This window comes from Altererythrobacter sp. B11, assembly GCF_003569745.1.
In the GTDB taxonomy this organism is placed as follows: domain Bacteria; phylum Pseudomonadota; class Alphaproteobacteria; order Sphingomonadales; family Sphingomonadaceae; genus Croceibacterium_C.
On sequence record NZ_AP018498.1, the window covers coordinates 3271591 to 3329261 of the forward strand.

Here is a 57671-nt window from a genome sequence, read left to right on the forward strand (position 1 = left end):
CGCCGTTCACCGTAATCCCGGTCACGCCGTAAGTTGTCGCCGAAGCCACTTGGAGGCCGTCCCACTTGATGCGGAAGACATTGAAATTGATGCCCAATGCGCGATCGAACAGCTGCGCACGAATGCCGACCTCGATGTTCTTGGTAGTATCGGGGCCATACTGAATTTCGCTCGGCAGCGCACAGATGACCTGCGGGCCGTCATACTCGTCCGGATTCTCCGGGATAGACGGATCGCATGGCGCCACGCGGTTCGGACCACCGATGCGATAGCCCTTGCTGTAGGTGGCGTAGAGCATGACATCCGGCGTGAATTCATAGGATGAGTTGAACTTCCACACCCAGCCATCCTGGCCAGCATCACCGCCGCTCGCGTCCAGATCATACGGGCTTAACGGATCGCCAAGCAGCGGCAAAGCCGCAGCGCCGGAGATCGTGGAGTCGTATTTGAAATAGCGGGCACCGGCAGTCACCTGAAATTCCGGGGTGATGTGGACGCTGCCTTCGCCGAAGATCGCCTTCTCCGTCACCTTCGAAGTGATGTAGCTGACATACTCGAGAGCTTCGGGATTTGGCGTGGTACCGAATTCCACCCAAGGGTGGTTGGGAACATGCTCGGCATAGTCGCTCTGGTACTTGTTCTCGTTGTAGAAGCCGCCGATCACCCAGTTGAACGGTCCACCGTGGCGCGAGACGAGGCGCACTTCCTGGTTCACCTGCTTGCGGCGAGTCACCGACTCATTCCAGCTCGAGAACGCAGGGAAGAGTTCGTAGCCGTAGTCGAGGTCGAGCAGGAGGTCAGTGTTGTCCCCCTGGCTCTGAGTTCGAACATCGGTATAGGCCGTGGTGGAAACGAGATCGAAGATATCCGCGACGTTCGCGTTGATCTCCATGCTCACCAGATGCGCACGACGATTGACCGGCTCGATATAGCGGGCCGCGTTTTCATACCGGCCCGTGCCCAGCACGCCGGCGCTGTTGGACTGGGCGCCATCGGTCTTGGTGCGCTGGAAGGCATAGGTGAAGAAGACCTTCAGATCTTCACTCGTCTGCAGCAGCAACTGGTTGCGCGTGGTAAAGGTCTTCTCGAAGTTGAGATCGTCCCGCCGCATCAGGTTCTCGCCATAGCCTTCCTGCGAGACGCCGTCCGGGCCATCGGGCTGGGGCAGCGACACGCCCGGCTCCTGCACCAGCAGCGTATAATCGATGAAACCGGGATCGTAATAATAGCCGGTCACAGTGCGGAAGGCGATGTGGTCCGTGACGATCGGCAAGTTGAGCACCATATCGCCCTGATAGCCGAAGGTGTCCGCGTGGCTCTTGGCGAAAGCGCGGGCATGCACTTCCCCTTCGACCTGATCCGCATTGGGCCGGTTGGGGATGTAGCGAATGGCGCCGGCAAGCGTGCCGAGGCCATAGAGCGTACCCTGCGGCCCGAGCAGCGTCTCCACGCGCTCAAGATCGAGCAGCTTGAAATCGTAATAGAGCGGCACTTCGCCCATGTAGACGCCGAGCGCATCGTCATAGTTCAAGCCGGCGCTATCGACATCGGAGGCGCTCAGGCCGCGCAGGACGATCGAACCTGTGGAGCGGGGCCCAGTGTCCGAAATGGTGAGGCCGGGCGTGAAGTCGGCAATGTCGCGAACGTCGTCGATCCGCTGCTGCGCAAGCTCCTCCGCACCGATGGCCGAGATATTGATCGGCGTATCCTGGATCGTCGTGGCGCGGCGGGTGCCGGTGACGATGATCGCATCAGGATAGTCTGCAGCTTCATCGGCGGCGTCCTGCGCCGATGCCGGCACGGCGAAGGCTACGCCCGTGAACATCGTAGCCGAGAGGAGGCCTAAGCGTAATTTCGCGCAATATGTCATGTCTTACCCTTCTTGTTGGGGCTAAAGCATTCCTGCGGCCGGACAGATGCCTGGCCTTCGGGGCTCGATTTCAGGATCTTGCGCTTTGGCCGTTACCGCTTTCGGCTTGATCGGCCCGCTTGCTGCCCAACGTAACGCCAGGCAGCGATCCCCCTGTTTCTCCTACGACCTGCATGCGTTCGCCGGGGCGCCCGCGCGTCTGGCTCCTGCTGCACGGCACACATGCCCGCGGAGCGCCGGCAAGCTGCCAGCTGCCCGGAAGAGCAGAGTGTTGATGCTGCACAGGGAAAGCCGGCGCACCGGCGAAAGGCGAAAGACCAATCCCGCGGCGCGCGCAGCCGGCCGCACAATGACGGCCAGGGATGCAGCGATACCAACCAGGTTGGACTTCATTGAGAATCTCCTGCTCAGGCCGCCAAGTGGCCTGACCTTGCAGATCCTCTCCCCCTCATGACGTCGCTCTTCCAGGCGACATGGACACGCTATAGATATTACCAATTCCGTCAAGTGTATTAATTGACAGGGTGAGCACCTACAGGAGCCTCATCTATCTCACTGATATATAAACACATTCCTAAATCTGCGAGAAAGCCGGCGAACCGGGCCGAGATGCCGGTGCGGCAAGATCTGTAAAACGGCTGCAACAGGCGCGGCGCATCGCTGAGGGCGATTCGAGCGCCGCGCCCCTGCCGCATCTCAGGCGACCTACTCCGCCGCCTTGGGAACGCCGGTCCACCATGAAAGCGTGTGAACATCATGCGCAGTCGTCCACACGCCGGCGGGGGTATAGCGCAAGGCGCCACTCCCTGCTGGCTTGCCGGCGCGTTCCAGGATTTCCAGCGTTCGCGCGTCTATCACCGCGAAGGTCTGGTCTTCGGTCGTGCGCAGCCACACCGCGCCGCCGCCCACATCGATGTCGCCATAGGCCAGCGTATCGCCCACCTTGATGCGGTCCGTCACCTCCAGGGCGACAGGGTCGATGCGGGCCAGCGTTCCGTCACCCTGCTCCTGCACCCACACCGCACCTTCGCCCGCGGCAAGGAAGCCGGGCTGCTTACCCAGCGCGATAGTGGTCGTGACCGCATCCGCCTGCGGATCGATCCGCTGCAAGGTCTGGCCCTTGCCGCTGACAGCCCACAGGGCATCGAAGCCAAAGGCGAGATAAGAGGTACCCGGCGCCACATCGATCGTCGCGACCACCTCGTTCGTTTCCGGATCTATCTTGGCGACCTTGCCCGCGGTTTCGTTCGGGGCCCAGACGTAACCGGCGCCGGCCACGACGTTCAGTTCGCCGCTCGGGCCGAGTCCGACCGGGATCTTCGCCAGCACGCCCGGCTGCCGCGGGTCGATCCGATACACCTCGCCATCCGCGCAATTCGCCACCCACAGCGAGCCGAACGCCATCGACATGGCGCCGCAGGGCCGCGGCACGTCGACCGAGGCGAGCTTGCCCCCGGTAGACCACTGCTCCACCCGGCCCTTGTTGGTCGTCCACACCGTGTCGCCGTCCACGGCGAGGAAGTCCGCGAAGCCGGGAACGCTGATCTCCTGTTCGTGAAGCCCTTCCGCGCGCAGCGGCCCGGAGGCGCAAAGTGCGGCAAGGGCCACGGCCAGACTGGTCGATTTCTTCATGCGCATGCTCCTGTGCTTGGCCCGGAGGCGTTCAGCTGTAGGCGTAGGGGTTGCGGTCGATCGTGGTCGTTCCCCGGGTCTGGTTGCAGAGGAAGACCGTGCCGGTGAAATAGATGCCCGGCTCCTTGATGGTCTTGGCGTAGTCATAAGCCTCGCGGAGTTGCTGCACCGTCATCTGCACCGGGGCCTCGTCCGGTTGCCAGGTGACGCCATAGGCATAATCCTGTCCGGTGTTGCTGATCTCCACATGGCACCCCATCACATGGGTCACCGGATTGTTATCGCAGAAGTCGATCAGCCGGGTCATGCTATCGAACCACGGCTCCCAGAAGCTGATGTAGCAACGGCCGCGATAGAACATGTCCCCTGTGTAGAGGATCTGCGTGTAGGTGTCGTAATAGGCGAATTCCGAAATGACATGGCCGGGCGAGCCCCAGATCCAGATTTCGCGCCCGCCGAGATCGAGCGTGACGCGCTCCTCCGGAAAGTTGGTCATGCCCCAGAAGCCGACCATCTCCTCATGCGTGAGGCCCATGTAGCGGGTGTTCGGCCGGTCCGCGAACTGGTTGACCGCGGCGTAGTGATCGGCATGCAGATGGCTGAACGCGACGAGCAGCTCCAGGCTGGCAGGGTCACGGCCGTTGCGCCCGCACCATTCGGCGATGCACTGATCCACGACGGCGCGCAGATCCCAGTCATTGCGCAGCTGCACGAAGCCTTCGTCCAGCAGCAGCACCCGATCATTGCCGAAATACAGCGGCGCGAAGGGAGCCTCGTAGCTGTAGGCCTTGTTCTGGCGCAGGATCGCCGTGTGCTCGTTATACCAATGGACCTGCACCGGCGGATCGGTGTTGTCCATCAGCGACGGGGAGCCGCAGATCCACTTCTCGGGGAAGGTCCCGGGCGCGGGCAGGTTGCTCTCGAAATCGACCGGTTCGGGCCGGGTGGCTGCAGCAGCGGCTTTGGACAGCGAAGCAGTCGCTAGCGGAGCGGCGGCGAGTGCGTTGTAGGCAAGGAAGGTGCGGCGATCCATGATGGCTCCTCCGGCTCAGAAAGGACGCGGCGCGTCGATATTGGGGACACCGGCGGGCCATTCGCGCGTGCGCGCATCGGGGCTGACGCCGTTGAACAGCACGAAGTCCGGACGGATAAGCATCATCTCCTTGCCCCGCACCGCCTGCGCCGAGCCGAGCGCATCGTCGATCAGCGCCGGCTCCATTTGCAGCAGCCGTTCGTAGGGCTTGTAGGTCATGAAACGGGGATAATACTTCCCCGGCACGAACATCATGTCGATATGGCCGCCGAGCAGCCACTTGACGCTGCGGCTTGCGGCAAAGGCCCGGAGCCGCTCCAGCGAAGCGACGAAATCGCGATCGTTGCTGATGTTGATCCGGCCGGGGAACAGAAGGTCGCCCGTGAACAGGAAATCACAATAAGGGTCGTAGAAGGTCACGCCATCTTTGTGCGTGCCCGGCGTCGGGATCACCTCCACCACCCGGTCACCCAGGTCGATCCGGCCGGTTCCGGACGGCCAGCTGCTCACCAGGCTATAGAAGTCCTTCATTGCCCCCAGCGGCTTCGGCACGATCGTGGTGTCGGGCCGGCCGGCGAACTGCACCAGTCCCTGGTTCTGCGCGACATCCTCGCCCGAAGTCAGCGCGACGGTGAGCGGAACTCTGCTGCGCCCCCGCGCCTGGCCCCACCGGGTGATGATCGCATCTACGGTGGCGCGCAGCGGATAGTACTGCGCATCGGCAGTGGCACCGCTGTCGATCAGCAGCGCCCCCTTGTTGCCGAACAGCAGATAGGTGAACGGCGCCTCCCAATGCACGCAGACATTCTGCCGCAGAACGAAGGTGTCTTCGTTATACTGCACCACCTGCACGCGCGGATCGCGGTTCTTTGCCGCGACGTTGGAGCCATAGATCCAGCGGAAGGCGAGATTGCCGGCTGCAGGGCCTTCGCAGGCATAATCGTGAACCACCGGGCCCTTGCGGTGCAGCGGCACCGCGCTGTCGGTGTTGCGTACGCCGGGCGGGTTGTATCCGAGATCAGGATTGCCATTCGGATAGCTGCGCCCCGTCGCCGATTGAGGATTGCCGGAGAGGGCGGGATTATAGGTAGAGGCTTGGTGCATCGGATCCCTTCGCGAACGGCCGCAGCGCGGCGTTGAACGACAACCTTCGATGCACGCCCTCCCAGACGCTGCGGCTTGTCAGAGGCTAAGACCCCCATCCGCGCGTGCAGCAACATATCGATATTACAATTCGTGGCAATAGTAATAATCTCGATGGACAACCGCCTGCTTTGGCGCAATGCTGCATATGCGAAAGGAGCCGAATCATGCTCGATGGTATCCGCGGCGCGGGAAAAGTTTCACTGATCGCTGGCGCGCTCTTGCTGGCGTCGTGCTCGTCCTCGACGAGCGAGGCGCCAGAGGCTCGCACACAATTCAATATCGGCTGGTCGATTTACGCCGGCTGGATGCCCTGGCCCTATGCCCAGCAGGCGGGCATCGTGAAGAAGTGGGCCGACAAATACGGTGTCGAGATCAACTTCGTTCAGGTGAACGACTACGTCGAGTCTGTGAACCAGTACACCGCCGGCAAGCTTGACGGTGTTACCGTCGCGAACATGGATGCACTGACGATCCCCGCCGCCGGCGGCAAGGACACGAGTGCCATCATCGTGGGCGACTATTCCAACGGCAATGACGGCATCCTGCTGAAGGGGGCGGACAGTCTTTCGGCGATCAAGGGCCGGCAGGTCTATCTGGTTGAGCTGTCGGTCTCGCACTATCTGCTCGCCCGAGGACTGGAATCCATCAAGCTGCCGCTCAGCGCGGTCAGCACGGTGAACACGGCGGATGCGGATATCGTGGGCGCCTTCACCTCACCGCAGGTGACCGCTGCCGTTGCCTGGAACCCGCAGCTCACCACGATGAAGGCAACGCCGGGTGCCAAGGAAGTGTTCAGCTCCGCCGATATTCCCGGTGAGATCCTCGACCTGCTGGTGGTAGACACTGCCACGCTGAAGGCGAACCCCAATCTGGGCAAGGCGTTGGCCGGTATATGGTATGAAACCATGGCGCTGATGCAGCGCCAGGATGCAGAAGGGAAGGCGGCGCGCGCGGCCATGGCGAAGCTGGCGGGCACGACGCCCGACATGTTCGAAAGCCAGCTGGCGACCACCTACCTCTATGCCGAACCGAAGGCCGCCGTCGCCGCGACTGCCTCGCCGGACCTCATCACCACGATGACGCGGGTGCGCGACTTCAGCTTCTCCAAAGGGCTGTTCGGACAAGGGGCCAGTTCGGCCGACGCGGTGGGCATGTCGTTCCCGGGCGGAAAGACGCTGGGCGACAAGCAGAACATCACCCTGCGCTTCGACGACAGCTTCATGCAGATGGCCGCCGATGGCAAGCTGTGATCCGGCACGCACCAGCGGAGAGGCCCTGACATGCGCTGGGTGAACCGCCGGATCGGCCGGGGCAACGGTATTCTGCTGGGGGCGATTCCGATCGCGCTGCTGCTGGTGCTCTATCTGACGATGGCGGCGAACCGGCATGCGGCCAATCCGAACGACAAGATCCTACCCCTGCCCGGCGCCATGGCGCGGGCGATGGGCGGGCTGCTGTTCGAAGCGGATCCGCTATCCGGCAAGCTGCTGTTCTGGGCGGATACGCTCGCCAGTCTCGAGCGGCTCGGCCTCGGCCTTGGCATCTCCACCCTTGCCGCGTTGCTGGTGGGCCTTGTGCTGGGCGCGCTGCCTCCTGTGCGCGCCACCTTCGGCCCGCTGGTAACCGGCATCGCCGTGATCCCCCCGATCGCGCTGCTGCCCATCCTCTTCATCGCCTTCGGGCTGGGAGAGGCCGCCAAGGTGGCCCTGATCGTCATCGGCATCGCGCCCTTCATGATCCGCGACATAGCGGCGCATGTCGCCAGCCTGCCCCGGGAGCAGATGATCAAGGCCCAGACCCTGGGCGCGGGAAGCTGGCAGGTGATGCTGCGCGTGGCGCTGCCGCAGGCCATGCCGCGGCTGATCCAGGCGCTGCGTTTGTCGCTGGGCCCCGCCTGGGTGTTCCTGATCTCGGCCGAGGCGATCGCCTCAGACATCGGCCTCGGCTACCGCATCTTTCTCGTCCGGCGCTATCTCGCGATGGATGTCATCATCCCCTACGTGGCGTGGATCGCGCTGCTGGCAGTGGCGATGGATTTCCTCCTCAGCTGGAGCAGCCGCCGCCTCTACCCCTGGGCCCATGGAGCAGGACATTGAGCGCCCTCTTGAGCCTCCGCGACGTGTGGGTCGAATATGGCGACAAGGTCGTGCTGGAGAACGTCCAGCTCGACATCGCCGAAGGCTCCTTCGTTTCCATCATCGGCCCTTCCGGTGCCGGCAAGAGCAGCCTGCTGCGCGTGATCCTCGGGCAGGAAGTGCCGACGCGCGGGACGATCCTGCTGGGCGGGCAGCCGCTTCCGCCCGAATGCGGGCCCGATCGGGGCGTGGTGTTCCAGAGATACTCGGTGTTTCCGCATCTCTCGGTGCTGCGCAACACGATGTTCGGGCCGGAATGCGCGCAAGCCCCCTTCACTGCGCGACTGTTCGGCGCCCGGCGGAGGGCCGCACGGGCAGCAGCGGAAGAGATGCTGGAAGCGGTCGGCCTCGGCAGCGCGATGAACCTCTATCCGGCGGAGATGTCTGGCGGGATGCAGCAACGCCTGGCCATTGCGCAGGCGCTGATCACCCGCCCCCGCATCCTCCTGCTCGACGAGCCCTTCGGCGCGTTGGATCCGGGCATTCGCGCGGATATGCACCGGCTGATCACACAGCTGTGGAGCGACTATGCGCTCACCGTCATCATGGTGACGCACGACATCAAGGAAGCCTTCACCCTCGGTACGCGCGTGCTCACGCTGGATAAGCGCCGGCACGATCCCCACGCCCCCCACCGCTACGGCGCCACCGCCGTCTACGACCTTCCCCTCACCAAGCCGGCCCGCCAGGCCGAAGGACACGACAATGCTGCTGGTATTACGATTGACAACAAAGGTAATAATTGAGAGGACAGCAGCATGAGCACCGAACCCGCGAGTCTCGCCCGGCTCAGCATGAGCCTCCCCGCAGAATTGTTCCGCCAACTGGACATCATGGTGGAAGAACGTGGTCTCCCTTCCCGTTCCCAGCTGATCGCCGAGTTGATCCGCCACGCGCTGGCGGAGCATGAGGCGCTGACGCGGCCGGAGGACATGCTGGCTGGCACGGTGACGCTGGTCTATTCGGGCAGCGGCCGCTTGCGGCAGCAGCTGGCGGAAACGCAGGCAGCTTATCTCAAGGAAGTTATCTCCTCCCAGCATGTCTTCCTAGAAGACGACCAGTCGCTGGAAGTCCTGCTGGTGCAGGGGCCGGCGGTGCGACTGAAGGAACTGTGCGACGCCCTGCGTGCCATCCGCGGTGTGCGACAGTTGCAGCTCGTCACCACCACTGCGCTGCTCCCACCCCTTCACGAACAGGACGGTCTGGAGGGGCCCACCGCCCCCGCCCGCGGACGTACGAAGGAGAGCGTGGCATGAGCGGGACGCTCGCCGATCCGGTGGCCGCGCGCGACCATGCCCGCGCCATGGCCGGCACGGTGGTCGAAGCCATGCCGCAGCTGCCGCCGGCGGCGACCGACCTGCCGACGGATGTCTCTGCCGACGACTTGCTGTGGGAAGAGACGATCGCGCCGGGCGGCTATTCCAGTCGCCGGCTGGCGCGGGGTTCGCGCCTGCGACTGATCGACCTTCAGGGCGATGCCTGCGCTTCTCTGCTGATCTTCAACGCCGAAATGCCCACCGAGCGGCTCAATGTGGCGGACACGGTGAAGGTGCAGTGGAACGCCTATCTCGGCGCCGGCAAGCTGCTGCTGTCGGACATGGGCCGGGTGCTGATGAGCATGATGGAGGACGAGGCCGGCACGCACGATGCCTTCTGCGGCACCTCCAATGCAGCGGCCAATCAGGCGAAATACGGCGAAGGCCGCAACAGCGGCGCCTTTCCCAACGGGCGCGACCGCCTGCTGCTCGGCGCTGCGAAGCATGGGCTGAAGCGGCGCGATGTCCACCCTTGCGTGAACCTGTTCAAGGGGACGCGGATCGCAAAGGACGGCGGAATAGCGCCGCTGGTTGGGCCGTATGAGCCAGGCCGGAAGGTGGTCTTGCGCGCGGAGATGGACGTGATCGTCGTGATCGCCAACTGCCCGCATGTGCTGGACCCTCGAGAGGAATGGACCGTCACGCCGCTGCGCGCGACGGCGTGGCGCGGCCCGGTGACGCCGGAAAGCGATCCGATCCGCAACGCGACACCGGAAGGGCTGCGCGCCTTCCTGAATGTCGAAGATTATTACCGTCGCTAGGGAAAGCAGGCCGAACAATGACCGCTGATCCGTATATCTCCGGCCTCTCCGGCGCGATCGTGCATGACGAGATTGTGCCGGCGCGCGCACCTTGGCTGCACCATCTCGCAGCCGGACAGACGCTGCGCATCGTCGATCTGGAAGGCAACCAGGCAGTAGATTTCCTGCTCTATTCCGCACAGGACGATGCGGAGCGCTACAGCGCCCAGGATACCGTGGCCGCGCAGGGCAATCTGTTCCTGCGCACGGGCACGGTGCTGCGCTCCAACGAAGGGCGCCCGATGATGACGATCGTGGATAGCGCGGTCGAATATCACGACACTGTCGGTGGGGCATGTTCCTGCGAATCCAATACCTTGCGATACGGTCATCACACCAAGTCGCAACATGCCTGCGTGGACAATTTTCTTGAGGCCAATCTGACCGAAGGGCGCGGCAAGCGCGACGTGGTCTCCAACATCAACTTCTTCATGAACGTGCCGGTGGAGGAGGATGGGACGCTCGGTATCGTGGACGGGATCTCCGCCCCTGGCCTCACCGTCGATCTGCGTGCGGAAATGGATGTGATCGTGGTGGTTTCGAACTGCCCGCAGATCAACAATCCCTGCAACGCCTTCAATCCCACCCCCGTACGGATGATCGTGGCCGCATGAGTTTCGACACAGTCCTGATCGCGAACCGGGGGGCAATCGCCACCCGGATCATCCGCACCGTGCGCCGCATGGGGCTGCGCTCGGTTGCGGTTTATTCCGAAGCTGATGCCGGTTCGCTGCATGTGTCGGAAGCGGATGTGGCGGTTTGCATCGGCCCCGCCCCCGCGGCGGAAAGCTATCTCAACGTTGCCGCGGTGCTGAAGGCGGCGCGGGAAACGGGCGCCGGGGCGATCCATCCCGGCTATGGCTTCCTTTCGGAAAACACCGACTTTGCAGAGATTTGCGCGGCGGAAGGGATCGTGTTCATCGGCCCCACGCCGGAGAATATCCGCACCTTCGGCCTCAAGCACAGTGCCCGCGCGATGGCGGCGGCGAACGGCGTTCCGCTTGCGCCCGGCACCGATCTTCTGACGGACGAGGAGGAGGCGGCGCAGGCTGCGCGGGAGATCGGTTTCCCCGTGATCCTCAAGGCGACGGCCGGCGGCGGCGGCATCGGCATGCGCATTTGCGAAGACGAAAAAGCGGTCCGCCAAGGGTTTGCGGCTGTCGCCCGGCTTGGCGAAGGCAATTTCGGTGACGCAGGCGTGTTCCTCGAACGCTACATCGGCCGTGCAAGGCATGTAGAAGTGCAGATTTATGGCGACGGCCAGGGCCGCGTCATGCCGCTGGGCGAGCGTGACTGTTCGCTGCAGCGGCGCAACCAGAAGGTCGTGGAGGAAGCACCCGCCCCCTGCCTGTCGGAGGCCAAGCGGGCGGAGCTGATCGCAGCCGCCGTGCGGCTGGGCGAGGCGGCGCACTATCGCTCCGCCGGAACGGTGGAGTTCCTCTTCGATGCCGAGCGGGAGGAGTTCTTCTTCCTGGAGGTCAACACCCGGCTGCAGGTGGAGCATGGCGTCACCGAAGAGGTGATGGGCGTCGACTTGGTCGAATGGATGATCCGCGGCGCGGCGGGGGATTACAGCTTCCTCGATCGCGAGCCCCCTGTTCCTCAGGGCCATGCGATGCAGGTGCGGCTCTATGCCGAGGATCCCGCGCTCGATTACCGCCCCACCGTCGGCACGCTGACCGATGTGAGCTTCCCTGAAGGGGTGCGGGCCGAGACATGGTGCATGGCAGGCACCGCCGTCAGCGCGTGGTACGACCCCATGCTGGCCAAGCTCATCGTCCATGCCCCCAGCCGGATCGAGGCGGCGGAAGCGATGCAGGCCGCGCTGGACGAAAGCCGGCTGGACGGGATCGAAACCAATCTTCGCTGGCTGCGCGACGTGGTGCGCGACCCCCGCTTCATAAGCGGCGAGGTCTCCACCCGCCTGTTGGAGAGCGTGGCCTACACCCCCCGCAGCATCCGCGTGATCGCCGGCGGCACCGCCACCACGGTGCAGGACTGGCCGGGGCGGCAGGGCCTGTGGGCCATCGGCGTGCCGCCGTCAGGCCCGATGGACGACCGCTCCTTCCGCTTGGGCAACCGCGTGCTGGGCAATGCCGAGGGCACGGCCGGGCTCGAAATCACCGCCAGCGGCCCCACGCTGCTGTTCAACGCCCCGACGCGCATCTGCCTGACCGGCGCCGACTTCGGCGCCACACTGGATGGCGAGCCGGTGGCGCGCGGCACGGCCGTGGAGGTCGCCGCCGGGCAAACGCTGGCCGTGGGCCGTGCGGCTACCGGTATGCGCGGCTATATCCTCTTCGCCGGCGGGCTGGACATCGCGCCCTATCTCGGCAGCCGCAGCACCTTCGCGCTCGGCCAGTTCGGCGGCCATGCCGCGCGCCGCCTGCTGGCGGGCGACACGCTGCATCTGGCGGAAGACGATGCCGAGGCGAAGAGCCCCGCCCCGCCCGCCCCCCCGGCGGTCGAGATGCCGGAGTTCACCGGCAGCTGGAACCTGCGGGTGCTGTATGGCCCCCATGGCGCGCCCGATTTTTTCACGCAGGATGACATCGGCACCATTCTGGCGGCCGAATGGCAGGTCCATTACAACAGCAACCGCACCGGCGTGCGGCTGGTCGGGCCGAAGCCGGAATGGGCGCGGAAAGACGGCGGGGAGGCAGGCCTGCACCCCTCCAACATCCACGACAATCCCTATGCCATCGGCGCGGTGGATTTCACCGGTGACATGCCCATCATTCTGGGGCCGGACGGGCCGTCGCTGGGCGGCTTCGTCTGCCCCTTCACCGTCATCGCGGCGGATCGCTGGAAACTGGGCCAGCTGGCGCCGGGTGACCGCGTGAGGCTGGTGCCCGTAACTGCCGAAGATGCCGCCGCTGCCGACCGCGCCCCGCTGGAGCGGCTGGAGCGGGACTTCCCGGTGCGCGATCCCGCCACGCTCTCCCCCATCCTGGCCGAAACGCCGGCCCGCGGCGTGCGCCCGCGGACGGTCTATCGCCAGCAGGGGGACCGCAACATCCTGGTGGAATACGGCCCCATCGTGCTCGATATCGAGCTGCGCATCCGCGTGCATGCGCTGATGACGGAGCTGGAGGCGCTGGCCTCCCCCGGCGTGATCGACATCGTGCCCGGCATCCGTTCGCTGCAACTGCATTTCGATGGAGAAGTGCTGGATCAGCAGGGCGCGCTGGCGCTGCTGATGGTGGCGGAAGAAGCGCTGGGGGATCTGGAGGATTTCTCCATCCCTTCACGCATCGTCCACCTGCCGCTCAGCTGGCGCGACCCCGCCACGATCGAGACGATCGAGAAATATATGGGCGCGGTGCGCGACGATGCGCCCTGGTGCCCGGACAATATCGAGTTCATCCGCCGCATCAACGGCTTGCCCGATGCGGACGCGGTGGAGCGGCTGATCTTCGATGCCAGTTATCTGGTCCTGGGGCTGGGCGACGTCTATCTCGGCGCGCCGGTGGCGACCCCGGTCGATCCCCGCCATCGCCTCGTCACTACCAAATACAATCCGGCCCGCACCTGGACCCCGCCCAATGTGGTCGGCATCGGCGGCGCCTATATGTGCATCTACGGCATGGAAGGCCCCGGGGGGTACCAGCTGTTCGGCCGCACCATCCAGGTGTGGAACACCCATCGGCAGACCGATGCCTTCGTGGAAGGCAAGCCCTGGCTGCTGCGCTTCTTCGATCAGATCCGCTTCTTCGAGGTGAGCGCGGACGAGCTGGCTGACTGGCGCCGCGATTTTCCCAACGGCCGCCGGTCGGTGGAGGTGGAGCACACCGAGTTCCGCCTGGCTGACTACCGTGCCTTCCTGGCCGAAAATGCCCGCTCCATCACCGAGTTCGAGCAGCAGCGCCAAGCCGCTTTCGACGAGGAACGCGCTGCCTGGCAGCGGTCCGGCGAATTCGATCGCATCAGCGACCTTGCTGACGAGGAAGCGGGTGCGGGCGAAGTGGCGACGGTGGATGTGCCCGAGGGCGCCGAGCTGGTGGAGGCACCCTTCGGCGGCAGCGTGTGGAAACTGATGGTCGCCCCCGGCGATACGGTGGAAACGGGCGACATCATCGCCGTGATCGAGACCATGAAGATGGAATGCCCGCTGGAAAGCCCCGGCAGCGGCACGGTGGCAGCGCTCTACATGCAGGAACGCCAGTCGCTGCAACCCGGAGCCCCCCTGCTGGCGCTGAGGCCGCACGCATGAGCCCGTCGGGACAAGGCGCAGCGGCGGCCATCGCCGCAGTGGTCAACCGCCGCACGGCCAGCGCCGTGGGCGTGGCGGAGGAGACGCTGGCGCGCCTCACCGCCTATGACGCGGTGCAGCCGCAGATCTGGATCAGCCGCGTCGCGCCCGACGCTCTGCTGGCGAAAGCCCGCGCGGTGGACGAGCGGGTGGCGGCGGGCGAGCAGCTGCCGCTGGCGGGCGTTCCCTTCGCGGTGAAGGACAATATCGATGCCGAAGGCTTCGATACCACCGCGGCCTGCCCGGCCTTCGCCTATCGCCCGGCAGCGTCTGCCAGCGTGGTCGCGCGGCTGGAGGCGGCAGGCGCGCTCTGTGTCGGCAAGACCAATCTCGATCAGTTTGCCACCGGCCTGGTCGGCACGCGCAGCCCCTATGGCATTCCGCGCAATGTCTATAACCGGTCCTATGTCAGCGGCGGCTCCAGCTCCGGCTCCGCCGTCGCAGTGGCTGCGGGCCTCGTGCCCTTCGCGCTGGGCACGGATACCGCCGGATCGGGCCGTGTGCCCGCCGCTTTCAACCATCTGGTGGGCTTCAAGCCAACCAAGGGCCGCTGGAGCACGCAGGGGCTGGTGCCGGCCTGCCGCACGCTGGATTGCATCACCGTGTTCGCCGGCACCGTGGCCGATGCGCGGCTGGTGGACGACATCGTGGCCTGCTTCGATCCGGCCGATCCTTTCTCCCGCCCGCTGGCCAACATCGCCCTGCGGCCGGCGCGCATCGGCGTGCCGCAGCGAAGCCAGCGGCAATGGTTCGGCGATGCCCAGTCCGAATATCTCTATGAGCAGGGGCTGGCGCGGCTGGCAGCTGGCGCGGAGATCGTGGAGATCGACATCGCCCCGCTGCTGGAGGCGGCGCAGCTGCTCTATGGCGGCCCCTGGGTGGCCGAACGCACCGCCGCGTTGGCCGGCCTGCTGGCAAGCGATCCCGATGCAATCGACCCGACCGTGCGGGCGGTGGTGGAGCCGGGCAAGGACATGAGCGCAGTGCAGCTGTGGCAGGGCATCTATCGCCTCGCCGAGCTGAAGCGTCATGCCGATGGCCTGTGGGGGCGCATGGACATGCTGGCCTTCCCGACCACCGGCACCACCTACCGCGTCAGCGAGCTGCTGGCTGCCCCGATCGCGCTGAACAGCAATCTGGGGCTCTACACCAATTTCGTGAACCTGCTGGACATGGCCGCGGTGGCGGTGCCGGCCGGCGCGCGCACCAATGGCACGGGCTTCGGCATCACGCTGATCGGTCCGGCCGACAGCGACCTGGGCCTGCTGGCCGCGGCCGAAACCTATCTCGCGGCGGCGGATCTGCCGCCCCCGCCCCCGCTCGACCTGGAGGGAAGAATGGAAACCGTGAAACTGGCCGTCGTCGGCGCCCACTTGAAGGACATGCCGCTGCATTGGCAGCTGACTTCGCGGGAGGCGAAATTCGTCGGCGCCTTCGAAACCACGCCCAGCTATCGCCTCTATGCCATGGCGGACAGCGTGCCGCCCAAGCCCGCGCTGGTTTACAGCGAGGATGGCGCAGCAATTGCGGTGGAGGTGTACGAGCTGGACGTGGCCGCCTTCGGCAGCTTCGTGGCCGAAGTGCCCGCCCCGCTTGCCATCGGCACCGTCACTCTGGCGGACGGCAGCAGCGTGAAGGGTTTCGTGGCCGAGCCGCGCGCCACGATTGGTGCGGAAGACATCACCCAACTAGGCGGCTGGCGTGCCTTCATCGCAGGCAGGTGAATGCACGGCGGCCATGCCCCCTGCCCGCCGGTGCGGCCGTGAACGAAACCGCTCAGGCTCCGCCGTTCGGCCGGCTTGCCGGCGCCGCGCGGCGGCTGCTGCGCGGCAATGCCGAGATTGCCGCACTCCATAACCGGATCGCGGCCTGCGAGGCCGAAATTGCGGAGCTGCGGCGCGCCAAGGAAGCGGCTGAAGCGGCGAACACGGCGAAAAGCCGCTTTCTCGCCAGCGTCAGCCATGAAATCCGCTCCCCGCTCAATTCGATCTATGGCTATGCCCAACTGCTGGAGCGCGCCGACGGTGCCGGGGCCGTGCAGGCGGCGCGAACCATCCGCCGCAGCTCCGAACATCTCGCCAATCTGGTGGAGGGCTTGCTTGATATCTCGCAGATCGAAACGCGCGCCCTACGCCTCAACCGCGATGTCATTCGCTTCCCTGCCCTGCTGGCGCAGATGGTGGATATGTTCGAGGCGAATGCAGCCGCCAAGGGGCTGACCTTCCATCTCGAGCGCCCGGCTGCGCTGCCCGAATTCGTCCGCGGCGATCAGAAACGCGTGCGGCAGGTGCTCATCAACCTCCTCTCCAATGCGATCAAGTTTACCGAGAGCGGCAGCGTCACGCTGGCGGTGAGCTATCGCAACGAACTGGCGACGTTCGAAATCGTCGACACGGGGATCGGCATCCCCCCGGCGGATCAGGAACGCATCTTCGCCCCGTTCGAGCGTGGCAGTGACGCGTCGGTCCATCGGCAAAGCGGGGTCGGGCTGGGCCTCGCCATAACCCGTGCGCTGGTGGACATCATGGGCGGCGACATGCGGGTGACGAGCGAGGCTGGGCTGGGGTCGCGCTTCACGGTGCGGCTGATGCTCTCCCAGCCGCTGTCCCCGCCGGCGGATGCCACGCCTGCAGCGGTCGTAACCGGCTATGCGGGGGCGCGCCGCACCATCCTGCTGATCGACGACGATCCGGCACAGATCGCCATGCTGCGCGAACTGCTGATGCCGCTGGGCTTCGATGTGCTGGCTGCGCAGGATGGGGAAGAAGGCATCGCGATCGCCCGCAGCGCGCCGCCCGATCTGGTGCTGCTGGATATCTCCATGCCCGGGAAATCGGGCTGGGAAACGGCGGATATCCTGCGGCGGGAGCATGGGCCAGCACTGCGCATCGTCATGCTCTCGGCCAATGCGCATCAGTTCAATCCGGGCGAGGATGGGCACGCGGCGAACAATATGTTCCTGCTCAAGCCCTTCGAATTCAACGCACTGCTGGATGTGATTTCCGGCCAGTTGCATCTCGAATGGATCGGCCCGGGCGAGCCGGAGGCACGCCTGCCCGCGCGGCGCTCCGCCCCCGCCGCGCTACCCCTTCCGCCGGAAGCGCGCGCCGCACTGGGCGAGATCGAACATCTGGTCCGCATTGGCCATGTGCGCGCGATCGAGGCGCGGATAGACGAGTTGGCGGCGGCTTTCCAAGAGCTCGGGCCGCTAGTGGCGGAGATGCGCGTGTGCCTCGATGCTTTCGATCTCGAAGCGCTGGCGGCGATCGCGCGAAAGGCGGGGCGCCATGGCGACTGACGCGCCCGAAGGGGACCGCATCCTGGTGGTGGACGACACGCCGGAGTCGCTGCGCTTCCTGGTAGACACGCTGGAACGCGAAGGGATGACCGTGCTGATCGCGCGCAGCGGCGAACAGGCGATCGAACTGCTGCGCCATGTCACCCCCGATCTGATCCTGATGGACGCGGTGATGCCGGGGCTCGGCGGGCTGGAAGCCACGCAGCGCATCAAGCGCGATCCTGCCTCCGCCGACATTCCGGTGATCTTCATGACCGGACTGGCCGAGCCGGAGCACGCCGTCGCCGCCTTCCAGAGCGGCAGCGTGGATTATGTGCGCAAGCCGATCGTGATCGACGAGCTGCTGGCGCGCATCCGCGTGCACCTCGCCAATGCGCGGCTGTCGCTCCGCTCGCGGCTGGCGCTGGACGAGGCCGGTCGGCACCTCGTCGCGCTGGATGCGGAGGGCGCGCTGTTGTGGTGCACTCCACGCGCGCAGGCGTTGCTGGCGAAGGCCGATCCGGCGTGGAGCCCCGATAGCGGGCAGCTGCCCGAGCCGCTTCGGTTGCCCGCGCGCCAGCTGGTGAGCGACGACGCGCCTTCGGGTGCCTCCGCGCGCATTCCCCTGGCCGACTGCGAGATCGAGCTGACCCCGCTGGAGAACGGCCGCCCCGGAGAGCATCTGATCCGCCTCTCCGAGATCTGCGAAGGCGCCGCCGTGGCGCTGTTGCAGAAGCAGAACGGGCTGACCCCGCGCGAGGCCGAAGTGCTGCTGTGGGTGAGCTACGGCAAGTCCAACCGCATGATCAGCGAAATCCTGGGCATCAGCCCGCGCACGGTGAACAAGCACCTGGAACAGGTCTTTCGGAAGCTGGGCGTGGAGACCCGCGCCGCCGCCGCCGCGATCGCCGCCCGCGCAGTTTCGGACGGATAGCGCAGCGCGGCTCCCGCCGCTTCCCGCCACGCGCCTTGTGATACGGGGCGGTGCCCTTTAGCCTCCCGCGCATGAAACATCATGCCCTTGCCCTGCCGCTGCTGCTGCTCGCCGGATGCGCGACCGTGCAGCCCGCCGACCGCCCGATCTCGCCCGCTCGCCTCTCCGACGATGTGCGCGTCCTCGCGTCGGAACCCTTCGGGGGCCGCGCGCCCGGCACGGAGGGCGAGACGCGGACGGTCGAGTGGCTGATCGGGCAGTTGCAGGCGATCGGGCTGGAGCCGGGCGGCCCCGGCGGCGAATGGACACAACCGGTGCCGTTAGTGCGCACGCAGCTGCAGCCGGGCCGCACCCTCGCCCGCGCCGGCGGAACGACACTGGACCTCGCGCAGGGCCGCGACGTCTATGTCAGCACGGTGAAGCCAGTGGACCGGGTCGAGATCGCACAGGCGCCCATGGTGTTCGTCGGCTACGGCGTCTCCGCGCCGGAACGCGGCTGGGACGATTTCAAGGATGTTGACCTCCAGGGCAAGGTCGCCGTCTTCCTGGTGAACGACCCCGATTTCGCCGCCGCCCCGGGCGAACCCGCTGCGGGCCGGTTCGGCGACCGGACGATGACCTACTACGGCCGCTGGACCTACAAGTTCGAGGAAGCGGCGCGCCGCGGCGCCGTGGCGGCCCTGATCGTCCATGACACCGAAGGCGCCGGCTATGGCTGGGACACTGTCACCGCGCCGGCGGGGGAGAATTACGACATCGCCGACGCCACGGGCCGGCTGGCACTGCAGGGCTGGCTGGAAGGCGATGCCGCCGCGCGCCTGTTCGCAGCGTCAGGTCTCGATCTGGCGGCGCAACGCCGCGCCGCACGCTCCCCCGATTTCCGGCCGGTTCCGCTGACCGCCACATTCACCGCCGATATTCCGGTGACGCATGACCGATTGCAGAGCCGCAATGTGCTCGCCCGTATTCCCGGCACCACCCGGCCGGAAGAGGTCGTGATGTACGGCGCGCATTGGGATGCTTATGGCCGCGGCGCCCCGGATGCCGAGGGGCGGACGATCCGCCCCGGCGCCAATGATGACGCCATGGGCGTGGCCGGGCTCCTGGAGATCGCCCGCGCCTTCAAGAGCGCGCCGGCGCCGGAACGAAGCGTGGTGTTCGGCTTCTGGACGGCGGAGGAACGGGGGCTGCTGGGTTCGGAAGCCTACGCCATCCGCCCGGTCTACCCGCCCGCGCAAACGGTGGCCAACATCACGCTCGACATCCTGCAGACCGGTGGCCGGGCGAAGGATGTGATCCTGGTCGGCCAGGGACAAAACACGCTGGAGGACGATCTGGCTCGAGAAGCGGCACGGCAGCATCGTGTGGTCACTGCCGAGACCTTGCCGGAGCGGGGCCTGTTCTACCGCGCCGATCACTTCTCGCTCGCGAAGCGCGGCGTACCGACGCTGCTGTTCATGGCGATCAGCGGCGTTCCCGACCTGCGCGAGGGCGGGCGCGAGGCGGGCCGGACCTGGCTCAACGACTACATGCGCTGCTATCACCAGACCTGCGACGCCTGGAGCGCCGACCTGGACTTCGCCGCCGCCGTCGAGGACGTGGACCTCGCCTATGCCGTGGGGCGCGACCTCGCCACCTCCACCCGGTGGCCTGAGTGGAAGGAAGGGTCAGAGTTCCGCCCGATCCGACAGGAGAGCCTGAGCCGGTAGGCGAGCCTGCCCGGATAGCGCGCGGGCATCATCGGGCGGAGAGCGGCTGCACCCCCGCGGCCGGCGTGCCGAGCGGTGGCAGCGGGCGCGGCATCAGCGGCGGAATGGGATCCTCCGCAATGCGCGACTGCAGCAAGGAGACCGCCGCCTGCAGCTGCGCATCCTGCCCCTGGAACGTAGCGTAGGGGGTGTTCTCCACCTCATAGTCCGGGCTCACGCCCGTGCCTTCGATGATCCAGTCCCCGCCGATGGAATATTGGGCATTCTCGGCAACGCGCACCGCACCGCTGTCGCTCAGCCGGTTGCGGTCCGACAACCAGATGCCGGCGCCCGCCGTGCGCGTGCCGATCAGCGGTGCCACGCCCAGCGACTTGATGCCGGCCGCGAAGGTCTCGCCATCGGAATAGGTCCGCTCGTCGATCAGCACGGCGACATGGCCGCGATAGGCGTTCTGCATGTTGGTTGTCGGAACGCCCTTGCCGTCGGGCCGAGACCAGTAAGCCCACGCCCGCCGCATCAGCGTGGAAATGAGAAGGCTATCGACATTGCCCCCGCTGTTGTTCCGCACGTCGATGATCAGGCCATCCTTGTCCAACTGCGCGAAGAAATCCCGCGCGAAGCTGGCGATGTCATCCGGCCCCATCGCCTCCAGATGCAGGTAGCCGATCTTGCCGCCCGAGAGGCTCGCCGTCGCCGCACGCTTCTCTTCGACAAAGTCGCGATAGCTGGCGGTCTGCTCCCCTTCGAGCGTCATGGGCTCCACAATTGCGCTCAACGGCGTGGCGCCGCGCACAAGGTCGAGCCGCACCTGCTGCCCGGCCTTCGAAGCGAGTTCGGAACGCAGTTCAGCCAGAGATGCGACCGGCCGCCCGTCTACGCGCCGGATCACGTCACCCACGCGCACATCCACGCCGGGACGGCGCAAGGGCGGGCGCAGGGAAACGAGATCGGCTTCGGCACGAAAGATGCTGTCGATCCGCAACCCCTGGGGAACTTGCGTGTAGCGCGCGCCGAGGAAGGCCATCTCGCTGTTTTCCTTGTCCTCCGGTAGATCGCCCGGGCGGACTTGGCTGTGCAAGATGCCGAGTTGGGAAGCCATTTGCCCGAGGATGGTGTTAAGCTCCGCACGGTGGCCGATGCGGTCCAGCAGCGGCTCGTGCTGCGCGCGCACCGCCTCCCAATCCACCCCACGCAGGCCTGGATCATAGGCGAAATCGCGATGCAAGCGCCACGCATCGACGAACATCTGGTGCCATTCGGCCCGGGGATCCACCGCCAGCCGCCAGTCGTCGAGGCGGACCATGTCAGCTTCTGTCTTATCCGGCATCTTGTCCTTGGCGGGGACCAGCGCCAGCGTCGGCTTGTCGGGCGATCCCGCCACGATCAGCGCGGTTTCGCCGTCCGCCGAAAGCGAAATGTCCTGGGCGCCCTCGGCGAAGGTCGTTTCCTTCGCGTCCTTCTTGTCGATCGCGATGGAGACAACATCCTCTCCTCTGACCGTGTAGAGGAAATCGCTCGTCGCCAGCAGCGTGCCTTCGACGCCGGGCTTCACTGGAAGTTTGTACAGCCGGTCTGCGAGGCCGGTGAGGACGATCCGCGCGGGCTTCGCCTTCTTCTCCTTGTCGTCCTCGTCGCGGGTGTCATCGCTGCTTGACTTCGCCTGGGCAGCATCGCGCTTCTCGACCTCGTCGGCCGACATGGTCAGCTCATTGTCCTCGCGGAAGCGGAAGTCCGCTGCGGGATCGAGCTGGAGGGCATAGATCTCCCCGCGATCAGGGAAGGCAACGCCCATGTTGCGGTCACCCCAGGGATTGTCCGGCGTCGGCTGGAAATTGCGATCCGACAGGAAATAGAGCCATGCACCATCGGGCGCGAAGGCCGGGGCATAGTCGCTGTATTTGGAAGAGGTTGCCTGCACCCGTTCCCCGCTGGCGAGGTTCTGCACGAAGATGTCCGAGGTGTTGGCGTTGTTCGCCCTCGACGTCTCGGCATAGGCTATATGCGTGCCGTCAGCGGAGAAGACCAGGTCGTGGAACGGCGCGTCGTCGCCCGTTTCATTCGTCGCCAACGTGGTGACCCGCCCACTCGCGACATCGACTTTTTGCAGCCGCGCCTGCTTGTCCCACAGGACAATCGTCTTTCCGTCCGGCGAGACGGCGAATGACCAGATATAGGCATCATATCCGCGCGTGACCGCCACCGGCTCCCCCGATCCATCGGCGGACATGACGAAAATGTCGCCCCGCTCTCCCTGGTCGAGGATCATGAAGGCCCGCTTGCCATCCGGCGCGGCGACGGCCTGCCGCGCGCGGGCGTTCAGTGGAGTCGCGAATTCGACGCGCCGGATGTGGCCGGGCGCGGCCAGCGCCACGCGGCCTCGGGCTGTGACGGCAACGCTCTCCCCCGAAGGCGAAATTCGCGCCGCTTCCATCTGCCGAAGGGGATCGCTGATCGAACGCAGGCGCGTCTGTTCGCGATCCGTGACGATGTCGATCGCCAGCTTGCGGAGCGTGCCCGCCGCAGTTGAATAGACAAACAGATCGGCGCCGTTCTGCAGGTAGATGTCACCCGCATCCATATCCGCCTGCAGCACGGGGAAGGGCATTTTGGGCGACAGCGCCGTCGCGCCGCTGCCGTCTTCGGCCACGGACCACACCTGATCCGCCCCGTCCTTGTCCGAAATGAAATAGATCCGCCCGCCATAGGCCATGGGGTGCCGGATCGGGGCGCCGAAATCGGCGAGCAGCTGGGTGGCCTCCTGCTGCGAGCCGTACTGCCAGCGCCACAGCTGCTCCATGCCGCCGCCGCGATAGAGCACGGCATTGTCCCGCGCGCGGGCATAGAGGCCGCGCCGGGTGAAGAAGAGTGTGCGCCCATCCTGGCCGAAGGTTGCGTCATTCGCCCGCCAAAGCGGGATCGGCACCGCCTCACCACCTTGCGGATCGACGACATAAAGCACTTCGCCCTGTCCGCCGCCGGCGAGGCGGGAAGAGTAGATAACCTTCCCGTCCGGCGTCCAGCCGACGGTGCGCACGAAGCCGCCTTCGAAGGTCAGGCGGCGGGGTGGGCCGCCCGCCACGGGCATGACATAGACATCGGCCTTGCTGTCGTAGCTGGCCGTGAAGGCCACGAGCGCGCCATCCGGCGAGATCACCGCATCCGCCTCTTCCGCCGGGTGGTTGGTCAACCGGATCGCGCTGCCGCCGCCGCGGCCTGTACGCCACAGATCACCCTCGCTGGCGAAGACCAGCACATCCCCGCGCGCGGCCGGATATTGATAGAAGCCCTCTTCTGCCGCTGCCGTTGCGGCCACGGACGCGAGCAGGCACGCGGCGAGAGTGCGAAGTGTCTTCATGTGCAGGAGCCCCGTTTGTTTCCTGCAGGATAGCGAAGCGCAGTAGGCTGCGCCAGCTTCCGCATCCCGCAAAAGTGCGGCTACCTACCCGCGCAAGCCAAGTGTGGCTGCTGTGTGAAGCGAGATCATCCGCTCCTCGTCTGTCGGAATTATCCGTACGGTCACCGGGCTGCCAGGAGTGCTGATTATAGCCGCATGCGCAGCATTGGCCGCTCCATCCATCTCCACGCCGAGCCAGCTTAACCGCGCACAGATGCGCGCGCGCATGGCCGCATCGTGTTCGCCGATTCCGGCCGTAAACACGATGCCATCGAGTCCGCCCAGACTGGACGCCAGGGCTCCCGCTTCTCGCCCGGCTCGATATGCGAACAGCGCCATCGCATCCTCGGCCTCGGGCGCCTCGCTGTCCTCCAGCACGTGCATGTCGCTCGAGATGTCCGAGACGCCGAGCAACCCGGCCTGCTTGTACAGCAGGGTTTCGACCGCCTTCGCGCTCATACCCTTTTGCTGAATGAGGTGCAGCACCACGCCCGGATCGAGATCGCCCGCGCGCGTGCCCATCATCAGGCCGTCCAGCGCCGTGAAACCCATCGTCGTGTCGATGCTGCGGCCATTGTCCATGGCGCACATCGAAGCACCATTGCCGAGATGCGCCGCGATCACGCGGCCGGCGGCCAGCGCCGGATCAATCTCGAGGAGGCGGCGAGCGATAAATTCGTAGGACAGGCCATGGAAGCCGTAGCGCCTTATGCCTTCATCATGCAGCGAGCGCGGAAGGGCAAAACGCGTGGCCAGCGCCGGCATGTCGTGATGGAAGGCGGTGTCGAAGCAGGCCACTTGCGGCACGTGCGGGGCGATGGCCTCCACCGCGCGGACGGCAGCGAGATTGTGCGGCTGATGCAGCGGGGCCAGCGGACAGAGCATGCCGAGCTGCGCCACCACCTCCGGGTCGACCCGAACCGGGGCAGCGAAGCGCGTGCCACCATGCACGATCCGGTGGCCGATGCCCGCAAGGGGCGCGCCGCCGGCGTGGGCGTCGATCCACTCCAGCAAGGCTGCCAGCAGAGCCTCGTGCGTCAGCCCCGCTCCGTCCGGCCACGTCCGCTCCGCCACCGTCCCGTCCTGATCGCTGTGCGCATGCAGGCGCGGCGCCGTGCCGATGCCTTCGATCTGGCCGCGGGCGAAGCGGCTGAGATTGCCATCCGACGTGAGTGAATAAAGCCCGAACTTGATGCTGGACGACCCCGCATTGAGGCTGAGAAGCGTGCGCGTCATTCCGCGGCCTGCGGGAGCCCTGGTGCCGCCAGCGTCGCTGCGCGCGCAAGCAGCACCGCAACGGCGCAGGACGCGAGGCGGGTGCGCAGTGAATCCGCCCGGCTGGTCAACACGATCGGCACGCGGGCACCGAGGACCACGCCGGCCGCATCGGCATTGCCCAGAAAGGTGAGCTGCTTGGCGAGCATGTTGCCGGCCTCGATATTGGGGACCAGCAGGACATCGGCGCACCCTGCGACGGGCGAAACGATGCCCTTCTCCCTCGCCGCTTCGACGCTCACTGCGTTATCGAGCGCAAGCGGGCCGTCGAGGATGGCGCCCTCGATTTGCCCGCGATCGGCCATCTTGCAAAGCGCGGCGGCGTCCAGAGTCGCGGGCATGGCCGGATTGACCGTCTCGACCGCGCCCAGAATAGCCACCTTGGGAGTGGCGATGCCGATCACTTTCGCAAGGTCCACCGCATTGCGCACAATGTCCGCCTTGGCATCGAGATCGGGCGCAATGTTGATCGCCGCATCCGTGATAATCAGTGGTTCCGCACGGCCCGGCACGTCCATCACATAGGCATGGCTGATCCGGCGTTCAGTCCTAAGCCCGTTCTCGCGGCAGACCACCGCTCCCATCAACTCATCGGTGTGCAGGGCACCTTTCATGAGCAGCTTCGCCTTGCCATCCCGCACCATCGCCACTGCCGTGTGGGCGGCGGCGTGGCTATGCGGTGCGTCGACGAGTTCGAAGGCCGAAATGTCGGCGCCGGCCTCTTGAGCCGCGGCCTCGATCCGGCGGCGCGGGCCCACAAGGATGGGCATGACGATGCCCGCGTCGTGCGCCTCAATCGCCGCAGCGATCGCCGCAGGGTCGCAGGGATGCACGACCGCAGTCGGCAAGGGAGTGCCACCTCGCACCCGCTCGAGGAGGCGCCGGTAGTGTTCGTGCGTGGCAAGGCGAAAATCGGGCAGCTCCACCCGACGCCGCCGCACTTTCTCGGCCGGGGCGATAACTTCAGCCTCGCCGGTGATCACTTCTTCGCCAAGCTGGTTGGTGCAGCGGCAGTCGAGGATCACGATCTGCTTGTCCGGCCGCTTTTCCTTCACCACGACGGTGGCCGTGATCTCGTCGCCCAGACCCACCGGCCGGCGAAAGCGGAAGCTCTGGTCGAGGTAGATTGTCCCCGGCCCCGGCAACTGAGTGCCGAGCACCGCCGAAATAAGGCCCCCGCCCCACATGCCATGCGCAATCACGCGATGAAACATGTCGGTCGCCGCATAGTCCGGGTCCAGATGAGCCGGATTGACGTCTCCCGAGACCAGCGCGAAGAGCTTGATGTCTTCGGCCGTCAAGGTGCGGGAGATGCTCGCGCTGTCGCCGAGCTTGAGCTCGTCGAAGGTTCGGTTTTCGATATAGTTGGGATCGTTCATGGCTCAGCGCTCCAGCACATAGCGGCCGGGCGCATTACAAAGAGGCGCATAACCCGCCTCTGCATTGCCCAGGCGCGGCGGCGGCACCGGGCCGCCGCTGTGATCGCCGAGCCAGGTGCCCCAGGCTGGCCACCAGCTTCCCTCCTCGCTCGCCGCGCGCTGCAGCCACTCATCGGGATCGATCGCGACCGTGTCAGCTGCTCGCGTGTAGCGCTGATAGTGCCGATGGGGGTGACCGGGCTCTGACACGATGCCCGCATTGTGACCTCCGCTGGTGAGGACGAAGGTCACCTCCGCATCGCTGAGCATGTGGATCTTGTGCACGGAACGCCACGGCGCCACATGGTCGCGCTCCGTCCCGACGACGAACATCGGCTGGCGCAGCGACGACAGTGTGATGGTGTGGCCGTCCACGCGGAAATGCCCCTTCGCAAGCTCATTATCCAGATACATGCGGCGCAGATATTCGCTGTGCATGGCATAGGGCATGCGCGTTCCGTCCGCGTTCCATGCCATCAGATCGGTCATCGGCGCGCGCTCGCCCATCAGATAAGTGTTGAGCATGCGCGACCAGATGAGGTCGTTGGACCGCAGCATCTGGAAGGCGCCGCCCATCTGATCCGTATCCAGATATCCCCGGCTCCACATGGCGCCTTCGAGCAGGTTGATCTGCGCCTCGTCGATGAACAGGGCGAGTTCTCCCGGCTCCGAAAAGTCGGTCTGCGCGGCCAGCAGTGTTATCGTCTTGAACCGCGCGTCCTGACGCCGCGCAAGTTCGGCCCCGGCAATGCTGAGCAGCGTCCCGCCGAGGCAATAGCCGGCTCCATGCACCTGATTGGCACCCGTGATCGCACACACCGCATCAAGCGCGGACAGCGGACCCAGCCGCAGATAGTCGTCCATGTCCAGATCGCGATCCTGCGCATCCGGATTGTGCCAGCTGATCATGAAGACAGTGAAGCCCTGCCCGGTCAGCCAGCGCACCAGCGAATTCCCGGGCGACAGGTCGAGAATGTAGTATTTCATGATCCACGCCGGAACGATCAGCACCGGCTCGGGCCGGACGGTATTCGTGGTCGCCTCATACTGGATCAGCTCGATCAGATCGTTGCGATAGACCACCTTGCCTGGCGTCGCGGCGACTTTCTCGCCGACGGGGAAAGCCTCTGTACCAGCCGGTGGCTGGCCACGCATCTGCCGCTCCATGTCTTCCAGGAACAGCCGCGCGCCCTCGACGAGACAATGGCCGCCCGTTTCGGCTATGCGGCGCTGGAGCACCGGATTGGTGGCGATGAAATTGGTCGGTGCGACCATGTCGAGCAGCTGGCGGGAGACGAACTCCACCACCTCCTCATGGTGGCGGGTCACGCCGGGGACCTCCGTCGTCGCCGCGTGCCACCATTGCTGGCCCAGCAAAAAACTCTGTGCAAGGAGGTCGAAAGGCGGTTGCATCCATGCCGCATCGTCAAAGCGATGATCCTGCGGCAGCGGCACAATAGCCGGCGTCCCCGCCTTGCCCGCGCGGCTTCGCGCGACATAGTCCGTCAGGCGCATCACCTTCCGGCCCGATTTGGCAGAAAGCTGCAGCTGCTTGCCCGGAGCCGTCGCCAAATGGACAAGCCAGTCAAACCACGATTGGGCCAGAGTAATCGGACTCAGCCCATGAGTCCCCTGGGCCACCATGCTCATGGCCAGGCGGTCGAGCGTACCGGCCAGTCCGTCTAGCGGATCATGAGTATCGGGTTCCATAGCGGCCTCCCTGTGGCGGATCGTGCGGACGAGATCATGGCCTGTGTCGCGGGCGGTGGCTACGGGCGTCCTCGCGCAGCTCTGCCGCCCGATGCGAAAGACGTCGTTGACGCAGCGCAATGGCGCGGCGTGAGCAGCTCAGGCGCTAACGCCGAAGGACCTATCCTGCATAGTCCGTGGCGCGATGAAACATGCGCACGACACGGCGGCGGAACTCCTGCCGCCGCTCAAACTTGCCGGGGGCGGCGGAACGGACCACCGCCTCGCAACCCTCCGCGAAGGCGACGGCCTCCGCATCCTCTGCACAGCGAGCGAGCCACTGTGCCGATGTCGCGAGCGCGCGATGGTGAATGGCTGAAGCCTGCTGACACAGCGCCGGCATGTCGTCACTGCAGCCCATAGCGAGAGCGAGATAGGCGATATAGTCGGGGTGCCAGACCTCGTCGGGGACGCTCATCTCGTCCGCGCTCGGAACAGTGTCCGCGAAAATTTCGCAGCCATTGCCATCGATGAAGGGCTGGTCGGTCGTCGGGAAGCAGGACCGCGAGAAGCTGCCAAAGGCTCGCTCGACGTCGGGCGCTCCGGCAAGGCCTTTGCGATAGATGATCCCCAAATATTTGCAGGCATAGGGGCCGGTGCCAACATCGTCCGATTCACAGACCTGCAGCATCCTGTCCCTGGATTTTCGATAGTCGCGAAGCGTCTTATTGAGGAAGTAGATCTTGCCGGCCTCGTAGCAGCCGCCCATCTGAAACCCTGCCGCGCATGAGGCTTCATAGGCGGCGAGCGCCCCCGGGGCATCCCCACGTCGTTCAGCAGCCACGCCCGCTCTCCAGCAGCTGTCAACATTCGCGTCCTGCTCGCAAGCGGAGGCCAGGGGGCCATTTGCCGCAGCTTCCGAAAGAGGCCCCGGTTGCGCGATCGCCGGGCCCGAGATGGCCACCAGGCTTATCATCACCGCGAAAACCATCCTCAAGAAGCGCATGCTTGTCTTTCCCTAGCGTCGGCGCGAAATGGCAGATGCACTTCGCTTTTTGCCCCAGGCGCTATGGAAGAAAACCATATGCGCTCTAAAAGCAATGCATGCTGATCTCACCCTTCGGACGCTCTGTGGTCCTGTGCTTCTTCGCAAGTCTCGTCCCTGCTGCCCCCGCTCTCGCCCAGGAACCGCCGGAAGCTGCACCGGCTCCTGCTGCAGACCCTGCTGTTGGAGATTATGCTGCAGCAGAGATGGAGCTGGTCGCCGGCCTCCGCCTCAATCCCGATGGGACTTTCCAATACGGCCTGAGCGTCGGGTCGCTGGACGAGCAGGCCCAAGGCAACTGGCAACGCGTGGGCACAAGGATTGAACTCACCAGCGAGCCCAAGCCGGTGCCGCCGGCCATTTCCGCCGATGGGATCAAGGCTGCACCAGGGCAGCCTTTTGCGATTAGGCTGCTCGCCCCCAACGGACAGGATGTCCCGGCGATCGATCTGCGGATCGATTTCGACACAGGCGAGCCGCTCATATCCTATCTCGCGGGTGGCCCCTGGTCGCTGCCGTTGGACGAGAAGCGCCAGCCCCGCTCTGTCACCTTCAGCAAGCCGGCCTATCATATTGATTCCGGGCCGTTGCCGCTGCGCGCAACGGACGGGACCGTTGCAGTCTTCCGGCTGACGCCGAACGACCTCGGGGTTGTGGACCTGACGGGCGCCTATCTCGAGCAGGATGGGGAAGACTTCGTGTTGAGGCGGTCCGAGGGTTTGCTCGCCTTCAGGCGTATCGATCGTTGAACCTAAGTCGGCTTGCCGGGTGGACATCTATCCCGGCAGATTTGCCGAGGTGCTCACCCAGGCCGCACACACTTCATCTTTCATGCAGGCATCCCGCGGCTGACAGCGTTTAAGGAGCCTATCGATGCGTCTGTTCAGGCCGCTTATCCTACCACTCCTGGCCTCAGCCCTTCTCTCGGTGCCCGTTGGCGCTCAAGCCGAAACCGGACCTAGCTATGTGCAGCCGACGCCGGCTGTCCCGCCCCCGATCGATCACGCATTCGCGGGCACTATCGAGCTTGATGTGGACGCGACCGACATCCGGCGCCGCATCTTCTCCGTGCACCAGCGGATCCCTGTCGCCGCGGGCGCCATCACCCTCCTGTATCCCCGATGGGAACCAGCCAGCCACGGGCCGAGCCTCACCGTTACCGACCTGGCCGGCCTGACCATCGAGGCCGAGGGGCGCCGGCTCGCGTGGCGGCGCGATCCGTATGAGCCGCACGCATTCCACCTGGATGTGCCGCCTGGCACAAAGGCAATCGATGTGCGCTTCCAGATGGTTGCAGGGGACGCGCTGCTGACACCGGACGTGGTGGCCGTGCCATGGCAGCGGCTGACCCTCTATCCTGCAGGGTGGTACGCCCGGAACATCCCCGTCTCGGCCAGGCTGACCTTGCCCGGCGGGTTCCGCCCCTTCACCGCGCTGAATGTCAGGGACAGCGAAGGCCCGATCGTTCGCTTTGAACCGACGTCGCTCGAAATCCTGCTCGACGCGCCGGTGCTGGCGGGACGCTACACGGCGCAAGTGCCGCTTACCGCGCCCGGCCCCGGCGCGGTGTCACTCGACATTGTGGCCCTGCGGACGGGCGATCTCACCGTCCCAGAGGCGCGAATTGCCGAGATAAAGAGGCTTATCGTGCAGATGCGCGCCGTCTTCGGAGCGACACCCTTCGCACAGTATCACATTCTTGCGCGGCTCAGCGACGATGGCTCATCGGGCGGAACCGAGCATCGGACATCGAGCGAGAACGGCCTTGCCTCATCGCATTTCCGCGACTGGCAGGCCGAAATCCTGTCGCGCGACCTTATCGCGCACGAGATCGTCCATGCCTGGAACGGCTTCTACCGCACGCCCGCCGATCTCTGGGCACCCACGCCAAATGTTCCGGTCGCGGGGAGCCTGCTGTGGGTGTATGAAGGACAGACGGAGTTCTGGGGGCGCGTGCTGGCCACACGAGCGGGGCAGTTCACGCCCGCCGAGCTGCGGGACCGACTAGCGCTCGAAGCCGCCGAAATTGCCGCGCGACCAGGGCGGGAATGGCGCCCATTGTCCGACGACGTAAACTATCCCTCCTTCATGTTGCGCCAGCCCGTTCCCTGGCGGGATTGGCAGCGGCGGCGAGATTACTATTCCGAAGGCGTGATGCTGTGGCTCGCTGTGGACGCCGAATTGCGCGAACGCAGCGGCGGCACGCGCAGCATCGACGATTTCGCGCACAGTTTCTTTGCCGGCGCGACTCCGGATGCGCCGAGCCGCACCTATACCTTTGCCGATCTGTGCAAAGCGCTCAATCAAGTGGCGCCGGGCGACTGGGCGGGCTTTCTGCGGAGCTGGCTTGACGGACATGCCGAGCTCGACACGACAAGCGGACTGGTGCGGCACGGTTGGCGGTTGGTTTTCACCGACATCCCAACGGCAGCCTTCCGCGCGAATGAGAACGAAGGCGGCGTCGTGGATCTCAGCTACTCGATAGGCCTGACAGCGCGCAGCGACGGCACGATCCGGGCGGTGTCATGGGACAGCCCCTCCTTCGAGGCAGGATTGCGGCCGGGAGTCCGTATCCTCGCGGTCAACGGAACGCCATATGGACGCGACGTGCTGCTGGCAGCAGTCCGCGATGCTGCGAACCATCCGGTCGTGCTGACCGTCGAGCAGGATGGCGAGCAAAGGGAAACGCCGATACGCTATGTGGGCACCTTGCGGTATCCGCGGCTTGATCGCATTCCAGGCCGGCCCGATACGCTTGCCGCCCTTCTGACGGCGCGCTGACCTTCTCCACCCGAAGAATAGAATCGTCTCGATGGTGGCGCCCACCCCCCGCCGAGACTATCTCCCGCGATAGTGCCGACGCTCCTTACCCTTTGCGTGAACGCCCTGCCCCCGCGGGCGCGACGAATGCTGGTGCGCGCGGATCCGGGAATGTTGCGAACCGCCCGCGGATCGCGCGCGATGCTTGCCTTCCTGCTGACGCTCGCAGTCACCTTTTCGATCGGCGAGGCGGTCGGTGTACCGGTCACGGCCTTTCTCATCGCCTTTCCGGTGACGGTCTTCTGCTGTGCGGCAATCAGCGATGACGAAACCCGCGCACGCATCGGCAAGATTGCAGCGCTCTCCGCTTCGGCAGGCGCGATGTTCACACTCTCCGCGCTGCTTCACACGAGCTGGGTCAATCATCTGGTCTTCGTCCTGGTGATCGGTGTAGCTGCCTATATGCGCCAGTATGGCGGGCCTTGGGTGCCGGCCGGGCTGGCGGCCAATGTCAGCTACTTTTTCGGCGCCTTCCTGAAGCCCGACATCCAGATGCTGCACTGGCAATGGATCGGCGTCGCGGTCGGGGCAGCCTGCGCCCTGCTGGTGCATCAGCTGGTCGTGCCGCACCGGCCCTGGCGGCGGATGCAATGGTCCGTCGGATCGATCCGGATGCGAATGGGGGCACTGCTCGCCGCCGCCGCCAGTCCCGGTGGACGGAACGACGGCGCTCGCCTGAAGCGCGATTTGGCGCGCGTAGCCAGTGCGGTCACCATCGCGGAAGCCGAGCTGGAGAACCTTCCGGGCGGTCGTCTTGCCCACCGCCCGCTGGCCGAGGCGTTGATCGCGGTTCTGGTCCTTGCGGAACGGCTAGCCTTGCAGGTGCAGGACGCGCCGGACGGGCTCGGGGCGTCTGACGTGCGAGCGGCGCTCGAACGCCTGTCCCGCGCCCTGATCTGCTACACGCCGGTTCCGCACGAAGGCGATGTCGCTTCGATTGCCGCGGCGATCGAAGACCTCGAACGATCGCTTCGCCTGCCGCCCGATATGGACGCGGCGAAGTCCATGGCTGCACCGCCCACTGACCGGAAGAGGCCGCATCTGCGTTCCGGCATCCAGTCGGCGGCGGCAGCCGCGCTCGCCATGGTGGGCGGCTCCATGCTTTCGCCCGATCGCTGGTACTGGGCCGTCATCACGGTGTTCGTGATGTTCACCGGCACCTATTCGCGCGGGCAAGCGCTGGCGAAATCGCTGAAGCGCGTCTTCGGAACGCTGGCCGGCATTCTCGCGGCAATGGCGCTCGTCTGGCTGCTGCACGGCAAGGTTCACATCGCGCTGGCGCTTATGCCGCTCGCGATTTTCTTCGTCTTCTATGCGTTCGTACAATCCTACACCTGGATGGCTTTCTGGATCACCGTCACCGTCGGACTGCTCTTTTTGGTGATGGGGCGCTTCACCGACACGATGATGCTCCTCAGGCTCGAGGAGACCGCCGTCGGCGCCTTGGCGGGGATCATCGTGGCAGCAATAGTTCTGCCCAAAAGCACACACACCCATGCCCCCGAACAATTCAACGACCTGTTGGACGCGACACACGCCGTGATCATTACCGCGCTCCCGCGTGCGCGGCTTGATCGGCTGCACCTCACCGCTACACTCCACGACTTCGAAGCCAAGCTATCCAGCTTGCGCGAAGCCGTGGAGCCGCTGCGATTTTTCCCGTTGGCGCGAGCCAACGACCAGCGCGATCGGATAACGCGCGAGCTCGTTCTTCTCAGCTATTGGGTTCATGAGATCGCGCTCGCGGTGCGGCAACTCGACAGCGCAGGCATCGAGCAGCCACCGCCTCAGGCGCTGCAAGCCGCTGCAGCAACGGAGAAGGTGATCGGGCGGCTGCGGGCCCCCGGCTACGACGAAACCACTACCGCGGAGGATGACAGACCCCGGTCGATCCCGTCGGATACGGTCGATCCGCTGAAGACCATCTCGATCGCCTGCGAGGGTGCGGGCCGCGCACTGGTCAATATAACGCGGCTCATCACCAATCGCACTGTCCAGAGCCGCGCGTTCCGGTTTTGATGACGGGGTGTAACGACTAGGTGTAACTCCGATCGGTCGAGCCGTGGTTCACTGCGGCTTCCGGGGGAGAGATGACCATGAGCGCGCCTGGGCTTTGCATCCTGGTGCCCTGATCGCAGCCATCCGCGCCCTACGACCCCTTGGGACCAAAAATACGTGAAACTGCCGAAGACCAGCCCCCCGGGCCGCCCCCGATTAACCATATCGCAACGGTGTTCGGTCAAGCCATCTTTTCAGCGATCCCGCGCGAGGGTTGAGGGTGAAGGCTCCAAAAGGGGCGTGGAATGGGGTCGGAGACATCGGGCGGGTGGTACTGGCGACCACACAATCGGAACGCGGGCAAGGCGACGATCTATATCGCGCGCTGGCCGGATAATGTGGTGCTCATACTACTGAGGGTCGGATGACGGGTATTCTCTGGCGGGCGTTGACGGTTCTGATCGCCCTCTGCGGCACTGGCACCAACGCTCTTGCCGCTTCAGCAGCCGCCACCGGCGCACACACCCACGACCGGGTAGACTCCCTCTCCGCGACGATGGACATGATGTGGGTGATCGTCGCCGCCACCCTGGTCATGATGATGCAGATCGGCTTCATGATGATCGAAGCTGGCACCGTGCGCACGAAGAACGCGATCAGCGTTGCGCAGAAGAACATGCTGGATTTCGCGTTTTCGACCGTGGCCTTCGGCGCCGTCGGCTTTGGGCTCGCCTTCGGCGCCAGCAGGTTCTGGCTCCCGATCGGCGGCGACAGCGAGCTGTTCTTCCTCAGCCACATCTCCCCCACCACTGCGACCTTCTTCATCTTCCAGGTCATGTTCTGCGGCACCTGCGCAACGATCGTGTCCGGCGCGGTGGCCGAGCGCATGCGCCTGCGCGCCTATATCCTGCTCAGCGTAATTCTCTCGGGCGTTGTCTATCCAGTGTTCACGCAATGGGCGTGGGGCAATGCGCTCGGCCCTTCGGCAGGCGCTTTCCTTGCGAACGCCGGTTTCGTCGATTTTGCCGGTTCGACTGTCGTACACGCAACGGGTGGCTGGTTCGCCCTTGCGGCCTGTCTCATCATCGGCGCACGCGAAGGGCGTTTCACGGAAGGGCCGCCGATCCGTATCGGAGGCCACAGTGCCGTCCTGTCTTCCGCCGGGGCATTGTTCCTGTTCGTCGGCTGGATCGGTTTCAACGGTGGCTCCACCCTGGCAGCTTCCAAGGAAGTCCCGGGCATCGTTCTCAACACGATCCTCGCCGGATCGGCCGGCGGCGCGGTCGGCTACGGCATGACCTGGTTCAAGGGGGCGATGCTGCCAGAGCGCGCGGTGAACGGCATGATCGGTGGTCTAGTCGCGATCACCGCCGGGTGCCACTTGGTCGATCCGCTTTCCGCCCTTATCCTCGGGGCCACGGGAAGCCTGGTCGCCAATGCAGCGAACCATTTCCTCGAGACGCGGCTGCGGATCGACGATGCAGTGGGTGCCGTGGGCGTGCATGGCGTGGCGGGTGTAGTCGGCACGCTCGGCCTTGCGGTGCTTGCCCCGGCCGAAGCCCTGCCCGCAGGTTCGCGGATGGCGCAGTTGCTGGTACAAGCCGAAGGCAGCGCACTCAATATGGTATGGTCCTTCGGAATCGGGGTCGTGGTGATCCTGGGCGTCCGGACCTTCCTCGCACTGCGCGCCACGCCCGAGGAAGAGGCCGCGGGTCTCAACGCGGCTGAACACGGCGCACGGCTCGGCACCGACCATCTTCAGGCCAAAATTGAGATGCTGCTGCAATCGGACTTTCACGGCGGCGAGCGGCTCACAGTGGAGGTTGGCGACGACAACGAATTGCTCACCACCTCGCTTAACACCCTGATGGACAAGCTGGAGGCCGCTGAGTCCGCGCGCTCGCGCCAAGCCAAGAGCACGCGCAGCTTCGAAGAGACGCAGCGTCTTGCCGCATTCGGCGAAGTGGCCAGCGAGTGCATCCTCCTGATCCACGATGGACGGATCCGCAGCGCCAATGCCGCCGCCGCTGAACTGTTCGGATGCTCCGTGGAGGAACTGATCGAACGCGCGCCGGCGGAGTTGGTCCACCCCGACCTGCGCCATTCAATGATTGGCTGGCTCGAAACGGGCAACGACGCGCTTCAGCACGCCCGCGTGCTGGGCGCTCACGGCCTGGATATCTCGGTTGAATTGCGCTTCCGTCAGATCGAGCTCGACGGCCACGAGGTCATCGTGCTCCGCATGACCGATCTCAGCGAACGCGAGGAAGCGCAGCGCCAGATCTATCATCTTGCCATGCACGACCCGCTAACCGACCTGCCCAACCGCGAATTGTTCAATCGCAAACTGCGCAGTGCGCTTGCCCGGCGGCCAGAGACGATGCTGACCGCGCTGCTGCTGATCGACATCGACCGTTTCAAGGACATCAACGATCTGCATGGCCATCCCTCCGGAGACACTGTGCTCATCGCCGTGGCCGAACGGCTACGGGACAGCGTCCGTGGATGCGACACCGTGGCGCGGCTCGGCGGCGATGAATTCGCGGTGGTGTACACCTCGATTTCGTTCCCCAATCAGGCGCTCGATCTGGCCTATCGCCTTCTCCAAAGCGTATCGCAGCCGCTGGTCCTTCCCACGGGAACGACTATCCATCCGCGAGCCAGTATCGGCCTTGCGATCTGCCCACTCGATGCCGAGGATATGGACGTGCTGTGCCGCAACGCCGACATGGCGCTCTATGCGGCCAAGAAGCGCGGGCGGAACGGCTTCCAGCGCTACAAGCCGGAAATGGGTCGCCTGCAGCACTTGCGACGCGAGCTGGAAGATGACCTGTCTCAGGCTGTCGCCCGCAACGAACTGGAGCTCTACTACCAGCCGCGGATCGACATGCAGCGCAGCGAGGTGGTCGGCTTCGAAGCGTTGCTGCGCTGGAATCGCAGGGGCGTGCTGATCTCGCCAGTCGATTTCATCTCGATCGCGGAGGAAACCGGGCTGATCGTGCCGATCGGCGCTTGGGCGATCCGCGAGGCGTGCCGCGCGGCCATGCAGGATTTAGGCGGGACCTGCATCAGCGTGAACGTCAGCGCACGCCAGTTCCATTCCCCGCAATTGATAGAATCGGTCACCACTGCGCTGGCCGAGAGCGGGTTGCCGCCAGCCAATCTCGAACTGGAGATCACCGAAAGCGTGCTGATCGATGAGGACGATGTCGCCGGGCGCGTGCTAAACGAGCTGCGCAAGCTCGGTGTGGGCGTGGCACTCGACGATTTCGGTACGGGCTATTCTTCGCTCAGCTATCTGACCCGCTTCGCCTTCGACACGATCAAGATCGACCGCAGCTTCATCCAGGCTGAGGACGAGAAGACCTGGTATGTGATCCGCTCGGTACTAAACATGTCCGCCGGCCTTGGTACTGCGGTCGTCGCTGAAGGCGTGGAGACCATGGCCCAGCTTGACCGGCTTACTGCGGAGGGATGCTCGCTCATCCAGGGCTTCCTTTTCTCGAAACCCCTCCCCGCCGATCAGGCAGTCCAATTCGTGAACTCCGGCGCCCACCTCGCCCCGCTAACGCGGCAAGACGCCTGACCGGTGGCGCAGCCTCCTCCTCAAGCAAGAAAAGCTGATAATTCCCCAAAAATCGCGATACGCGGATAGCGCTGCAGGGCGACTAGCCGGCTAGCGCCGTGCCCCCTGCCCCGCTTTTGACTGCACTTATCACTCGCCCCGCAGGCATTTTGCTTGAAGCGCACCGAGGACACCGGCAGCAAGCAACCTGACATGTCCTCCCATTGCCTGCTGCATGATGCCAAAGACGCCTTCGCGGCGCGCCTGTGGCTGATCCGCTCGGCCCGGCGCTCCCTCGATGTGCAGTATTACATTTGGCACAATGACATGTCGGGATCTCTCTTGCTTGATGAGATCGCGGCAGCCGCGCAGCGCGGCGTCGCCGTGCGACTGCTGATCGACGACAACGGTATCGACGGTCTCGATGGCCGACTGGCCATTCTCGATGCTTTGCCGATGGTCGCGGTCCGCCTCTACAATCCCTTCAGGATGCGGCGCTTCCGTGCGCTTGAATGGCTGCTGGCCTTCCACCGCCTCAACTCGCGAATGCACGCCAAGAGTCTTACGGCAGACGAGCATATGACGATCGTGGGCGGGCGGAACATCGGCGACGAGTATTTCGGCGCGCAGTCCAAGGCGCAGTTCGAAGATTTGGACGTGTTGACCGCGGGGCCGGTGGTGGCCGAAGTGAAGCAAGTGTTCGATCAACACTGGCACAGCGCCGCAGTACGTCCCGTGGCCGACGTCGTGGGCCGGCTTTCGCGCAAGGCGAAATGCGATACGATGCGTAAAGCAGAGGCAATTGCACAAGGCCCTGCGGCACAGCGGTATCTCGAGGCGATCGAAGCTCAGCCGCTATATACGGATTTGCGGCTTGACCGGGCGAAATGGTTCAGGGCGCCGACCCGCGCAATCGCGGCCATGCCCCTTCCCGAGACTACGACCTCGCCCGACCGCGCAACCGGGCTGAACGAATTGCTACCGCAAACCCTGCCTCATCCGGCCAACGACCTCGTACTGATCTCCGGATATTTTGTCCCCACCGAACAGGGCTGCGACGAGCTCGGCGATCTGCGACGCAGCGGCGTTAGCGTCAGGGTGCTGACCAATTCGTATGCCTCTACAGATGTCGGCGTGGTCCATGCCGGCTACGCGCCCTTCCGAAAGGTGCTGCTGCAGCATGGCATCGAGCTTTTCGAGATCCCCGCGCCGGACGACGCGCCGAAGAAACGTGCCGCGAAGTTCCTTCGCTCAGGATCGGAGCGATCGCGCCGCTTTTCGGGAAAGTCGTTGCACGCCAAGGTCTACGTGGTCGACCGCCGGTACTTCTATATCGGCTCGGCAAATTTCGACCCGCGTTCGGCCCACCTCAACACCGAGCTCGGCTTCATCATCGAAAGTGCGGCTCTCTCCGAACAGCTTGCAAACGCGTTCGAACGGGCAGCGCATAACAGCTATCGAATGAGCCTGTTGCCTGACGGAGCGCTGGCCTGGACCGACACGCGCGACGATCAACCGGTGCCTGAACGCATCGAGCCTGGCACCAACCCGATAAGCCGGGCGATGGTCCGCCTGCTGGCGAAACTGCCAATAGATCGGCACCTTTAGGGCCCTTAGCCTGTCAGCCCAGCGGCGGTAATGACGCCCGTAGCGTCTCGCCCGGCGGCCAGCCGGTGCGCAGGCGCCCGTCCACGAGAGACATCGTCCGGAAGGGAGACCCAGGAAATACGTCGGAAGACGATCGCATCACGGCAAAGGCCGCGACGCTTCCACAAGAACTCGATGATGTGGGTCGCGGGGATCGCTCGGCGGAACGGTTACGCAGCAGGCATCGGCTATGCCATCAGCGCTGTGCTTGATGAGCTTCAGATCTTCCCGACGCCTTGCTCAACCGTCGAAACAGGCCGCTCTTGAGTGAGTTGAGCTGAGGCCGATATCCCCTGGGGCTAACCCGGCGGCATGGGCCGCTGATAATCCTACGCGTCCCTTTGCCTCAGCCGGGCCGGTTGGCGAGTATTGCGTCCAAAAGTCCTGGGAACCGCTGTTCGAATTCTTTGCGGCGCAGCGTATTGATCATCTCGCGCCCGACTTGCGTCGTCTCGATTAGCCCGGCCGCCCGCAGCAGCTTGAGATGGTTCGACAGCGTGCTCTTGGGGATCGCCGCGCATGGCGCCGCGTCGGTGCAGCTCAGCCGTTCGGTGCCGGCCAGGCGCGCGACCATGCCTAGGCGATTGGGATCGGCGAGCGCGTGAAGCGCCAGGTCGAGCGGCACGTCCTCCAGCCTGGGATGGGTGAAGCGGGGCATGCGCGACATATAGGCTCACGCAAAAAATTTAATAGTTCGGGAATATTGAACTATGGAAGGGGCGGTCCATCTTGCTGCCTGCTGGCAGCGCACAACGCCGTGATCGCGGGCATAGTTTTGGAGAATTCACATGTCACTTCAGGGCAAGAAGGCGCTCGTCACTGGCGGCTCGCGCGGCATCGGTTCGGCTATCGCCAGGCGCCTCGCGGCCGATGGAGCAGCGGTTGCAATCACCTACTCCGGTAACAAAGCGGCGGCGGACGAGACCGTGGCGGCGATCGAGCGCGCGGGCGGCACCGCCTTCGCCTTTCAGGCCGATGCGTCCCAGCCCGCCTCCCAGCGGGCGGGCGTCGAGCAGGCGGCTGCCGCGCTCGGGGGCATCGATATCCTCGTGCACAATGCCGGAGTGGCCGAATTCTCCACCATCGCCGACGACACCGACGAGACTTATGACCGGCAATTCGGGGTCAATGTGAAAGGCCTGCACGTCGGCACGCGCGCGGCGCTGCCGCACCTTCGCGATGGGGGGCGGATCATCCTGATCGGCAGCATCTCGGGTGAAATGGCCTTCCCCGCGACCACGGTCTACAGCGCGACCAAGGCTGCAGTGGCGGCGCTGGCGCGAGGGTGGGCCAAGGATCTCGCCTCGCGGAACATCCTGGTCAACACCGTGCAACCGGGCCCCATCGACACTGATATGAACCCCGCTGACAGCGAGTTCGCGCAACAGATGATCGGCTCCATTCCGCTCGGTCGCTACGGCCGGGTCGAGGAGATTGCGGGCGCGGTCTCGTTTCTTGCCGGGCCGGATGCAAGCTACATCACCGGCACCACGCTTAACATCGACGGCGGCGCATCGGCATAGCCGGGATCGGCCCTTTCGCCCGGCGGAGGGGCCTTCCTCGGCGCTATGCTGCACACGCGGCCGCGAGATGCCGACAATGCCGGTGTGGATTCTGCTGCTGACGGCGGGGACGCCGACCTGCCCGCCTCTGGGCAGGGGCAGCCAGCCCGGTCTTTAGTACGCGATAGCGGACTTGGATAGTGTCGAACACCGACACATCGTTCTTCCGGAACTCGGCGGCACCGACATCGGCCAGAGAGCTTTCGGGAAGAATACAGACCTCGCTCCGATCCTTGAGGTCGGGCCGCTCGTCAAACCGCAGCGGTGAGCCCGGTGATGATCACTGCGAGAGCGACGATCAACCCGGTCCACCGGCGCAGGATCAGCAATGCCTGGCGTCCTGGTGCGCAGACGTGTCAGAGACGCACCCGCAACCCGCCGTAGAACAGCTGCGGCAGAGAGCCGTAGTTGAGGATGGTCTGGTAATCCTCGTCGAACAGGTTCTCCACGCGTGCGTATATCTCGATTTTGTCGGTGATCGGATAGGAAGCCCGCAGGTCTACGATAGTGTAGCCCGGAACGACCTGGGTGTTGGCAGCGTCGTTGAAGTGATCGCCCACGAAGGTCACGGTGGTCGCCACATTCAGTCCGAACGGAGCGGTGTAGCTGGCGGCGGCATTGAACGTATCCTTCGCCCGCCGCACCACCTGGTTGCCCCTGTTGGCATCGCCCCGCGTCGCATATTCGGCATCGAGATAGGTGTAATTTGCCGAAAGCTCGAAGTTCCCGAGATCAAGCCCGGCGCCCAGTTCGACACCCTCGGCGTCGACCGCCCCCTCGTTGGAGTAGATGCCAAACAAATTCGGATCGGCGGCACAGCGCGGATTGTCCGGGATCGCTACGCAGCTGACGTAGGAGACAAGGTTCTTCGTTTCACGGTTGAAGTACACGGCCGACACACGGAGGAGATCGCCGAACATGTGCTCGCCGCCCACTTCCCAGCTCCTGGCCTCCTCCGGCTGAAGATCGGGCGTGCCGTACCCGGCGGCATAGAGCTGGAACAGGCCAGGAGCCTTGAATCCTTCCGAGTAGCTCGCGCGTAGCACCGTCTCGCCGCCGTCCGGCGTATAGGCGAGCGAGGCCGCGCCCACCGTAGCTGCGCCGAAGTTGCTGTGATCCTCACGGCGCAGCCCGCCGGTAACGGTGAGCCCTTCTACCGGTTCAACTGTGAGGTTGGCATAGATACCGAGTGTGTGGTCGCCCACGCTGACGGCCGCAGAGGAGTCATCAAATTCATTCTCCGCATATTCGACGCCGAAAACGGCAAAATTGCCTTCAGATATGTCGAAGATGCCCTGGTATTCGAACCGGGCGCTGCGCCCGTGCGCATCGAAGGTATCGACCACATTGGCGGGATCGGTTTCATCCTGGTTGGTCCGGTTGATCTCGGTCCGGCCATACGAGACGCGGTTGGTAAGGCGATCGAACAGCTTGAAGTTCAGGCCAGCATAGGTCAGCCAACTGTCGCTCAGCCCGCGGTTCGCGGCGTCGCCGTTGAAGGCGTCGTATTCGACATCGCCGTCTGTGTAAAACGAGCGCAGATCGAGGGAGATATCGTCCGAAAATGCGTAGCGGATCCGACCATTGAGCGAAACGTTCTCGTACCCGTCGCGCTCGGTACCGGTCGCATAGGCAGATACGCCGTCGGAGGTCGAATAGCCGCCGCCAGCATGCCAGGTGAGCCCACCGCTTTTGCCGCCCACGCCGCCGTTGACAAGATAGCTGTCCAGTTCGCCTGCCTCAACCTGAAACTTCGCTTCCAAAGGTTCACGGGGCGTCTCGGAGATGATGTTGATCACGCCGCCGATGGCCTGGCTGCCATACAGCACCGACTGGGAGCCTCGCAGTATCTCGATCCGGCCTACGCCGCCGGTCATCACGTCGGTAAGCGTCGCGCCACCATCGGTAGTCGAAGGATCATGCAGGCGGACCCCGTCGTAGAGGATCAGCGTCTGTCCATTGTCGGCACCCCGGACGTAAACCGAAGTCGCCGTGCCGCGCCCGCCGTCGCGCCGGAACTGGACGCCCGGCGTTTGCGCGATCAGCTCGGTTACGCCGATTTGCTGGCTGGCCTCGATCTGCCCTTCGGTCAGAACAGTTACGCTCTGGCCAACCTGGTCGAGCGAAACCGGCTTACGATTGGCGGTGACGACGATGCGCTCGTCATTGTCGTCGACAGCCTCGTTGCCGTCGCTGATTGACTGCGCGTGCGCCATCGCTGGCAGTAATAGGCCAAATGCGGATAGCGATGCGAACGTGACGGAATTCCTCATAACACTTCTTTCTATTTTTAACCTACCGGGGAGAAATTCGAACAAGCCCCTCGCTAGCGCCCACGCCTTCGGCGAGGCGGCTTTCCCTGATTGTGGAACACCCCTCCTGCGCGCGCTCTTTGCGGACAGAGATCGAGGCAGGTAAGTTATTTTACGGCAACAGAAGGCGTTACACGCGACGAAGGGCTGGGAGTTTAGTCCAGCCATTTGCTGGTGCATCATCGGCGCCAGAGTGCAAGACGGCCTTGCGACAGATTCCACACGGCTGCTGCCCTGCTCAGCTCGATCCCTTGGCTTAGGCAGGCCCGCGATCCGCTAGCATTTGACACACCGCGCCACGTCCTAGCGGGACCACCGAGTCGGGGTGAGCGGACAGGAAACCCGTCGGGGGGCTCACGCCGCTGCCAGCGCCGCAAGCGCTTCGGACGCCGCGACCGCTCCCAAATAATAGCCTTGCATTGAGCGAACCTCGATTGCCCGGGGCTGCGATCCTACGCACTCTCTTGTTAACCAAGTTTCATCTAATCAGAGGAATTGCTTGTGATTAATTCCAGGTTACGGCATAGTACTTAGGCATTTTTTGCCAGCCAGGAGCGTAATATGGACAGGAAAAAGGCCCTTATCCCGCTTTCGGCGTTTGGACTCGCACTGTTCGGTATGGCCGCCTCGCCCAGCGCGGCGCAGCCGGTCGATGCGGCGGACGACGTCGGATTATGGTTCCTTGGCGGCTTTGTCGTGGCGGAATCGATCCTCGTTGCCATTCTCACGAGCGACAACGACAATGAGGTTGAGAATCCCCCCATCAGCCCAGGGTAATCTCGAGCCCGTATCGCTGCGCAGGGGGGGGAGGCCCTCTAATTTGTCGCTATGTTCCGCGGGCAAAGTCTCGGGATCTGGCGCGCTCACGAGGCGACAATCTGAACTCGACGAAAGGTTTGGTAGAGGGCATGCCGATTCCCGCTTCTAATTTGCGCAACGTCCGCATTGCGGTTCTGCCTCTTGCTGCCCTTTCGCTCGCATCATGCTGGTCCACGCGCGGCGGCAATATCCCATATGACGTCGCAGATTTCGGAGCGCCCGATCCGATTTCCTCGACCACTCTCGACGAAAGTTACCAGATCGCACCGCTCGACACGTTGAAAATCAACGTGTTCCAGGTCGAGGATCTTTCGGGCGAGTACGATGTTGACCTGACCGGCAACATCGCGATGCCCCTGATCGGCAATGTGAAGGCTGTGGATCTCACAACAGCCCAATTGCAGGAAGAGCTCGAGGAAAAACTCGAGGTGTCGTACCTGCGCAATCCGGACATCACAGTCGGAATAACGAAGTCGTCCGGGAGCAATATCACTGTCGAAGGCTCAGTCCGGCGGCCAGGCGTGTTCCCGGTCGCGGGCCGCTTGACCCTGATACAGGCAATTGCGATGGCGCAAGGTCCCGATGATGCCGCCAATGAGCGTCGGGTCGCGATATTTCGGCGGATCGACGGGAAGCGCATGGCCGCGGCCTACGATCTGCTCAGCATTCGCCGAGACGAGGCAGAAGACCCCACAGTCTATCGTGGCGACATCATCGTGGTGGACGGCTCGGCTACCAAACGCGCGTGGCGTGACATGCTGCGGTCGATGCCTCTGCTCGGCGTCTTCAATCCCGTTCTGTAGAGAAAACAGCGAGGCATGATCCAGCAACCTGTTCCAGCCGGCGGCGGCTCGCTTCCGATGCAGCAGAGCCGTCCCCTGATTCCTTCAGACGGGTTTCTGCCGGACTATGACGTCAAGCCCGAGGGGCTCGACTTGCCCGCGATGTTGCGCATTCTCTGGGAGAGGCGTCTTCTGGTTCTTGCCTTGACAGCGCTTGGGGTCGCGCTTGCACTGATCTACTCGCTACTGCAGACCCCTCTGTACAAGTCTACCGCCACGCTCGAACTGAACCCGCCGGCGGTTCCGATCCTCGGAAGCGGAGGACAGGACGAGCAAAGCCCGGTCGTGCCCACCACGGATGCGAGCTTTCTTGCGACGCAATACGGATTGCTCAAGAGCAAGTCCTTGGCGGAGCATGTCGTCCAGGACCTCGACCTCATGCGAGGACAGACGCTCGATGGCGAGCGCGACGCCGAGGCAAGATTCAAGGCGCTCTCGAGCGGTCTCGCCGCCCAGCTTGAGGTCGAGCCTATTCCGTCGAGTCGTCTCGTCAAGCTGACGTACACGTCGGCGAACCCGCGCTCAGCGGCAAACATTGTCAACGGCTTCGCCAATGCTTTCATCACATCGACGCTCGAGCGGCGTTTTGCGGCGACGGAGAAAGCTCGGGACTTCCTTCAAACCCGCCTTAAGACGGTACGAAACAATCTTGACGCGTCCGAGAAGAAGCTGGTCGCTTATGCCCAGGCCAACGGCATCATCACCACGGGTAGTGCGGGCGACACGTCAGACACCTCGACCAGCTTGCAGGGCGCATCCCTCGCAGCTTTGAACACCGCCCTCGCGGATGCGACGCAGCGCAGGATCGCCGCGGAACAACGCTATCGCAACTTGGCGAACATCGGATCAACTGCCGAGGTAAGCGAGCGGACCGCGGGGTTGCGGGCGGAGAAGGCCAAACTCGAGGCCGAATATCGTGAGAAGTCGACCTTCATGAAGGACGACTTTCCCGAGATGGTCCGCGTCAGGACGCGGATCGATGCGCTTACCCAGGCTATTAGCGCGGAATCCGGCAACGTGTCCGGCAGCAGGGCGACCACGCTGCGCGCCGAGTACCAGGCGGCGATGAAGGAAGAAAGCTCCCTCCGCGGACAGGTTAGCGCGCTGAAAAGCTCCGTCATGGACCTTCGGGAGCGGTCGATCCAATACAACATTTTGCAGCGCGAACTCGATACCAACCGCACGCTCTATGGCGCTCTACTCGAACGCTACAACCAGATCGGCGTCGCCGGAGGGATCGAGACGCCCCAAGCTTCGATCGTCGACCCGGGCGAAGCGCCCAACTCGCCCTCGTCACCCAACATCCCGATCAACATGCTTGTGGGCGTTCTCGCCGGCCTGGCACTCGGCGGCGGTCTAGCCTTTCTGCTCCATTATATCACCGATCGCATCTCTAGCCCGGAGGATGTGCGCGAAAAGCTAAGGTTGCCGCCGATCGGCGTCATTCCGAAGCTAAAGCGCAAGGAAAAGCTATCCGAAATGCTCGCCGACCGAAAATCGGCGATTTCCGAGGCCTATGCATCGCTCGCTACCACGCTGCAGTTCACCACCAGCGACGGCCTGCCGCGAACGCTCCTGGTCACCAGCACGATCGCAGAGGAAGGCAAGTCAACGACAAGCTTCGTATTGGCCCGCCAGCTCGCTCAGAACGGTATCCGCACCCTGCTCATGGATGTCGATCTGCGAAAACCGTCATTCGTCATCGAGGAAAGCAGCGACATCGGGTTCTCGCAGATCGTCGTCGACAAGAGTGAGCTCCGACGACACATCCTCCCCACCGCCGAGGAGAACCTGTGGCTGATGCCGAGCGGCCCGATACCCCCCAACCCGGTTCAGGTATTAAATTCGGACAGTGCGGCGAGGGTAATCCGCCAAGCCAAGGAACTGTTCGACTGCGTGATCATTGACGCCCCGCCCGCGTACGGCTTTGCGGACGCTTCGTTGCTCGCGGCGAGGTGCGACGCTGTTCTGATCGTCGTCGAAAGCGGCAAGACCCGACGGCGACCGGCCGTTGAAGCCATTCGCCGTTTGCGGGCGGCAGGCGCGCTCATCGTAGGCGTGGCGTTGACCAAATATCGCTTTGATACCACCGAATACGGCTACAAGTATTATAAGAGCTACGGCGAAGGCGCTCCGCGCCTGAAGCCTCATGAACTCGCGGTCGGGCTGATGGACCGCCCCCAACCTGAAGCCTGACAGCAGTGGCTGGCGCAGTGCGCCCTTCCAGACTGCGCCTCGCAGGGCTGAGCGCAATGGTCGTGGCACTCCTGCTGCTGGTCATACTCACCGCCAGTTGGAACCGCGGTATCCCGACTGCAGGCCGCCCCCTCCTCGCCACCTTTCCTGAAGACCCTGCGCGCGAATTCGAGCATGCTTTGGACGATATGCGGCGGACGCAGGGCCGGAGCGTGCCTCGCAGCCTGCCCGCGATAGAACGGGCCGCGCGGCTCGATACCCTGAGCGCTTCGCCTCTCTTTCTCGAAAGTCTTTCCCGGATACTCGTCGGTGAGCAGGCCGAGGTACGCGTTCTGGAAGCGGCGCGGCGAAGAAATCCACGTTTCCCTGAACCGCGCCTGCTCCTGCTTGATATCTACGCCCGATCCGGGCGCACCGAAGATGCGGTGATGGAGGCCCAGACGCTCCTACGACTGATGCCGCGCAACCGAGATCTTATCGTGCGGCTCATTGCGGGCCTGGCCGGGAGGCCGCACGGCGCGGAAGCGCTGGAGAGCGCCTTGCCGCGGAGCGAGGCGCGCGGCGCGGTGATGCTGCGGCTCGAGCAGACCGGCGAGGATGTGGCGCTGCTGCAGCGTCTAGCATTGGCTATGCGCGGAATCGGCGAGGATCCAGACGAACGGAAATGGATCACATCGCTTGTCGAGCGCGTGGCGGAGCGCGGGGAGCCAGCCGTCGCGCGCGCCTTATGGGCCGACCTTTACGGTGTCGATCGCGCCACCGTGGGGCTTGAGCTCACCAACGCTGGGTTCGACCGAGATGATACGCGCCCGCCGTTCGACTGGCGCCTGGCGGGAGGGCGCGCGGGTGTCGCAGAGATCCGGAACGGCATGCTCAACGTGCTCTACTACGGTCGAACCAACGCAGTGTTCGCGCGCCAAATGCTGGCGCTGCCCCCAGGGCGGTACGTGCTGGGAACTGAGGTTGCGCCTTCCCCCCAGATCGGCACGCCCGGCAGTCTTGCCTGGCGGCTAATCTGCCAAGGTGAGAAAAACGCCAAGCATCTTGTGAATCTGGCGCTCGGTGGACAAGCGCAGCCGTCGCCGCAGGAGTTTACGGTGCCGCCGACGGGGTGCGCAGAGCAGGTCCTCGAACTCGCTGCCCGACCGACCAAAACCCAGGATCTACAGTCCGCGCAGATTAGCCAGGTCAATATCGAGCGCGCACCATGACTATGAAAATGCTGTCGTGGGTGCTTCCGTTATATCTTGTATTGTGTTTGGTGTTGGGCGGAGCGAGCGCTGACGGATATGTCGCCAACGCATTGCTCCAGATATTGGCTATCGGCCTTCTCACCTTCGCCTTCCTGAGCAAACCGTACCCCGCCGTGACGAGGAGTGAACGCCACCTCTACCTCGTGGTGGCAGGCTGTATTCTGGTGGTCGGGCTGCAATTCGTCCCACTCCCGCGTGGCGTTTGGCAAGCGTTACCGGGACGTGCGCGCCTGCTCGAAGGTCTCGACGCCGCCGGCATCGCTTTTCCCGGCGGCTTCGCGTCTCTAATTCCGCACGAGAGTGCCAAGTCGGCGGCCTGGTTGCTTCCATCTCTCGCCATGCTGGTTACGATGACCCGCGCGAGAGCGTTCTATTCGCCAGGAAATCTCGCGCTGGCCTTGGTCGCGGTGATGTGCCTCGGGGTCGTTGTGGGTGCAGCGCAGCGAATTTCCGGGGATTACTCAGCCCTCTATTTCTATCACTTCACCAACCGCGGATCGGCTGTGGGTTTCTTCGCCAATGCGAACCACATGGCGAGTTTGCTGCTGACCACGATCCCCTTCCAGGCGGCGTTGGCCCGACAAGCCCTTGATAAGCAATCTGGCGAGCGACTCGCGCCGATGCTCTTGGTGCTTGCCGGTCTCGCCCTCACAATAGTGGGGGTGGGCGTGGTCGGCTCCATCGCGGGGTACGTTCTAATGATCCCGGTGACTGCCGCCAGCGCGCTGATCCTATGGCGAGGTTCTCATGCCCGGCTCGGTGCCTTGCTTCTGCTTATCGCCCTGGTCGTGACCACGGCGATATTGGCATCCGGTACCGGCCTCATGTGGGTTGATCGCGCGAGCGGCCTGAGTGCCGGCTCGCGCGCCGTCATCTTCGGGCGGACTTGGCAGGCCATCCTCGATTACTGGCCAGCAGGGTCCGGGCTCGGCACCTTTGCCGAAGCCTACCCATCGTACGAAGACCCGCTTGCCGTGACCCGCACCTACATCAACCACGCGCACAATGATTATCTAGAGCTGCTGCTGGAGACAGGCGCGCTCGGTGTGATCGCCTTCGCCGCGTTCCTCGCCTGGTGGACGATCCAGACGATCCGCATCTGGACGCGCAGCGATGCATCTCCCTTCGCCAAGGCTGCAGTAATCGCATCTGCCACGCTTCTGCTCCATTCGCTGGTCGACTATCCGTTGCGGACAGTGGCGCTCGGTGCCGTGTTTTCCGCGTGCCTCGCTCTCATGGCGTCGCCAAACAGCACACGAAAGGCGTGGTTTAGAGGCGAGAAAGCTGGATACGGCGAATGACCATACGATGTTGATAGCCGAGTTCGACAGCTGGTGGGGGCACTACAAGACCCTTATCGAGCACTCGATAGGATTCAGCCACGATGCGCTCCACGTGCTGGTGGGACCGTGCATCCAGGTAGCAACAGCCGCCATCCTGCGAACCTCTCTACGCAGTCCCTTGCCCTGGTTTGCGGTGTTGATCCTCGAACTGGCGAACGAGGCGCACGACCTTCGAGTCGAGCGCTGGCCCAGCTGGCAAATGCAGTGGGGTGAAAGCGCGAAGGACCTGCTCCTCACTCTCGCCCTCCCCACCCTCCTATTTGTGATTGCGCGCGTGGCGCCGGGGATACTCGCGCCTGTGCCGAAGGCCTCTCGGAAGCGGAAGTGATTGAAATCTAAAAGAGCGGGAAGTATCCGCTCCGGTGTGAGCCATGCAGGCCTGGCTGAACCGACCCTATGTGAAGGTTATCTCATCGCAATAGCGGCAATTGGATCCGTGATCTCCAGTTCTCCACGCGCGGAGATTTGCCTGCGTATTCGATCGCACGTTCCTCATAGCAGTTAAGTCCCGGCACAGCATAGTTGGCGGCCACCGGCCAAGACAATGCCGGATGGTTCATGGGTCTTCCTATCCTTGTCGCCTCGTGGGTCCGCACCGACGTGGAGCAACGCTCGCCCGCCGATTTGAAAGAAGCGGGAGCAGCTCACCGTAGACCTCCAGCGTACGCTCAAAGACGACCTCATCGCTGAACTCCGCTGCGGCTTTTCGCCGAGCAGCGTCTCCGAGTGTGCGTCGTAAGTCCGGGTCTCGCAGTCGCAGAATCGCGGAGGAAAGTGCGATGGAGTCCCGCGGGCGCACCAGAAGACCTGTTTTCTCATGTTCCACGATTTCGCGGCAGCCCGGCATGTCGGTTGCTACGAGGGCACAGCCCGATGCCGCCGCCTCGAGCAGGCTCTTGGGCAGGCCTTCGCCATAATAGCTCGGTAACACCACGACATCGACCGATCCAAGCAAGGACGCCATGTCATCGACGTGCCCCAACCAGGTGAACAGGCCATCTTCCTGCCATGTGCTCATGCTGCCGGCATCCACCGAGTTTGGATTGCCCGGATCGATCTCACCGGCGAGCAAGAAGCGCACGGTATGCCCGTCTGCCCGAAGTTTGCGCGCGGCGTCGGCATACTCCGATATGCCCTTCTGCCACAGCAGGCGCGCTGCGAGGAGGACGGTCATGGCATCGCCCTCGGTTCTCCGGGTGGGCGGACGGAACCTCCTGCAATCGACACCTGACCCCCGGATGATCCGGACGCTGCGATTGTCGACAAGGTGTTGTTCGCCAAACACGGCGGCATCATCGACGTTCTGTACGATGAGACGAAAGTTCTTACCGCTCATGGATGCTTTTAGGAGAAGGCGCACGAATGGTCGCAGCGCTCGCGCGCCGACCGTATTGCCACTGAACACATATCCCAGCCCGGTGACGGCCCCTACGCGCCCCGTCACTCCACTCACACGGCCAGCAAGCGATCCGTAAATCGCGCACTTGATTGTGAAGCCGTGGATGAGATCTACCCTCTCGTGTCGGAGGACCTTCGCGAGACGTGCGACGAGCGCGAGTTCCCTCCACGGGAGCAGGCTTCGCCGCTGAAGGGCAATGTGCTCGCAGCGGAATCCAAGAGCCGTCAAGCGGTCGGCATATCGCCCTGGCGGCGTTAGCAGCAAGATTTCGAAGCCCCTTAGCCTGAGCTTCTCGATAAAATTGAGACGAAAATTGTAAACATACCAAGCGGAATTGGCAAAGACGGCGATCTTCGGCCTCTCATCCATAGAGATAGTTCTCGCTTACCGGAGCGCCGAACAACCACGTTCTATAGGGGAGGTAGCATTGGTTAAAGTGACTCGATAGAATGATCCAAACACCCAGAAAAGAACCCAAGATCAAATGAATCCCGAGGGTAACGATCTCACCTGACCGAATTAAATATCTGACCCGGGCGAACATCATCGCCTGCAACGGAATAAGATAGTAGGCAAATCGATCGCCGATAACACTCGATTGCAACGCGAGTGGCAACGGTATGAGCATGAGCAGAGAACCGAGATAAATGAGCTTGTAGTCTTCCGGGAATCGCTCTTCCCAAATCAGGCGGAGAAACAACAAGAAGCCAACGGAAGCGAAGGCCAAGAGCGCAATTCGAAACAGCGCGCCGGCCGCGTCAACATCTCGGACGATGTAGCGATCGACTGCCACCTCTGCCACATCGCTGGTGACCAGGAGGTAGAGACCCGGCAGCGCGAGAAGGCTGGCGAGCAGGACATTCCGCAAGCTTAGTCGACCCGGCATAAGGGGTGTCAGAAGCAGAAATGCAAGCGCACTGCTATGGAAACCGGAAGCGAGCAGGACGAGCCCACCGAACAGGATCGGGCGCTTTTGCTGAAACGCAATAAATGCGAAGCAAATGATTCCCACCGCGAGCCCTTGTCGCACCTGCGTGATGCCTACGTTGATGATCAGCACCGGGAAGCAGAACGCCAGAAAGTGCAGCCTATCCGGTTGCCGCCTCGCCAGAGCATGCAGGCCCAGGAAGAGCACTCCCGCGGGCACAATGTTCATCCAGTAGTAGGGGAGACCAAGCTTCTGCTGTGACTTCAGCAAAAGCCACCACAGCGGCTCGCGGCCGGTACTAGGCAAGCTGTATTCGAGTTGAAGCCCGGCAAGATTGAACTGGTTGCTGTAACCGTACCAGTCGCAACCGACTTCGAAGCGAAACGCCACGAAGACGCTAAGAAGAATGAGCGCAACGAGATAGCCGCCCCTGTCAGCGGGTGCTTTTCCGCCAGCGGCAAAAGCCAGACCGGCCAGCGCAACATAGATGAAGAGATATAACATAGGACCGGGGCGCTAACGCCGCGCCGCCTCCAGCGCATCGGCGATCTTGGTCACTTGGGCATCGAGAGAAAACTCCTTTGCGACCATGATCCGACCCGCCTCACCCATGCGTTCTCGCAGGGTGGAATCGGAGAGCAGACGTGTCAGATAATGCTCCCATTCACACTCGCTGCTCGCAAGGAACCCGTTGATCCCATGCCGCACGATCTGGCTGTTTACGCCGACAGGGGAGGCCACGACTGGCACCCCGCAGGCCATGTACTGGATGAGCTTGTAGCCGCATTTGCCGCGCGACCAGGGCGTGTCGTCCAACGGCATTATACCAATGTCCATGGATCGTATGCGGTCTACCTCGGTCGCCTCGCTCCATTCAGCGATCGCGAGGCGTGGATGAGTAGCCCAACCGTTGCCGGCGCCGACCGCGAGAAGTTCTGCATTCCCGCTTTCGGCCGCACGCAGGAAACAATCGCGCAGAGGCTCCATGTAGGACGCCCATGTGCCGGGTGTTCCGATCCAGCCAATCTTGGGCCGCTCCGCGGACAAGGTCCTGCCTTCCCCCGCGTATCTGCCGTAGTCGACGACGGTGGGGACAACTCTGACCGCACGCGCGCCAGCTGCTTCCGCGCGGGCAGCCAGATAGGCATTACCCGCCACCACCAACGCTGATGCAGCCATGATCTTGTCGATCTTTTTGCCAAGTGCCGCACGGACCACCCCGTTCCTGTGCTGATCGTACCTGTGGAAGATGGCATCGTCATAGTCGGTCACAATCGGCACCTTGCCGCCGAACAATGCTCGCTCAATTATCCACGGGAGCCAGGGAAGCGCCTCCTTCTCAAGCCAGATCACATCGTAATCCTGGGTTGAGCGAAGCTGCGACACCCGGCGCACAAGCGCATGCGCCACAGAGATGCCGGTCGCTCGGCCGGAATAAAGGCGCTCAAGATAACGATCGTCGAAGAAGGGCGCGACTTCCACCTTGACGCCGCGCTTCGCGAGCGCAGGAAGGTACTGCATCGTCCTCAGCCTGCTCGAGGCCCCCAATCGATCATATCGGGATAGCAGAAGTACTTTCGTCACGAAGAAGCTTTGCCGTTCAATAAACGGCGATAAAGCCGTCGATAGGCCTCCGTACCCGTTTCCAGAGAGAACAGCTGTACGGAAGCGGCACGGCACCGAGCCGAAAGATCGGGATCCTCGAGAAGCGCCTTAAGGTCTTGCAAGGCCTGGCGGACATTATCCGCGTCGGAGTGCTCCAGGACCACTCCGACGCGGTGCTCATTCAGGATCGACGCCACGTCGCCCACTCCGCGATTGGCCACCACCGGGATACCGCAGCCGAGCACCTCGCCCAACCGGGTTGGAGAACGGCCAAGTTCCGAAGTTTGTCCACCGGCGTAAAACATCGCCGACACGGCGTGCGCGCGTACGGTGCCGGGCATGTCGCGCGGAGGGCGCGAATACACCGAAAGGCGTTTTCCGAGACGTCCCCCCGGATCGACCATGACGCGGACTTCAGCGGGATCATCGCGTGAGACTATCTCGAAGGTCGCAGTCGGGTCTTCCTCTGCGACGCCAGCAAACCATGCGGCAAGCCAGTCGGCTCGAAACCAACCAGTTAGCACTGACCCGATGCAAGCGTACACGCGCGTCTTAGAACGAGGGCCAACTGCGGGAGTGAACCGCGAGAGATCAGTGCACGTCGGAATAACCTCCACGCGCCCGCGGTCGCGAAGCTCGGGTTCAAGCATTTCGAGATAGTCCACCGCTGCATGCGTCAGTGAAACGACCACCGCCGCATCTCGTAGACAGACTTGCTCCGCCCATAGGATGGCCCGATGCGGCAAAGAGCCGCGCCGGACCCGGCCCGCCGTGATCAGTTCTTCCGGCCAAAGCGCCCTGGTGTCGAAAATGAACGGCGTTCCGGTGACCCGCCAAACAACCCAAGACACAATCGCTGGTATGTACGATCGGGCATGCACCAGTGCGACGGCCTCCGTCCGAACTGCGCGCAATGCCTCGAAGGTCATTGAGATGATGTCGCGGGCCGGGCCCAAAAAACGCGGGCGGGGACGGAAGGGGCGAGGACGCCACTCTATTCCTAGGGCCGCGCATTCTGCGCGTGCGTCGGCCACTGCGGTGGTGTTCGCCCAGTCCTCCGCTTTCTCCCTGGTGACAAGTATGATGCGATAATCGCGTGCGAGCCCGCGCAAATACGCCATGACCTGACTCTGCCCGAGAGGCTCGAGCAGGCCGTTTCGCGTGATATAGAGTGCCGTGGTCACGCCTTAGGAAACAGCAGATCGAGATAAGCCTTTGCTGCAGTCGCAGGCGCGAAGTCCCTCGCGCGTGCGCGAAGTCGAGCGTGATCGTGCGCACAGGAGAGACTGCGGTCAATCTCACGGGCGAGTGCCTGTCGGTCCCCTACAGGTACCAACGCGCCAAAGGTGCCATCGGCGAGGATGTCGCGGGGGCCCGAAGGGCAATCGGTCGAGACGACCGGCGTACCATGCGCCAGGGCCTCGACGATCACGTTCCCAAACCCCTCATAATCTGAGGAGAGGACGAACAGATCGGCCGAGCGATAAAAAGGAGCAGGGTCCGGCCGAAACCCGGCAAAGATCACCCGTTCGGAGATGCCGAGGGCATTCGCCAGATCGCGGAGCGCCGGCTCGAGTTCGCCCACGCCCAAAAGCATCAGCCGGGCATCGTGCCGCGCGATCTCAGCAAAGGAGCGCAGGAGGAGAGCATGGTTTTTTTGGTGTTTGAAGTGCCCGACCGTCAGGATCCGCGCGCCCCTTGGCGCACACCATAATTGCTCAACATCGTGATCGGGCTGGAGATTAGCGGCTCGCTCCGGAAGCGGGTTGTGAATTACAGCAAAGCGATCCCGGGGAAGTCCGGAGAGTTCCGCCATGTCATCGGCCACTCCGCCTGACACAGCGATACGGCCATCGGCCATGCGGTACCCGAACGCCGTGGTCAGCCGCAGAGCGCCACGATGCAGGCGCCCCCTTGGCGCATACTGCACCGAGAGGCGATTGTGTTCCGAGACCACCAAACGACATGGGCGAGCAGAAATCGTCCGTGCAACTGGTGCGACGACCGTCAAGGGCCACATCGCGGCAAGCAGCCCATCGGGCCGCCGTCCACGGAGATACCGCGCAAGAGCGACCGGCGCCTCGCGCACGCGCCCGCACTTCAGGTCAACAAGTGGGAATTCGCCCGCCGCCTCCTCCAACAGTTCGCCCCTGGCCTGCATCACGACAAATTCGGGCTGGTGACCGAGGCGCTCAAACTCACGGGCAAGCGAAAGCCGCACCCGTTCGACGCCCCCCCCACGCAAGTCAGGCAATAGAATCGAAATAGAGCCCAAGGCCGACGCTCACGCCCGCACTGCAAGGGAGTTCTTTCCGTCGAGCCGGCGCACGACGAATCCGCGGGCTGCAAGGTAAGCCGATACTTCGGAGCCTCCCCAATCCTCAAACAATATCGCCGCCACCCGATCGAGCAACGGCTCGGCTCCTTTGAGCGCCTCCAGCTCCGCACCTTCGAGGTCCATCTTTATCAGCGCGATGCGGTCGAATTCCGAAAGAGCCTCGGATAGTGCGATGGTTTCAACCTCCGTCGTCCTGTTTCCGCTTCCGGTCGAGATCGACGCCTGGCCGTATTTTCCGTCCGAAACATGCGCAGTTACCTTGTCGCCACTGCGCGACCACAGCGCGGCTTCGATAACGACTGCGTTGTCGCAGTTATTATCCACCAAGTGAGTGCGCAAGATTTCGGCGGTGTCCGGCATCATCTCGAACGCGACAACCCTGCCATCCGGTCCCACCAAACGTGCCGCAAGGACGCTATAGATTCCAATGTTTGCGCCCGCGTCTACGAACACATCCCCTGGGCGCAGCAATCTTCGGATCGCTGCGATAACCGCTGGCTCCCGTGTCGGCAGTGCATGCCACAGGTCGTCACTCCGCGCCCGAACGAAGAATGAGCCGACCCCACGGGCCCTGACCATGCAATCCGCATCGACAGTGGGGTCTCGCCATTTTCCCAAGTCGCGAAAGACGTCGAACGGTGCCCGGACGAGCGCGCGCCGCAACACACGCCGGTCCATCGGGGTCGCGCCGCTCAGCTCCACCGCAACGTCCTTCCAGATCCGCAATCGTCGTGCCAGAACTCGAAGAATACCAAGAGGTCGCCGAACAACTCGTGGCAGCATATCCAGAGCATGTGCGCTACCCATCACTTTTCTCTGCAGCACAAAGAACTGGCTCATATCCAGCAGCGGGGCTGGGCTTCAAATCGAGCAAAGCGTCCACCTTTCTAGATAGTGCGTCACAATCGACCGAGATGTCGGCCAGACCTGTTCGCGCAAATTTGCCCGCACCATGATCGCAGAAAAGGCGATCATATGTGTGGTTGAGGGCCTCAGCCAATTCTATATAACAATTGTCGTATCTCAGAGATAACGTATTTGGCCTTAGGTCCACCAGACCATTCTTTTTTGCCAATAGCTCGATTACCCTACTCCCCGAAGGCATACACAACATGTTGGTGAGCCCAGCCCCGTGTATGCCGATCAGGTATTCACAGTGGGAGAATAGAGACACCTGCTCGGAAAATGAGAGATCCTCCGCCACTACTTCCACAAACCCAAATTTACTGAGGACAGCGAGAATTTCGTCCTCATTCAATACCCGGCGCCCGCGAGCCTTCCGGCGAGAAATGTACAGTCGACGTGGCCGGTGAGGGGCTTGCGGGCCAGCTTTTCTAAGGAGCGCGCGCAAGTCCTGCAGCACCTCCGGTGCCGTTGTTCCGAAGTGCTTCGCACAAGAAGTGATGTACCCCCTCGGAATTCGAACGTTGTGTGAAGGAAAATATGCGTAACGGAGGCCCAGAAGATTTAGAGAATGGCCGTGAAAGCTACTATACGATCGAGGTAAAAGGATAGTGACGTCGCCAGCAACTGCCTTGACTGCAAGCGCGCGTGGGAGCGACTCTGTCATCCAGTGATAGTAGCCGCGCGTCCACTGGGAGTGAATAAATGCCACCGGCTGTTCGATACTCGCTTGTTTCGGCGGCCGCCGGACCAAACTGGCGACTGCTACACCGGCCCCTTTAGCCACCGACAAGGGATAGCGGTAAAACGTGTCCGGTAGCGGCAGCGTCCCGGCGAAAGCCGGACCCAGCGCCGTCACAATCACATCCTTGTGCAGCGTCACCTTCGGCTCAAACCGCTCCGGCCACCGACGCGAGTACGCAGCCCACATCTCACCCGTCACCACGAGCGATATTCTTCCGGGAACTGGTCTAGCAGATGCTTTAGATCGCCACGAAAATCATGGACTCGGCAGTTCGCGGGCGCGCAACGAACAGCCTCACGAAATGAGGCAATATCCTGGGCAATCAAAGGAGGCGTCTGCGGTCCAAACGTAGTCGCATAATAATCATCGAATTTGAAATTCCCTCCCAGGAGTTTCTTCCGCCCGAGGATCCGCGTATTGGGAATTTGATAGGCGTCGGCCAGTATAAGGCCGTGAAGAGATGAAGATAAT

Annotated in this window: 42 protein-coding genes (2 of these 42 only partly in view); 23 read left to right on the forward strand and 19 right to left on the reverse strand. The window is 63.8% G+C overall.

All coding sequences use genetic code 11. From position 1 onward, the window contains the following. The 4 genes from AEB_RS15445 to AEB_RS15460 all read right to left on the reverse strand — a co-directional run. Nucleotides 1-1825 carry the 5' portion of a TonB-dependent receptor gene (locus AEB_RS15445; protein WP_231958777.1) on the reverse strand. It extends 557 nt beyond the left edge of the window, so 1825 of the gene's 2382 nt are visible here — the first part of the coding sequence; its start codon is at nucleotides 1823-1825; its stop codon lies off the left edge, out of view. Between the two features lie 750 nt (nucleotides 1826-2575). Continuing rightward, complete coding sequence (locus AEB_RS15450; protein WP_119083925.1) at nucleotides 2576-3502, reverse strand: Vgb family protein; 927 nt, start codon at nucleotides 3500-3502, stop codon at nucleotides 2576-2578. 31 nt (nucleotides 3503-3533) lie between these two features. After that, entirely contained in the window at nucleotides 3534-4535 is a 1002-nt protein-coding gene (locus tag AEB_RS15455; protein WP_119083926.1) for an MBL fold metallo-hydrolase, read from the reverse strand. Nucleotides 4536-4550: 15 nt separating this feature from the next. Beyond that, on the reverse strand, nucleotides 4551-5639 hold the full coding sequence (locus AEB_RS15460) for an MBL fold metallo-hydrolase (RefSeq protein WP_119083927.1): 1089 nt from the start codon (nucleotides 5637-5639) through the stop codon (nucleotides 4551-4553). Nucleotides 5640-5845: 206 nt separating this feature from the next. Here AEB_RS15460 and AEB_RS15465 point away from each other — a divergent pair, with 206 nt between their 5' ends. The 11 genes from AEB_RS15465 (at nucleotide 5846) to AEB_RS15515 (ending at nucleotide 20104) form a co-directional block, all read left to right on the forward strand. Then, complete coding sequence (locus AEB_RS15465; RefSeq protein ID WP_119083928.1) at nucleotides 5846-6931, forward strand: putative urea ABC transporter substrate-binding protein; 1086 nt, start codon at nucleotides 5846-5848, stop codon at nucleotides 6929-6931. Nucleotides 6932-6961: 30 nt separating this feature from the next. Then, nucleotides 6962-7777: an ABC transporter permease gene (locus AEB_RS15470; RefSeq protein WP_119083929.1), complete on the forward strand. Its 816-nt coding sequence runs from the start codon at nucleotides 6962-6964 to the stop codon at nucleotides 7775-7777. Next, nucleotides 7774-8562, forward strand: a complete 789-nt coding sequence (locus tag AEB_RS15475; RefSeq protein WP_119083930.1) for an ATP-binding cassette domain-containing protein — start codon at nucleotides 7774-7776, stop codon at nucleotides 8560-8562. Before AEB_RS15470 ends, AEB_RS15475 begins: the two co-directional genes overlap by 4 nt. Nucleotides 8563-8574: 12 nt before the next feature. Further along, a complete protein-coding gene (locus AEB_RS15480) occupies nucleotides 8575-9072 on the forward strand; it encodes a CopG family ribbon-helix-helix protein (RefSeq protein WP_119083931.1) in 498 nt (165 codons plus the stop codon). After that, on the forward strand, nucleotides 9069-9893 hold the full coding sequence (locus AEB_RS15485; protein ID WP_119083932.1) for an urea amidolyase associated protein UAAP1: 825 nt from the start codon (nucleotides 9069-9071) through the stop codon (nucleotides 9891-9893). The genes AEB_RS15480 and AEB_RS15485 overlap by 4 nt, the downstream gene beginning before the upstream one ends. Nucleotides 9894-9910: 17 nt before the next feature. After that, nucleotides 9911-10546, forward strand: coding sequence for an urea amidolyase associated protein UAAP2 (locus AEB_RS15490; RefSeq protein ID WP_119083933.1), 636 nt, complete (start codon nucleotides 9911-9913; stop codon nucleotides 10544-10546). Beyond that, nucleotides 10543-14145: an urea carboxylase gene (gene uca / locus AEB_RS15495; RefSeq protein WP_119083934.1), complete on the forward strand. Its 3603-nt coding sequence runs from the start codon at nucleotides 10543-10545 to the stop codon at nucleotides 14143-14145. The genes AEB_RS15490 and uca overlap by 4 nt, the downstream gene beginning before the upstream one ends. Continuing rightward, nucleotides 14142-15908 (forward strand): allophanate hydrolase, encoded by a 1767-nt coding sequence (gene atzF, locus AEB_RS15500; RefSeq protein ID WP_119083935.1) that lies wholly within the window; start codon nucleotides 14142-14144, stop codon nucleotides 15906-15908. Before uca ends, atzF begins: the two co-directional genes overlap by 4 nt. A 38-nt stretch (nucleotides 15909-15946) precedes the next feature. Next, nucleotides 15947-17482, forward strand: coding sequence for an ATP-binding response regulator (locus AEB_RS15505; RefSeq protein ID WP_172593130.1), 1536 nt, complete (start codon nucleotides 15947-15949; stop codon nucleotides 17480-17482). Next, the gene (locus AEB_RS15510) at nucleotides 17472-18395 is read left to right on the forward strand and encodes a response regulator transcription factor (RefSeq protein ID WP_119084696.1); all 924 of its coding nucleotides are present in this window, start codon (nucleotides 17472-17474) and stop codon (nucleotides 18393-18395) included. The genes AEB_RS15505 and AEB_RS15510 overlap by 11 nt, the downstream gene beginning before the upstream one ends. A 71-nt stretch (nucleotides 18396-18466) precedes the next feature. Next, on the forward strand, nucleotides 18467-20104 hold the full coding sequence (locus AEB_RS15515) for a M20/M25/M40 family metallo-hydrolase (protein ID WP_119083937.1): 1638 nt from the start codon (nucleotides 18467-18469) through the stop codon (nucleotides 20102-20104). A gap of 28 nt (nucleotides 20105-20132) precedes the next feature. Here AEB_RS15515 and AEB_RS15520 read toward each other — a convergent pair whose 3' ends face one another. The 5 genes from AEB_RS15520 to AEB_RS15540 all read right to left on the reverse strand — a co-directional run bounded on the left by AEB_RS15520 (nucleotide 20133) and on the right by AEB_RS15540 (nucleotide 28886). Beyond that, nucleotides 20133-23459 (reverse strand): S41 family peptidase, encoded by a 3327-nt coding sequence (locus AEB_RS15520; RefSeq protein ID WP_119083938.1) that lies wholly within the window; start codon nucleotides 23457-23459, stop codon nucleotides 20133-20135. 84 nt (nucleotides 23460-23543) lie between these two features. Then, nucleotides 23544-24734 (reverse strand): acetate/propionate family kinase, encoded by a 1191-nt coding sequence (locus AEB_RS15525; protein ID WP_119083939.1) that lies wholly within the window; start codon nucleotides 24732-24734, stop codon nucleotides 23544-23546. Beyond that, the gene (locus AEB_RS15530; protein WP_119083940.1) at nucleotides 24731-26152 is read right to left on the reverse strand and encodes a bifunctional enoyl-CoA hydratase/phosphate acetyltransferase; all 1422 of its coding nucleotides are present in this window, start codon (nucleotides 26150-26152) and stop codon (nucleotides 24731-24733) included. Before AEB_RS15530 ends, AEB_RS15525 begins: the two co-directional genes overlap by 4 nt. Before the next feature lie 3 nt (nucleotides 26153-26155). Further along, the gene (locus AEB_RS15535; RefSeq protein WP_119083941.1) at nucleotides 26156-27901 is read right to left on the reverse strand and encodes a PHA/PHB synthase family protein; all 1746 of its coding nucleotides are present in this window, start codon (nucleotides 27899-27901) and stop codon (nucleotides 26156-26158) included. Nucleotides 27902-28061: 160 nt separating this feature from the next. Then, nucleotides 28062-28886, reverse strand: a complete 825-nt coding sequence (locus AEB_RS15540; RefSeq protein WP_145985319.1) for a hypothetical protein — start codon at nucleotides 28884-28886, stop codon at nucleotides 28062-28064. 245 nt (nucleotides 28887-29131) lie between these two features. Between AEB_RS15540 and AEB_RS15545 the strand changes: the two genes are divergently transcribed. From AEB_RS15545 to AEB_RS15565, 5 genes are all read left to right on the forward strand, one after another. Beyond that, nucleotides 29132-29674, forward strand: coding sequence for a hypothetical protein (locus AEB_RS15545; protein ID WP_119083943.1), 543 nt, complete (start codon nucleotides 29132-29134; stop codon nucleotides 29672-29674). 124 nt (nucleotides 29675-29798) lie between these two features. Next, nucleotides 29799-31706, forward strand: a complete 1908-nt coding sequence (locus tag AEB_RS15550) for a M61 family metallopeptidase (protein WP_119083944.1) — start codon at nucleotides 29799-29801, stop codon at nucleotides 31704-31706. 150 nt (nucleotides 31707-31856) lie between these two features. Continuing rightward, a complete protein-coding gene (locus AEB_RS15555) occupies nucleotides 31857-33764 on the forward strand; it encodes an FUSC family protein (protein WP_172593131.1) in 1908 nt (635 codons plus the stop codon). 403 nt (nucleotides 33765-34167) lie between these two features. Next, nucleotides 34168-37329, forward strand: a complete 3162-nt coding sequence (gene amt, locus AEB_RS15560; RefSeq protein ID WP_119083946.1) for an ammonium transporter — start codon at nucleotides 34168-34170, stop codon at nucleotides 37327-37329. Nucleotides 37330-37482: 153 nt separating this feature from the next. After that, nucleotides 37483-38916, forward strand: a complete 1434-nt coding sequence (locus AEB_RS15565; RefSeq protein WP_145985320.1) for a phospholipase D family protein — start codon at nucleotides 37483-37485, stop codon at nucleotides 38914-38916. A 385-nt stretch (nucleotides 38917-39301) separates the two neighbouring features. On the opposite strand, the gene AEB_RS15570 is transcribed toward AEB_RS15565, so the two are convergent. Next, nucleotides 39302-39622 carry an ArsR/SmtB family transcription factor gene (locus tag AEB_RS15570; protein WP_231958778.1) on the reverse strand — a complete coding sequence of 107 codons (321 nt, stop codon included), beginning with the start codon at nucleotides 39620-39622 and terminating at the stop codon, nucleotides 39302-39304. A 121-nt stretch (nucleotides 39623-39743) separates the two neighbouring features. Here AEB_RS15570 and AEB_RS15575 point away from each other — a divergent pair, with 121 nt between their 5' ends. Then, nucleotides 39744-40478 (forward strand): SDR family NAD(P)-dependent oxidoreductase, encoded by a 735-nt coding sequence (locus tag AEB_RS15575; protein ID WP_119083948.1) that lies wholly within the window; start codon nucleotides 39744-39746, stop codon nucleotides 40476-40478. A 395-nt stretch (nucleotides 40479-40873) separates the two neighbouring features. Here AEB_RS15575 and AEB_RS15580 read toward each other — a convergent pair whose 3' ends face one another. Beyond that, a complete protein-coding gene (locus tag AEB_RS15580) occupies nucleotides 40874-42790 on the reverse strand; it encodes a TonB-dependent receptor plug domain-containing protein (protein WP_231958779.1) in 1917 nt (638 codons plus the stop codon). Between the two features lie 600 nt (nucleotides 42791-43390). On the opposite strand from AEB_RS15580, the gene AEB_RS15585 reads away from it, so the two are divergent. From AEB_RS15585 to AEB_RS15610, 6 genes are all read left to right on the forward strand, one after another. Then, nucleotides 43391-43606 (forward strand): hypothetical protein, encoded by a 216-nt coding sequence (locus AEB_RS15585; protein WP_119083950.1) that lies wholly within the window; start codon nucleotides 43391-43393, stop codon nucleotides 43604-43606. A gap of 131 nt (nucleotides 43607-43737) precedes the next feature. Beyond that, on the forward strand, nucleotides 43738-44451 hold the full coding sequence (locus AEB_RS15590; RefSeq protein WP_119083951.1) for a polysaccharide biosynthesis/export family protein: 714 nt from the start codon (nucleotides 43738-43740) through the stop codon (nucleotides 44449-44451). Between the two features lie 15 nt (nucleotides 44452-44466). After that, nucleotides 44467-46686, forward strand: a complete 2220-nt coding sequence (locus tag AEB_RS15595) for a GumC family protein (protein WP_119083952.1) — start codon at nucleotides 44467-44469, stop codon at nucleotides 46684-46686. 56 nt (nucleotides 46687-46742) lie between these two features. Next, nucleotides 46743-47897 (forward strand): tetratricopeptide repeat protein, encoded by a 1155-nt coding sequence (locus AEB_RS15600; protein ID WP_119083953.1) that lies wholly within the window; start codon nucleotides 46743-46745, stop codon nucleotides 47895-47897. Continuing rightward, nucleotides 47894-49240 carry an O-antigen ligase family protein gene (locus tag AEB_RS15605; protein WP_119083954.1) on the forward strand — a complete coding sequence of 449 codons (1347 nt, stop codon included), beginning with the start codon at nucleotides 47894-47896 and terminating at the stop codon, nucleotides 49238-49240. Before AEB_RS15600 ends, AEB_RS15605 begins: the two co-directional genes overlap by 4 nt. A 7-nt stretch (nucleotides 49241-49247) precedes the next feature. Then, nucleotides 49248-49610 carry a hypothetical protein gene (locus AEB_RS15610; protein ID WP_119083955.1) on the forward strand — a complete coding sequence of 121 codons (363 nt, stop codon included), beginning with the start codon at nucleotides 49248-49250 and terminating at the stop codon, nucleotides 49608-49610. Between the two features lie 240 nt (nucleotides 49611-49850). On the opposite strand, the gene AEB_RS15615 is transcribed toward AEB_RS15610, so the two are convergent. From AEB_RS15615 to AEB_RS15650, 8 genes are all read right to left on the reverse strand, one after another. Further along, nucleotides 49851-51050, reverse strand: coding sequence for a glycosyltransferase family 4 protein (locus AEB_RS15615; protein WP_119083956.1), 1200 nt, complete (start codon nucleotides 51048-51050; stop codon nucleotides 49851-49853). Continuing rightward, complete coding sequence (locus AEB_RS15620; protein ID WP_119083957.1) at nucleotides 51043-52113, reverse strand: EpsG family protein; 1071 nt, start codon at nucleotides 52111-52113, stop codon at nucleotides 51043-51045. The genes AEB_RS15615 and AEB_RS15620 overlap by 8 nt, the downstream gene beginning before the upstream one ends. A gap of 12 nt (nucleotides 52114-52125) precedes the next feature. After that, nucleotides 52126-53130 carry a glycosyltransferase family 4 protein gene (locus tag AEB_RS15625; protein ID WP_119083958.1) on the reverse strand — a complete coding sequence of 335 codons (1005 nt, stop codon included), beginning with the start codon at nucleotides 53128-53130 and terminating at the stop codon, nucleotides 52126-52128. A 59-nt stretch (nucleotides 53131-53189) separates the two neighbouring features. Continuing rightward, on the reverse strand, nucleotides 53190-54335 hold the full coding sequence (locus AEB_RS15630; protein ID WP_231958780.1) for a glycosyltransferase: 1146 nt from the start codon (nucleotides 54333-54335) through the stop codon (nucleotides 53190-53192). Between the two features lie 59 nt (nucleotides 54336-54394). Then, the gene (locus AEB_RS15635; protein ID WP_197714446.1) at nucleotides 54395-55435 is read right to left on the reverse strand and encodes a glycosyltransferase; all 1041 of its coding nucleotides are present in this window, start codon (nucleotides 55433-55435) and stop codon (nucleotides 54395-54397) included. A gap of 63 nt (nucleotides 55436-55498) precedes the next feature. Continuing rightward, nucleotides 55499-56392: an FkbM family methyltransferase gene (locus AEB_RS15640; RefSeq protein WP_119083961.1), complete on the reverse strand. Its 894-nt coding sequence runs from the start codon at nucleotides 56390-56392 to the stop codon at nucleotides 55499-55501. Continuing rightward, nucleotides 56352-57338, reverse strand: a complete 987-nt coding sequence (locus tag AEB_RS15645; RefSeq protein ID WP_172593134.1) for a glycosyltransferase family 61 protein — start codon at nucleotides 57336-57338, stop codon at nucleotides 56352-56354. The genes AEB_RS15640 and AEB_RS15645 overlap by 41 nt, the downstream gene beginning before the upstream one ends. A 56-nt stretch (nucleotides 57339-57394) precedes the next feature. After that, nucleotides 57395-57671, reverse strand: partial view of a polysaccharide pyruvyl transferase family protein gene (locus tag AEB_RS15650; RefSeq protein WP_119083963.1) — the final stretch only. It continues 578 nt past the right edge of the window; only the last 277 of its 855 coding nucleotides appear in the window; the start codon falls outside the window, past its right edge; its stop codon occupies nucleotides 57395-57397.

What these genes read in the sequence shown, in the direction of transcription:
- AEB_RS15460 (WP_119083927.1), bottom strand. Translation starts at nt 5,639, where the DNA reads ATGCACCAAGCCTCTACCTATAATCCCGCCCTCTCCGGCAATCCTCAA.
- AEB_RS15610 (WP_119083955.1), top strand. Translation starts at nt 49,248, where the DNA reads ATGTTGATAGCCGAGTTCGACAGCTGGTGGGGGCACTACAAGACCCTT.
- AEB_RS15525 (WP_119083939.1), bottom strand. Translation starts at nt 24,734, where the DNA reads ATGACGCGCACGCTTCTCAGCCTCAATGCGGGGTCGTCCAGCATCAAG.
- AEB_RS15590 (WP_119083951.1), top strand. Translation starts at nt 43,738, where the DNA reads ATGCCGATTCCCGCTTCTAATTTGCGCAACGTCCGCATTGCGGTTCTG.
- AEB_RS15530 (WP_119083940.1), bottom strand. Translation starts at nt 26,152, where the DNA reads ATGAACGATCCCAACTATATCGAAAACCGAACCTTCGACGAGCTCAAG.
- AEB_RS15585 (WP_119083950.1), top strand. Translation starts at nt 43,391, where the DNA reads ATGGACAGGAAAAAGGCCCTTATCCCGCTTTCGGCGTTTGGACTCGCA.
- AEB_RS15595 (WP_119083952.1), top strand. Translation starts at nt 44,467, where the DNA reads ATGATCCAGCAACCTGTTCCAGCCGGCGGCGGCTCGCTTCCGATGCAG.
- AEB_RS15620 (WP_119083957.1), bottom strand. Translation starts at nt 52,113, where the DNA reads ATGTTATATCTCTTCATCTATGTTGCGCTGGCCGGTCTGGCTTTTGCC.
- AEB_RS15540 (WP_145985319.1), bottom strand. Translation starts at nt 28,886, where the DNA reads ATGCGCTTCTTGAGGATGGTTTTCGCGGTGATGATAAGCCTGGTGGCC.
- AEB_RS15570 (WP_231958778.1), bottom strand. Translation starts at nt 39,622, where the DNA reads ATGTCGCGCATGCCCCGCTTCACCCATCCCAGGCTGGAGGACGTGCCG.
- AEB_RS15600 (WP_119083953.1), top strand. Translation starts at nt 46,743, where the DNA reads ATGGTCGTGGCACTCCTGCTGCTGGTCATACTCACCGCCAGTTGGAAC.
- uca (WP_119083934.1), top strand. Translation starts at nt 10,543, where the DNA reads ATGAGTTTCGACACAGTCCTGATCGCGAACCGGGGGGCAATCGCCACC.
- AEB_RS15455 (WP_119083926.1), bottom strand. Translation starts at nt 4,535, where the DNA reads ATGGATCGCCGCACCTTCCTTGCCTACAACGCACTCGCCGCCGCTCCG.
- AEB_RS15470 (WP_119083929.1), top strand. Translation starts at nt 6,962, where the DNA reads ATGCGCTGGGTGAACCGCCGGATCGGCCGGGGCAACGGTATTCTGCTG.
- AEB_RS15615 (WP_119083956.1), bottom strand. Translation starts at nt 51,050, where the DNA reads ATGGATGAGAGGCCGAAGATCGCCGTCTTTGCCAATTCCGCTTGGTAT.
- AEB_RS15515 (WP_119083937.1), top strand. Translation starts at nt 18,467, where the DNA reads ATGAAACATCATGCCCTTGCCCTGCCGCTGCTGCTGCTCGCCGGATGC.
- AEB_RS15535 (WP_119083941.1), bottom strand. Translation starts at nt 27,901, where the DNA reads ATGGAACCCGATACTCATGATCCGCTAGACGGACTGGCCGGTACGCTC.
- AEB_RS15450 (WP_119083925.1), bottom strand. Translation starts at nt 3,502, where the DNA reads ATGAAGAAATCGACCAGTCTGGCCGTGGCCCTTGCCGCACTTTGCGCC.
- AEB_RS15640 (WP_119083961.1), bottom strand. Translation starts at nt 56,392, where the DNA reads ATGAGCCAGTTCTTTGTGCTGCAGAGAAAAGTGATGGGTAGCGCACAT.
- AEB_RS15630 (WP_231958780.1), bottom strand. Translation starts at nt 54,335, where the DNA reads ATGGCGTATTTGCGCGGGCTCGCACGCGATTATCGCATCATACTTGTC.
- AEB_RS15575 (WP_119083948.1), top strand. Translation starts at nt 39,744, where the DNA reads ATGTCACTTCAGGGCAAGAAGGCGCTCGTCACTGGCGGCTCGCGCGGC.
- AEB_RS15605 (WP_119083954.1), top strand. Translation starts at nt 47,894, where the DNA reads ATGACTATGAAAATGCTGTCGTGGGTGCTTCCGTTATATCTTGTATTG.
- AEB_RS15555 (WP_172593131.1), top strand. Translation starts at nt 31,857, where the DNA reads ATGTTGCGAACCGCCCGCGGATCGCGCGCGATGCTTGCCTTCCTGCTG.
- AEB_RS15480 (WP_119083931.1), top strand. Translation starts at nt 8,575, where the DNA reads ATGAGCACCGAACCCGCGAGTCTCGCCCGGCTCAGCATGAGCCTCCCC.
- AEB_RS15520 (WP_119083938.1), bottom strand. Translation starts at nt 23,459, where the DNA reads ATGAAGACACTTCGCACTCTCGCCGCGTGCCTGCTCGCGTCCGTGGCC.
- AEB_RS15550 (WP_119083944.1), top strand. Translation starts at nt 29,799, where the DNA reads ATGCGTCTGTTCAGGCCGCTTATCCTACCACTCCTGGCCTCAGCCCTT.
- AEB_RS15490 (WP_119083933.1), top strand. Translation starts at nt 9,911, where the DNA reads ATGACCGCTGATCCGTATATCTCCGGCCTCTCCGGCGCGATCGTGCAT.
- AEB_RS15510 (WP_119084696.1), top strand. Translation starts at nt 17,472, where the DNA reads ATGGCGACTGACGCGCCCGAAGGGGACCGCATCCTGGTGGTGGACGAC.
- AEB_RS15485 (WP_119083932.1), top strand. Translation starts at nt 9,069, where the DNA reads ATGAGCGGGACGCTCGCCGATCCGGTGGCCGCGCGCGACCATGCCCGC.
- AEB_RS15545 (WP_119083943.1), top strand. Translation starts at nt 29,132, where the DNA reads ATGGAGCTGGTCGCCGGCCTCCGCCTCAATCCCGATGGGACTTTCCAA.
- AEB_RS15465 (WP_119083928.1), top strand. Translation starts at nt 5,846, where the DNA reads ATGCTCGATGGTATCCGCGGCGCGGGAAAAGTTTCACTGATCGCTGGC.
- atzF (WP_119083935.1), top strand. Translation starts at nt 14,142, where the DNA reads ATGAGCCCGTCGGGACAAGGCGCAGCGGCGGCCATCGCCGCAGTGGTC.
- AEB_RS15625 (WP_119083958.1), bottom strand. Translation starts at nt 53,130, where the DNA reads ATGCAGTACCTTCCTGCGCTCGCGAAGCGCGGCGTCAAGGTGGAAGTC.
- amt (WP_119083946.1), top strand. Translation starts at nt 34,168, where the DNA reads ATGACGGGTATTCTCTGGCGGGCGTTGACGGTTCTGATCGCCCTCTGC.
- AEB_RS15580 (WP_231958779.1), bottom strand. Translation starts at nt 42,790, where the DNA reads ATGAGGAATTCCGTCACGTTCGCATCGCTATCCGCATTTGGCCTATTA.